The sequence below is a fragment of the Sporosarcina saromensis genome (genome assembly GCF_033253735.1).
Classification (GTDB): Bacteria; Bacillota; Bacilli; order Bacillales_A; family Planococcaceae; genus Sporosarcina; species Sporosarcina saromensis.
The window spans coordinates 55,536-111,882 of sequence record NZ_JAUBDI010000010.1; the positions used below are offsets into that span (position 1 = coordinate 55,536).

Consider the following 56,347-nt stretch of genomic DNA (forward strand, 5'->3'; position numbering starts at 1 on the left):
GAATTCCGACATAATCAACCCATTCACCTTTTTGCGTATAACCCGTAACGGTCCGACCGTGATGTTTTGTGATTTGTACAGGCGTCGGCACTTTACGAATGTCCGCAACACCCTTATTACGATATTGCTTATTCGTTATATCAACCAACCGTTCGAGCACTGCACCTCGGTTAGCGTGTGATCTGCTGTATGCTTTTCTCACCGTTCTGCCCCTTCCTATATCTGAAATAACGCTTCCTGTTCTCAACTTTGCTTTCACACCATTCTTGATTCCAATGGGCTTGCAGTGTTGCCATTACGGATGGTTTGGGATTGGAATAGTGTGTTTGGACACTCTCCAATATTTCATCCACTGTCATCCATCCGCCGTTTCGGTAATGGTATTGCATAAGAAATTTAATGTTATCAATGGTCACTGAGTATTCAGTTGGACCATCGCCACTCTTTACACCACCAGTTGTCATTTTGTGATGAGGAAGAACGTAATCTCTTAAAGGCTTCAACCGCTTTTTAATCCTATGCCTTCGCCCCCATGAATGGACAAAGGCATGATCATCATCCACATAGATAACGCCAATGCCATCTTGCTTTAAGTAACTAGCAGCAATCCGATTTCCATGCGACCTAGGTCGGGGGATAGCGATAAAAACATAATCCGCAAGGCCGATCGCGCTGTGTGCTTGTTCGATTAATTTCCACGTCAGATTTTTCTTCATTTCGACAGCCACAGCATACGATTTACCAATGCCAACGACATCCAAGGTACCGACTTCTGCGTACACGTCACAGTGCATCTTCTCTTCCAGCAAAGATTTCACCGGTTGGAACATATCTGATTCCTTCACGCACACACCTCAATCCCCATGACTACATATCCTTTCTTTTGCTCGTAATCTGTCATGTAAGTAATAACTGCATTAATTTCATTGCCCGTGTAATCATCGTCTTTGAACTCTCGAAGCAACAGACCATCGCCGATTTTGTAGTCCCTATCGTTCTTTCGGATTTCAAACCGTTTGGCTTTGCTCGCAACAGCTTTGAAGTATTCCGGCATTATTTTTAACCGATGAATCCGAAGCGCATCATCGATCGTAATCTGAATGCGCCGGAACTCCGCTTCTTCCACTTCAAATTTCTTTCTACAGGTACGACCAAATCCAAGAGCGATGGATTTCTCGTCTTTCAACGGTCGCCCGCACCGTCTGCACGCTTCCATTCAGACCGCCCTCCCGATCGGTATTCCGACTTTATTCCGCTGAACAGCCGGCTTGTCCCGCCATTCGAGCCGCCAACCTTCCTGCTTCAGCTCATAGACTTCCTTGTTCGTTAAATGACCATGAATGACTAACTGCTGCCTGCTGACCCGTTTTGACATTGTCGTGAGCATTTCCGCACCCCTTTTCAGTCGTCTTTATCATCCTCAACTTCCCTCATGATCTGGTGATGTAGATTCATGATGTCACCATCGGAAACTATCAATTCAACTTCTTGGAAGTGTTCGTCTGTAGCGCCGACGATGAATCTCTTGTCAGTCACAACCGTCTTGTCCATGAACAGATATGCTTTTAATCCTCTTTTCACTGTGCTTCCTCCTTGACTTGTTCAGCGATTGCAGAAGCGACAGCAGCGACATGAATTAATTCCGTGTATAAGTCATCAGCATCCGTCTCTTTACTTGCCACACTGCCATGCTGGATTGCCTGGGCAACCTCCCCAACTTCCTCGACCAATATTGCTCGCCAATATGGATAATCATGTCTTTGCAATCCCCACTTTTCGTTCTGTTGCATGCGTTCTTTAAGCACATCATCATTGACTTCTCGCATTGAGCTAGTTGCCGTGTGTCTCATTCCGTCCACTCCAATACTTTTCTTGCGCGTTCACCGCCGTCTACAGTAACTTCACAAATTCGGTGCCAGCGACTTGAATAATGTTCTTTATAGTTTTCCTTGTTCGCATAGAATGCTAGCTCCTTGCGCAATCTCGCATTCTCCTGCTGCCATTGCCATTGGAGATCCATTACAATCACCCTTTCAAGTTTTAGTTGTCAAAAGGGAAGGTCGTCATCCGACACTTCAATTGGACCCCTACCTGTTGCGAACGGATCTTCATCAGTCCGTGTGTAGTTCTGTTGTTGAGAGTTCTGATATTGCGGTTGTTCTCGATCAGTATTTTCGCGATTATTATTCTTAGGCTCAAGAAACTGTACGCTGTCCGCTACAACATCCGTCATGAAAACTCGCTTACCATCCTGCCCATCGAAGCTGCTCGTTTGAATGCGTCCTTCCAGTCCAACCAACGACCCCTTATCCAAAAAGTTAGCTACATTCTCAGCAGTCTTTCTGAATGTAACGACATTCGGGAAGTCAGCTTCCTTCTCACCTTGTTGATTAGTGAAAGTCCGATTGACCGCTAGGGTGAACCGGCAAACCGGAACACCACTTTGGCTATACTTGATTTCAGGCTTCTTTGTGAGACGGCCAACCAACACGATCCGATTAATCATTCAACCACCGCCCTCTTCTGCCGTTTCGCAAATACACCTTGCATCATTGCAATGCGCTCCTGCTTGATCGCTTCTTGCATGACTTCCTTTTCACGAAGCACCTTTTGCTCATACGGCACTCCAAACGAGGTCAGCAAGCACTTGCTATGACAATATAGGTCTGCTCCACGACGCCAGACTCTTTGTCCTTTGCGGATGACCGACTCACATTCTGGATTGGAGCAGACTGTTACTGCATTGCTCATTGCGCCACCTCCAGCATTTCTGGATTTTCGTAGATGTTGCCGACAATTTTCATATCCACACAGCCGTCATCGTAAAAATCACCAAATGAGAAAGTGTCAGTCGGACTGATAGCTTCCAAAAACCATTCGTATCCGCCATGTGTTACACGAGCGATAAAGGACCATTCGCCGTCTTCGTGTGCCAAAACATCCCCTTCAAAAACTTCAGCCCCTAGTTCATCAGTTACATTTATGAATTGTCCGACTGTCTCAGACTCAACCTCAAAGATACGCTTAACCCAAGGTGCCCCGTTTTCACCGTAAATCCTGGCATCTGTAACGATGGCGCTTTTACCTCTGTCTTGCAGAAGATCGCCGTATTTCCAAACCCCTGTTATCAAACATTTACCGCGAAACTTGATCGCTCTACTCATTGCGCCACCGCCTGTTCAACCGCCAGCATGCTGAGCAAGGTGTAGTAACTCTCTTTCTGCAACGGCTCACCTTTCACAGTTTCATAGACTCCAAGTTTGTTGAGGTCCCTAATGATGATCTGCTTCTCCGTCTCACGACTGTGATTTACCTTCCGACCAATCATGCCGTCATCCCCTTTCGTTTCAGTTTTGCCGCTTCAATTTTTGCAAACAGCTCGTCAAGCTGTGCGTCCAGTTCCTGCTTCGAATATTCCTTTGTCGGCTGCACGTAATAGATGCCGCCGCTTTGGATCCATTCAGGCATTGGAATCACCTTCCAATTCATAAACAATCACCGCATCGACATAGTTTTGATATTTATCAAGCTTTATTTCTTTCGGACGGTAGCCTTGCTTAGCCAAACTGTTCATGTCATCTTGCATGTCACCCGGTTCGCAAATATATGTCCTGACAATAAAGTTCTGTTTCATTCCTCCCCACCTCCAAACTCGATGAAGGACTCTGCGGGGAAAAAGCCGATCAGTTTTCCTTTAGAATAATCATCCTTCAGTTGCGCAAGATCATTTCCCTCTACCGCTTTTCGGAAAATATAATTTCCAAGAAGACCGTAATCACCTACGCGAAACTCTCCAACTGCCCGACCAATACCCGCCCACACTCTGCGTTCTTTCTCGGCTTCGATTTCATCGGGAGTGGCATGGCGTATGTTTTTTGGTGAAAATGCCTGTTTTTCTTTACATCCCGCGTATATATCTGTTTGAATAAATCCGTCGCTCAGCAAATCTTCTACTTTGCCAACATAGATTTCTGTGATATACGGAACATACACAACCCAATCCCCAACCTTGTATTCATCGTCGATCTCATATCCAGTCCTTAAAGCGTCCAATAACTTATCTGCATTAATACCATGCCCTTGATGCGTCCACTTTCGAATGGCGGCACACTCTTTGTGCATTTGTTGAGTGTCCAATCGATTTGACTTGCTGACCTTAACCACAATGCCGTAGTCCGTTAAATCTGCATTTCTTAACTTTTCAATCGCTTCCGCAACTTCTTTTGTCACCTTCACTTTTCCAGTCATTCCGCATCCCCCTATTCTCCAAATAAAATCTTCTCGAATTCTGCATTCTCCGTGTCTGCCTCTACATCCCTTATGGATTCTTCGGGCATGTATATCTCCATTGCCATCTTGTTGATTCGCTTGTTCACGCGACCGCCAGGATAAATATTTTCTAAGCCCTCAATCGTTACGTTCGATGTGAAGATCGTCGGCATTTTGTTTTCCAGTCGATAGTCCATGACATCGTACAGAATGCCTTCTTCAAAGCTAGTTGCGCCTTTCAACGCTAAATCATCCACGATTAGCAATTCGACTTTGCGAAACGTCGCCACCACATCGGCAGCATTCGTCTCTTTTGAGCCAAATGTTTTCTTGACCTGACTAATCAAATCCGCTGACTTGATAAAGGCAATGTCTGCCGCATATAGCTTGATCAATGCGTTTGCAATACTGGACGCGAGGCGTGTTTTTCCCGAGCCTTTCACTTGGCTGTACAAGTACAGGCCCTTGCCGTGCTCCTTCATAATCGGATAGTTTTCAACAAAGTTGACTGCTGCCTTTTTAGCAATTTCAGCTATTTTCCGGTTCTCAGTGACTTTGTAAAGCGAGGTGTCGAAGGACTGGACAGTCGCTTTGCTAAAAATTAGCGGAATACCGGACAAGTCAAGCTTCTTGTCGATTTCACGTTGCTTGCGTTGCTGCTGATAGCAATCACATTCTTTTTTGCATTCGTCCATCACGTTCTTTTCGTGACGCTTCGACCAATCTTTGATCCAGATGAATCCCGAACCGTCGCATTTTCTCAAGGGACATTTGTCAGAAGGAACAGTTAGTATCTCGATCGGATTCGATTCCAGCGAGTCTCTTACGTCGTTCATTCGCTGCATCAATCTTGGATTGGATTGCATCATCTCCTGCAATACTTGTCCTATGTGTTCCATATCCGGCTGCCTCCCTTTCGTTTGCTGCTTCATGCGCCTCGACATCTCTCGCTGTTTTCAAATTCCTGCTTTTCCAATTCCGCAGAATCCCATTTAGATAATTAATTAACTTTTTAGGTCGAGCTTCTACGGATTTTTTCAGAGCTAGCAATACGAGTTCTGAATTGTTCTCGTCAACCATGCACTGAAATTCATCAGCGATGTGAGGAATAATTGGTCCAACGTTTTTTTCATAAAATCTGATGATCTCTCCGAAACCTAAATCGACGACAACGGAAGTTCTGCTCTGTTTGTTAATTTCTTTAGGATTGTCTTTAATAGTTTCTTTCTTGGGGGTGGTTTTTGACCCCTGGGGTTGTGTTCTTTTTAACCCCTGGGGTTGTGTTCTTTTTGGGTGGAGGGGTTCTTTTTCACCCCTCTGGTCTTTTTCGACTCCCCATACTGCGTAATTTTTATTGAATGATAGGATTCTTGATTCATTAAAAGTAGCTTCTTCCAACACTTGAATAACATTTAAATCAATTAAACCTTTAAGCACTTTTCTCACCCTCGAATTGTCTATTCCGATTGCTTCTGCAATAAAACTAGTCGATAACGGGTGACTTTTACGATTGAAGCCGTATGTGTATCTCCATATGATCATGATGATCCGAAACTCAGTGCCGTTAAATTTAAACTTAGCGATCTGTTCTAGCAATTCATTCGCGACTCTTGTGAAACCATTTTCCGTTTGAACGTCAGACACGTTCCCACCCCCTTTTTTTATGGAAGTTTACCTGCGTTGCATGATCTGCATAGTATCTGTAAATTCTCCAAAGTATTTATCACTTCAATATCAAGCCCTTGTTTCCAACCTTGATAAACCGAAATGATGTGATCTACTTGTAAATTTTGTGTAGCCTTGCATTCTGCGCATTGGTGATGATATTTATCCAGAATGCATTGCCTAACTTCTAGTCGCTTAATGTAATTACTGCCGCAATTCCTTAAATAGGATTTAAATTGTTTTTCACCTTTATTTCTTGCTCGGGATAAATTCCATTGATTAACCACATAAACAAGAGGGTTGTAATTCCGTGGTCTCGCCATTACAAATTCCTCCTTTTAGTTAAGAAATTATTTCATCAAGAAACCTACTTTTTGTTGCAGGCATCGGTGATCCATTCCAATCCTGTTGAGTGTTTGAGTGCGATAAGAATAACTTCTCCTTGGCGCGTGTGATGCCTACGTAAGCAAGTCGTCTTTCTTCATCCAGGTCGCCACGCTTCGATGGGAACGTGTCCTCCACTAGGCCGATCAGAAATACTACAGGAAACTCTAAACCCTTTGCACCGTGCATCGTCATAAGTTTGACAGCATCCTTTTCTTCAACGAGCTTTTCTTGAATATCTCTGTACTTCAGCCATTTGAGAAAAGCTTCAACACCGTTATCCTCGCCCAGGTTGCGTTTGGAATCTTCCCATGCTTTGATATATTCAATGCCATTTTGAAGAGCGTGCAGGCGATTCTGAAGGCCGTGTTCTTCGTATTCACGTAATACTCCTAGCACTTCGGCTGTGTAATAGATTAATTCAGAAACAGTACTCAATTTGGCTTTCTCATTGATTTTTGAACCGAGCGAGAAAAACTTTTTTGACTGCCTGAAGTCTAATACCATTAAGGCGTTCAATTCCGTAATCTCACGCTTCGTCGCTTCGAGCTTGAGTACTTTTAGTTCACTCTCCGTTAGAAACGGCGTGGGATAGTTTAGAGCCCTTTTAAGCGCCACTCCATCTTTCTGGTTAATGATGACTTGAAACCACGCCACGATTGAACGGATATCTCGATTCTTCATGATGTCGTTTCGTCCGAGTGCGATGTTAGCAACCCCCTCACTATCCAACAGACTCTGCATACGTGACAGTTGCATATTTGTCCTTGAAAGGACCGCAATATCCTTTAGGGCAATCCCTTCATTTTGCAGGATTCTGATTTTGTTTAGTACTTCCTCATGCTCAGATCGTTCATCTCCAGCCTCAAAAACGGTTATTTTGGGACCGTCCTTATGGGCAATCAATTTCTTCTCGGATTGGTTTTCGTTGTAGGCGATTAGGTTATTGGCAGCTGATACAATGTCTCTCGTAGAACGATAATTGTCTTCAAGTTTTATAGTCTCGCAATCTGGATACTCATTAGGGAAATTAAGAATGTACTCTACTCTTGCCCCTCTCCATCCGTAGATGGCTTGGAAATCGTCACCAACTACAAAGAGATATTTTGGAGCAAGAAGACGGAACATCTCCATCTGCTCATCGCTACTGTCTTGGAATTCATCAACAAATACATGCGTGTACATTCGCTGGTAATATTGCAGTACTTCTGGATAAGCATTCCAAAGTAAAACCACTTTATAAACGAGCTTGTCCAAGTCAACAGCATTATTCTGTCTCAATCGCCACTCGTATTCTTCAATGACACGCTCTTCCTCACTTCTTTTTTTAGGGCCGCTCTCAAAAGCTTCAAATACCTTCTTGAGTGTTGTCCTCGCTCCAAGCTCTTTTAGGATTACGGTCAAAATAGACTCTCTGTCCTCTTGGTCATATATGGTGAAACCTTTTTCAATGCCGATTTTGTGACCCCATTCTCGCAATACCTGGACAGCGAAGGCATGGAACGTGTTGCAGAATAGTTTCTTTCCTTCTGTTTCTCCAATTAATTTAATGACACGCTCTTTCATTTCTGCGCCTGCTAGTCTAGTGAACGTGAGGGCTAGCATATTGCTAGTCCCTACACGATTGTCAAAGAGATGAGCGATGCGTCTTGTGAGTACTGTTGTCTTTCCAGATCCTGCACCTGCCAAGCAAAGAATGGTTCTGCTCATAGATGTAACAGCTTGTTGTTGATTAACGTTTAATCCATCAAGCAGATTTGTTTGCATTAGCTACATCTCCCTTAGAAAGATCATCTACTTGCCATCCGTCTGCCTCGAAGCTATATTCGAGCGCTCCTGCCAAAATGATATTGTCGACTTTGTGTGCCAATCCGTTTAGACCATTGACTACCATCTGGAAGTTTTCCTTGTCCAAGTGGTTTACGTTGTCGATTGCTAATATTTTTAGCTTCGGTTGCGCGCGATCGATGATAGTCATCATCATAGCCGCAAGATAGGCCGTCTGTTGTCCAGTAGAGAGCGCGTCAAAGTTTACACGATGGCCACGTTCATTAAGCCAACCAAATTCAAACAATTCTTTCCCAGATTCGCTTTCTGTCTCGAAGTATGGAATCTGTTGAAAATTCATCAGCTTCAAGTTCTCTTCAATTTGCATGCGAATGGGTTCAAGAATTTCTTTTACGAGTTCACCCTGCACGCCTTTCGGTCCAAGGTATTCCTGGAGGGACTTTGCAGCACTTGCTTTGTATTCCGCTTCATTATTTTGCAATACGTTCTCGTTCATTAGGATGAGCGTATGCTTCGACTTTTCCTTTTCCTCGACTTGCGCCCTTAGTTCAACAATTCGGGATCGTGTTCCTTCTGCTTGTTTCTGCATTATCGATAGGTCGCCGATCGGCTCAGATTTCTGATTCATAAGCTTGTCCAATTCTTCATTGAGCGCTAGAAGCTTGTTATCTTTGCGGTCAATCAGCGCGAGGATATTCCGTCTTTCAACTTCTTTTACTTTGACCTTCTCTGCAATTTCTTCTCGATGAGAATGTATTTTTTGTGCTTCCGTGAAGACGGCAGCCTTTTGGCTTTCCAGTTCAGCTGCTTGTTCATGCAACGATTTCATTTTTTTATCTTGTAACGCATACTCTTCTTGGAGTTTTTGCAATGCTTCATCCGCTTGTTTTTTCTTGTTATCAACATAATCATCAAAGCCAGTGAAATCTTTTGGACAGGAAATCATTGGACTGATGACACACATTCCGGCCATTTCTCCTACCCTTCGCAAGGTGGAATCTAAGGTCTGTACGTTTGCTTGAATGTCCATTATTTGTTCGCGGACTGCATGGACCTTTTGTTGTTGCTCAAACTGTTGGCTGTGCAACTCTCCCAGCTTCTTGTCGATAGGAGTAATCTTCTCTTCTACATTCAGAGGAAGAGGGATGGATGCCGTTAGTGCCGCAATTTCCTTATCCAATTGTTCTGTATTGGTTTGGATTTTCGTTTCGTTAATGATTTGAATTTCTTTTTTGATGGCTTCGATGCGTTCCAGCCTTTGATCAATAACGCGCTTTTTTTCTGTATCTGCAGAAATCTTCTTTTCCACTTCAATTAGGTTTGACTGCAGCTCTTCCAGTTCTTTTTTAGCTTCTGCAATATTGCGGTCCGTTTCTAATAACTGGTTCTTCATTTCCGACATTTGACGAACAGCACCTTGTGAATCCGATTGTTTTCTTCGCCAGTAAGACAGTTCTCCGGCCGTCCAATCGAGCATGGACTGTAACCCTTCATGGATGTCCAATCCATCTTTAAATTCTTCCAAGGCTTCGGTGATCAATTCTTTTGTAATGGAGTAGAGTTCTTCATTGCTCTCGCCAAGAGTAGGTGAAAGCATTTTTTCCAGTAGATAGTCTGTTAGTTTTTGTTTGTCCCAAGACGTACTATCGATTGGAGATAAGGAGTAGATAAAATCCCTCCGCTTTGCATCAGAGAGTTTCAGAAACTCATTAAAATCCATGGCTACCGGGAAGTTGCCAATCTCTTGAAGGATGCGATCTTTCTTTTGCGTAACCGTCCGCTCCCCCTTGCCAGGCGAAACAGATATCCCTTCCTTGATGCTGACTGTTCGCTCTCCGGTTTTGCTATTGAATTTCTCGTCTCTTGTGAAGCTACGGGTAAATTCAAAACCATCCAGTTTGAGTCCAACTACCATTTCGTCACCTGTTGCAAATTTGAAGTTAGCAGCCGATGTCTTAGCCTGCCCTGGAACATTCCCGAGCATTGCAAGCCCAAGGCCTTGGATCCGGGTCGTTTTTCCGGATCCATTCTTACCGATCAAAATGTTCTTGCCGGTGAGGGACTGTGAGGTTGTTTGGCCTTTCATATTCTTAATGACAATCTCTTTGATCATCAGAATTCACCCCTTCCCATATCGAATAAATTCTGGCTCGAAGGCTCTTGACGACTTGCATACACCTTTTCGAACTCTTCTACGTGGTTCGGTTCATTATCAGAAGCAGTTGCTGTTTGAATGATTTCTTCATCATCAGCATCTACTTGGATATCAGCTTCTGAAGCTTCCACTGTCGCTTCAATGACATCTGCCTTTTGACCTTGAAATACAACTTCCTCCCCTCGCTCTGCTGCTTCTGCAATGTCTAGCAATTCCTCACGATTAAAATCATGGACATAACCGACAACCGGAACCTTAGCGACTTCCCCTTGCTTCGTTACATAGGCTGCACTTGCAAGCGCTGGATGCTTAGACATTACTAAACGTTCACAAATAGATTGTGCATTACGTTCGGCGAACTGTTTTTTGTTGATGTACGTGTCGATCGCTTTCAGAACATCTTTATGTTGGATGTTGGCAGCCACACCGAGGAGCCCCTCAATCTTTAGGAAAATGCAAGTCTGCTTTTCTTCCTCAGTCAACATGGACTCCATACAGACGCGTCCTGCACCTTGGTTGTAAGTTACTTTTTTCATAACATCTTGAATGAAGTACATTTTGATATCGTACAGAAGGGTCGAACTAGTGATGACCAAATTACCTGTCGGGCTATAACCGATTGCGATTTTCTTCACCCAAACCTTGCTGATAGTCCCAGACTCCGGATCGATGATGGGGTAGGGATTTACAACAATTTGCCCATCCGGTAATGTCAGTTTTTCGGGTGTGATAATGGACAGTCCCGCTATTTGATTAAGCGTATTGAATCCCTTGGCAGTGGTCATTGTCTTGCCTTGAATCGTTGCGATTTCTCCGTTACGCTCACTCAATGTCACAGCACCTTTTACACTTCGAATTCTGCCGTTATCAGTCTTTTTCACAAAAACTTCTCCATCACCGAGTGCAGCTACATTTTGCTTGCGTAGAAGATTTACCTCTTGTTCTACACGCCGGAATTGCTCTTGATTAACTTGAATTTCGTTCATAAATGATTCCTCCCTTGTAATTTTGTGAGGCCCCTATGTATAATGATGATAGGTAATTTTATAGAGACCTCGATGATCCGCTGCCCTACAGCGGGTCTTTTATTTTGCTTCGTAAAACACCGCGCCAGCTTCTTCCTGTAGATAGTCACGATAGTTTTCGAAGAGAACGACTTTTCCACTCGCATCAATGAAGTACTTGTCCCCTGTTAAAATCTCACTACCAAACATGTCCTCTATTGGATGTTCTTCAGTTCGGTAATTAGCGTTGCGGAATCGTTCATGGTCCAGGTAATCGATTTCCGGATAGCCTGTTTTCATCGCCATTTCAATTGCTGGGTGATTCATCGCTTTTCCTCCTTTCCGAGTCGTGACAAAAGCATGTAACCCAGAACAATGTAAGGCGTCACGATAATCAGCATTTCAAACTTTTCCGTTAAAGTTAGCATGTCATCATCCTTTCTGATGGTTGAATCCCATCAAGAAACGCCGGGACATCAAAGGGGGGAGGGACGTATAAACTGGGGGGATTCTACGTCTTGCCCCGACGCTTCTTGACAGGAGCCAAAGCTCCCGACATGTGTTATAATGGTTTTAGATATCAATTTTCGTTCAGCCGATTGACATTGCCGTGTCAGTCGGTTTTTTTATGCACAAATTTTACTGAATGTGCATTGACTCCCATTGCAGTCAACTTTGCTAGTAAGAAGCTGAAGTTCTGCTCGTCTGTCTTTGCGTTTTTCATGACGCGCACCCTTTGCATGCATTGGTATAGATGTGTGATTCGCGCTGTCGCTTCATTAACATTGTCTGTCCATATGCACCGCTCGATAGCTTCCAGTTGTTTAAGTGCCAAGCCTTTTAATTCAATAACTTCCTCAATGTCTTCCGACTTGTAATCTTGTTCTCTCACAACAACCCTCCTAGTCTTATAAAGCCGATTACTCCAGTTCCTACTGTTGATAAAATAGTAGATAGCATTGTTACACCTTCCACTCCTGCGATAAATGCGACAAGAACATCCGATGAATCTGTAGCTAATGCCCACCGTTGAAACAACGTCATCATAGGTTCTTTTCTGTCATTTTCGATACGTGATACATCTGCCTGCTCCATGTGCAACATGTCTGCCAACTCTTCTTGAGTCAGCCCCTTTCGCATACGGCAAGCCTTTAATATTGCACCGTAAGCCATTCTCTCTCACCCCCTTTTGCAATATGTCAGATTGACATACTCATAAAATGTGGGATGTTGTACTCTATAGATGTAGCTTCCAAATCCTCCGCAACAACAACCTCTTGATCTACTTACTGAAACCTCTTACCTAGCCGGGGTCCCTCCCCCGGCACTCCTAGCTTCACTCACCTTCACGTTCAATCATTTCTAGGATGTAAGTCATCGCGTCAATCATTTCGCGTAATTCATCAGGGGAAACATAAACTTCCGCAGTGTCTTTCGGTTCGAGAATAATATTGTTCTTAGTGCTTTTCTTTTCATCCTTCAAGTAGCTTACAAGGCTGATTGTTGCAATGTCGTTATCTGAAAGACCCTCCACGTTCAATGTGAAATCCTCTCCAGTTACGCTTACTTTTTTCAGCAATTAGACGACCTCCCTTTCGCTTTCGATTAAAGTGAGTTTTGTTTTTTCCATAGTTGGTAAAACTCCCTTCATCTTCAAAGTTTGATAGATGAACAATCTACCTTTCTGTGTCCACTTAGTCAGAAGGCTTGTCCCTTCCGTTCCATCCTTTTTCTTGAACTTCGTTGTCTCTGATTTTGTGTAACCCAATCCTTTATGTTCTGCGTATAACAACCATTGGCCATTCATTTTGTACTGGATGCCATGTTTATTAAGTAGTTTGTTAAATGCTATGGCGGTCATGCCGTAGTCCTCAGCGATTTGAGTAGTAACCATCAGATCAGTAGATTTTAAAACTTCATCCACATAAGTCGCTTTTGGCTCTAATTCTGAAACACGTTGATCAAGAATTTTGTTTTCAAGTTGCAACTGCTCTTTTTCTTCCTCTGCTGCTACCAGTTGAAGAAGTGCTTCTTTATAGTTGGTTGGAAGTTTTGGTTTTAGAGCCTCTTCCAATTCGTTGAATGCTCGGATAAATGACAACTTGAACTGCATGGCTTTTTTTCCTGTGAAACCCATAGCGATCAACGAGAATCCATCGCGATTCATCAAGATAACTCTCCGGTCCCTACCGTAACTGTCAGGCTCTGACGTCTCAAAAAACATAGGTCGAGAATCCGGCTCATCTTTAATCGTGCGATCAATACTTTCCAATACGTGCTTGTGTTGTTTCTCGAACGATTCTGCTACTTGTAAAGAACTTGTAACCGCCTGCCGATCTTGCATGATGACCAATTGACTCATTGAACATCCTCCCTTTCTACAACCACTCATTCATAATGATTTCTTCCAAAGCCTTCGCAGTCGGTCCCTTTAACCAAATCCGCTTACCACCTTTTTCACGTTTCCGCTCATATCGCTTAATTCGAGGGTCGTTTAGGATGTGGTCCTCCAGTGTCTTTCGATTAAAAGTCGTAGCGCGCATAATATCGTTGATGTCCCAAAAGAGAATAATTGGTTGAGCTGCTGTGTTCACTAATTCATTTAGTTGCTGATTGACTTTCTCGGGTGTAATTCCCGACATTTCAAACAGCGTTTGAATCACCGCGCTTTCTGCTTGCATATTGGCCCTCCTTTTTTGTTTTCCTAATCTGTTAAACTATTAGCAGACTGGAGGTGTAAAATATGTCAATCAATTTTAGTAATAACGATTTATTGCTGATTTATGGGCACTTTTCTAAGAAAGTAATAGAATTGGAATTGCTAAAGGCGAGGCCTGATAACCCTATCGACTTAAGCAATGTTAATCAAGACATCGAATTGTTTTCTTCAATAACAAGCAAGATCGAAAGTGTGCATCCTTCAATTACTAAATTGAAATCGCACCTTTGATTAACCTTTAAGGTTTTTCAATGTTTCGGTTGCAGGAATGTACTCTTCGATTGTGATGAGTACATTCCGTTCTCCTATCTTCACCGCTCGCATATAGTGTTTCTTTTTGCGAAGTAACATAGCTGCTATGAAATGTACGAACATCCATTTCCCTCCTTTCCGCTTGTCCTCTCACACCCATCAACAAGTGCCCGACGTCTTGGCGTGACCTATTGGTGCGGCTCGCCATCGTAATTAATAGGTCTTGGCCTGCTCCGCTCTTTCGGATGCTTGTTGAGGGGTGTGAGGATAAATTAAATACTTAAACCACTTCTTTCCCTTCACTCATATTATAAATAACGGAATCCGTTAGTTTGTTATCAAAAAAAATACCAACATTTATATCAAGAGCTCGGGATAGAATTTTTAAACGTTCTACATCTATTTTTGTCTCTCCGTTCTCGAGTCGGCTATAAGTCATCGTTGTTACCTTCAGAACTTTCGCCAAATGAGTTTGAGTGACCCCTTTTGCTATTCGAATTTTTTTTAAGTTCTCATGAACCATTTTTTATCACCTCACTAACTAACGTTATCCGTTAATTACACTATACTAACGATTTCCGTTAATGTCAACACATAAATATATTAATTTCTCAAATACCGTTAGTTTTGTATCATATTACGTTATTTATTGGTATATTCTCTTAAAAAGGAGGTTCGCTTGTGAGTGTTGGTCTACGGATAAAGCAATTAAGAAAAAGTTCCCACTTAACGCAAAAACAATTAGCAGAAAGAGTGAATGTTTCATCACAAGTGATATCTAACTGGGAGAGAGAATATACCGAACCGGGTTCTGATGACGTAAAAGAATTAGCCAAGGTATTCGATTGTTCGGCAGATTACATATTGCTCGGTGAAAATAAAACGGATGATGCAGTAAACGAAGAGAAAGAATTCCAAGCATTCATAAACGATCCAGAACTTGAACGCTGGCATAGAGAGCTCCCGCAAAGTGATGAAGAAGACCTTAGGAAGTTGCGTGATATGTGGGAAATCATGAGAAGAGATAAGAAAGGCGATAAGTAAAATTCCATATTTCTTTTTGTTCAAGGAGGTTAATTTTGAATAACACGCTAAAATTCACCGGTTTTTTTATGATTTTAATAGGCATTGTAGGCGGACTTATTAATTACAACAAGATCGATACTGAAAACTATAAAATGGCCCAAAAAGTTGCAGACGAATTGATTAACAATTCAGTCGCGCAAGTAAATTTAGCTAGCGCTGAAATGGTTTACTCTTCTCAAATTACCATTGTTATACTGATTGTGTTTTTAGGCATAGTAGGAGGTTTAACTTTAATGGGTATTTCTAAACTACTAGATTTGAAAGAACTGCAGATTGCAGAAGCAAAGAAACAACATAGTATTTTAGAAAAAGCACTTCAGAACAAAGAGGATTAAATAAGCGGGGTGTAGAATTGACGGGACCACCAACAGACCGATTTGAAAAGTTTATCAAATCAAGATGGACATGGATTGTTGTTGCACTAGTAATCACATTAGGAATCGGTAGCACTATCGGAAGAACGAGCGCTAAAGTTCCTATCGAAGATAAAAAAGTATCATATGATGAACTGGTGGAAAAATTAGAGAAAAAAGAAAAGGAATTGTCTTCTATAAATGATGAGATTACTACCAGAAAAAAAGAGAGATCTCAATTAATAGAAGATCAAGCGAAGTTAAAGACGGAAATTAAGACACAGCAAATTGAGTTTGATGAAGCTTTGGAGATAATTAAGAACAAAGAAACCGTTCTTGCTGAAATCAAATCAAGTGAAACTACATTATCATCTAAACAAAGTGAACTAGAAGAAATAGAAAATACAATCACTACACGTAAAGATGAACTTGCAAAGGTAGAACAGTTAATAGTAGAGAAAGAAGAAGAACCATTAGAACTATCAGCTGGTCAATTTTTCGTGGGATCAGATATTCCTGCTGGCAGATATAAAATTACTCCTGTCGGACGCGGTAGTAACTTCCAAACGTATGATAAGGACGGTAGAATCGATGTCAATATTATTCTTAGTAATAGAGATGATTTTGGTTTGAAAGAATATATTACTTATCTGTTTGACGGTTACATTATCGACACACAAACTCCAGCTCGATATCAACCTGTGGAGTAATTATCAAAACGCCCTATCTTGGGCTTTTCTTATAATCGTTAAAAGAACATACGTTCCGAAAATACAACTTAGAAGGTGATTATCATATATATCTACAGCCATCTGGAAGACTATATCGTCGAGTTATATAAGAGAATCGGAATAAGCAGACCGAATCAATTAAGATTGGAGGTTATTGCAAAGCGCTTAGACATTACGGTTTATTCATTCGGATGGCCAAGTGAAGCCCTTTATTCGAACGGCCGCCAGTATATTTATCTAAACCGGTACCTGACTCCAGAGCAGAAATGGCAGGAATTCGCTCACGAACTTTGCCACGCCCTACGACATTCCGGCTATCAAAAAAGAATGTATCCGTTATTTAGAGAGTTGCAGGAATGGCAAGCTGACAATTTTGCGCTGCACTTTTGTATTCCGACCTTTATGCTACAACGAATCAAACTACCAACAGACAAAAAAGACGCTGCTTGTCTAATAGCAAAAACTTTTCATGTCGAATATGAATTTGCATTCAAACGACTTGAACTGTACAAAAACAAAATTTATGCAGGGAGATATGCGAAATGGCACGTGTGAAAATGACAAAAACAAAAATAGACAGTATTTACTGGTACAAGCAAGGGAAAGAAAAAAAGTTCGCCTATCGATATAAATATTACGACTCCCTAGGCAAACGTCGAGAAAAATCAAAGCAAAATTTCAATACGATTGAACAAGCTGAACGCGCTTTAATAGATGTCAAGGCTGCTATATTAGACGGGAATAACAGTTATGTAGAAAACGATAATTTAACCGTGGCCCAATTGAACGAAATATATATTGAAGATGCGAAAGTAAACTGGAAACCGACAACAGCAAGAAACCACGAATATATTATGGAGAACTACGTCCTAAATAAGATAGGTCGCCATAAGATTAAAAACGTCACTACTCTCATCCTGCAAAGAGAGATATTTGACCCTTTAATTAAGCAAGGATTAACTGAAGGTACCCTTATTTCTATATACCGACGAATAAGCGCAGTATTCAACTTCGCTTTTAAAAACGAAATGTTGAATAAGAAGAGAATTAACACCCCAAACCTTAAAAATGCAACTCAAGGTGTTAAGCGTGAGGCAATTCCGGTTGAAGGCATTGATAAAATTCTACAGATCATTCGAACGAAGTATAAAATATCACATTATACTTGTATATGCATGCTTGTTTTAACCGGAATGCGAATTGGTGAACTACGGGCGTTAAAATGGGAAGATGTCGACTTTGAAGGTAAATTTCTGCACATCACGGAAACAAGAGATCGCTTTGGATTAAGAGATACCAAAACAAAAAACAGCAAAAGGAAATTCCCAATGAACGAAGGTATAAAGAAAGTATTGATCGACTACAAGGTTTGGTACGACGATAAGATGGAGCGATATGGATTTCGAAACCCTGAAGGGTATGTCATTGTGAATTATGCTGGAAATCCTGTTGGCGAACGATTTCTTAAACGCATTATTGACTTAGTATGCGAAAGAGAGAAAATCGATTATTTTACCCCCCACTATCTCCGCCACACCTATGTATCGATTCAACTATCGAATAATGTCCCCATAACAACCGTTGCTGCCCTAATCGGTGACACTCCTGAAACCGTTTATAAAACTTATGCGCATTCATTTGAAAAGGATGAGATTGAAGCTTCCAACTTAATGGACCAAATTGTCGTTTTAGATTCTTTCAGTGATTGAAAAATGATTGATTTGGGGTACAAATTGGGGTACATGATAAATTGCATTCTTTTCAACCATGCAAACAGAAATGTGAAAACGTAGCAATACACCTAATAAACATTGTTAAATCAACGTTCACGCAATAAAAAAACACCCGTAATTTGTACGAGCGTTAAGATAACCATTTTGGCGGTGTGTTTTTGGACCAGAAGATATCACCTAATGAGTGATGCCCTGTAAATCCATCTTTAGCAATGTGGTAATGGAAATTATAAAAATAGCCGTCTTGCGGTCTTTTTTCTGTCCGAACGTGAAAACGGATTAAATCTTCATTGGATAATGTGTCGGTTACATGAAAGATTTTTTCAGCATATTGTCCTGAAGGTGATTGTGTAATCGAAAGACTGCGATTTTCAAGTCCGCCAACCGAAATAACTGTTTGTTGGATAACTTCTTCGATTTTAGGAAAAATAACTGTGTCAAATTCTCGTTCAATGACTGGACCGATTTTCGTACCAAACTTCACATATGCCAATTCATGCGCAGGATTCAGCAAAGCCTCTTGTATGGAAGGTAGTTCTTCGGTTAACGGTACAACATCAGACAAACCGATATGGTATTCATTATTCGAGGCAGTTGGTATGTCTGTCTCTCGGGAATCATTTTTCGGTTGGAGCGTCGTCCAAATTTCATGACTTGGTGAAATGACACCAAGTGTAAGGACGGCAACTAATGCAATGACTATTTTTTGCATGTATTGTTTCATCGTTAGCACCTCGACTTATCTTGTATATGTAGGAAGTTCATATTGTAATTAAATGAATAAATTTCTATGAAGTCAGTGAATTTATGTACGTTCTATGAATTATTACGTTTAATACTTGAAAAGGTTTCATATTTCTTACTTTCATTGTACAATAAAACGGAAGATAATTGTGAGGTTTTATGAAGGAGGTTATATAAATGAACGTAGAATTGTTTATGGGAATCGGATTGCTTGTACTCGTCCTTTATTTAAGCTCATTGAACTTTACGAATTAATGAAAAAACCGTCTCATCCAAAATGGACAAGACGGTTTTTCATTTAGTAATTGTACCGAAGTGAATTTTACTACTCGGTCGAATGGTGCGTTTGAATGCAAACTGATCAAAAACGACTGAATCATACCGTTCCTTTACAACGACACTGCGCTTGCACACCCGTAATGCTTCTCTTACCCATTCTTCCGTTAATGTTTTGTGAACACCAGCTTGGCGAAGCGCACTGAAATTTGAAGATTCTTCGATAGGCGAACTGAACATTGGATCGATATAAACAACATCCCACGAAGCCGTTTTTTGTGTTATTAAAAATTCGACTGCCTCCATATGCATTACTTCAATTGCTGCCATTGCTTCAGAAAGTATAGAAGAATCGGTCGCAAATGTTTGTAAGCCGACTTGCGTCAAAAATGCAACAGTCGCGTCCGCTTCTAATCCCATGCATCTCCCTGATTTCCCAATATGGTTAGCCGCAATGATACTGTCAGAAGCCAGACCAAGCGTACAATCCAAGAAATGATCCCCTATTTTCAATCCACTCGCTTCTATTAAAGGATCTGTTTCACCTTGCTGCACTCTTTTCAATCGAAATGCTGCAGAGTTCGGGTGGAAGAAGAACGGTTTTTCCATTCCTATTCGAAACAACTCATATCGTTCTTTCCCTGCAACGAGAACGTCTTTTCCATATTCTTTTTGCAGTCGTTGGACGGAGCGTTTATTCCGTGGGACGATTGGGAAACCAAGTGCTCGATGCGCTTTTTGGGCCAACTCGTCCGATAACTCGTCAGGACGGCCAGCTGTAGTGATGATTGTCATTCGTTCGTGCAAACTTGCTCCAAAGCCCCTGACAAGTGTACTTGAATTTGTTCCATTTCCGAACTCTCGATTTGTTCCCTAGGTATGAAATAGGCCAATTGACCGTCTTTCCAAAGAGCGATTGAAGGTGAACTAGGCGGTACTTCTGGGAAGTAGTCTCTCATTTGAGCAGTCGCTTCTTTATCTTGACCTGCAAACACCGTTAACAAGTGATCAGGTTTTTCACTAGCTCCGTTTAATGCTTCGCGCACAGCCGGTCTGGCTAACCCTGCTGCACAACCACAAACTGAATTGATGACGATTAACGCCGTACCTTCTAAGGCATCCATTGTTTCTTTCACTTCTTCAGCAGTAGTCAATTCTGTAAAACCTGCTCGTACCAGTTCCTCACGCATCGGCTTGACGATACCTTTCATGTATTCCTCGTATGCATTCATGCTTATCAAGTCTCCCTTTAAGTTCATTCGCTTCATTTTACTATGGAATCGTTGTAATTTCATTCATTGGAGATTGAAAATACATTTAGTTCATGCTTCTAAACCGTTTACGCGTTTAATCTCTTAAGTGTACAATTCATGTAATTTGTTTACATAATAATATTATGCGTTATCTATTAGCAAAAAAGAAGGGGAAATGACGATTACGCCATCATCCCCGTCATTTACGTACGATCAGTTTATCGACTCGACGTGAATCGAACGAGGAAGTCTTGTAGACGTTCACTTTGTGGATTCACGAGGATGTCTTTTGGATGCCCTTCTTCTTCGATAACACCTTCGTTGAGAAACAAAACGCGATCGGCGATATCTAAGGCGAAATCCATTTCATGTGTGACAAGGATCATTGCCATATCTCCTGATTTTGCCAAGTCGCGAATAACTTCCAACACCTCTCCGACCAGTTCAGGATCGAGTGCAGATGTCACTTCATCAAACAGCATAACTTTTGGTTTCATCATGAGGGCTCTCGCCATGGCGACACGTTGTTTCTGCCCACCAGACAATTGGTTTGGATACAGATCGACCTTGTCAGCTAGCCCTACTTTCTCTAACATTTCCAGAGCCGTTTTGCGGACTTCGCTCTTCTCTTGCTTTTTCACAATTGTTGGTGCTAACATGCAATTTTCTAAAATGGTCATGTGCGGGAATAAGTTAAAATGTTGAAACACCATGCCGATGTCTCCGCGTATAGAACGGAGATGTTTGTCGTCAGCTTCTACAAGCTCACCTTTAGTATTTTTCATTTGCCATAAGTTATGGCCATTGACTTCGATAACGCCTGAAGTCGGTTGTTCCAGTGTCATGAGCAGTCGAATGATTGTCGTCTTGCCTGAACCACTCGGACCGATCAATGCCACTTTTTCACCCGGCTGAATGTCTAGATTGATGCCTTTTAGTACTTCAATGTCACCGAATGCTTTATGAATGTCTTTATATTGTACAATTGGTTCTACCATGGTAATCTCCTCACTTTATAACGTAGCCGTCTTTTTATCAAAGCGTCGATTGTATTTTTTCTCTAACTTATTAATGAGCAATGCTGAAGGATAGCTTAGCAAGAGGAAAAACAATGCAACGACGGTCAATGGTTCAACGTATTTATAGTATTGGGCACCGTAATCATTCGCCAAGTGCAACATGGCAACTACACCGATAGTGGATGCAAGTGGAACCTCTTTAAACATAATGATTAAATAGTTCCCAAGCATAGGAATTGTCGGTGGTATTGCTTGGGGCAAAATGATATAGCGCCATTTTTGTGCGGTTGATAGATTAAGAGCCGTCGAAGCCTCCCATTGACCTTTTTCCACACTTTCAATCCCTGATCGATACACTTCAGATGTATACGTACTAAAGTGAATACCGAGTCCTAAAATGGCAGCGACAAAAGGATGCAATGTCACGCCGATGACAGGAATGACCGGCCATGCAAAGTAGATGAAAAACAATTGTACAAGCGGTGGTGTAGAACGGATAAACTCTGCAATCCACCTGAAGAGCCAATTGATTGATTTCACGGGAATGCGGCTCATAAATACCCAAAAGAACCCGAAAATCATCGCAAATACGTAACAGGCAATCGTTAAGCCAAGTGTAATCCACAAACCTTTAAAGATTAAGGGAATCACTTCAAAGAACACTTCCCAACTCCAAGTCATCCGTGAACCACTCCTTTCTTAGCGACCTTTTCCATCTTCCGTGTAAATCCAATAAGTGGCAATGCAAGAAGAAAGTAAAGAAGTAAAATGATGATGTACACTGTCGGAGCTTCAGTTAAATGTGTACTTCTGTAGATATTTCCGTAATACAATAAATCTGTCAAACCAATTAGCGATACAAGTGAAGTCGCTTTTAAGATTTGTATTAAATAATTTCCGTACTCAGGCAACATCATCCGTATAGCTTGCGGAATAATGACGTGCCGCATTTTTTGGAACTTCGATAAATTTAGCGCAATCGAAGCCTCCGTTTGGCCAGGGGGTACGGATAAAATGGCCCCTCTTACAATCTCGGACATATATGCCCCATAATTAAGCGAAATTGCAAGGACTGCTACCCATACATCACTTCCGAGATGGATATTGAACAAACCCGGCAACGCATATGAAAACCAAAAAAGCTGGACGATTAAAGACGTTCCTCTGAAAATCTCTACGTAAAATCCAGTGAACGTTGTCAACAGCTTGTTTTGCGAAACTCTTGATAAGCCTGCGATGAGCGCAATGATGGATGATAAAATAATCGAGAGGACTAGCACGATTAAGGTGATTTTGATTCCCCTCATAAGCATAAGGGTTATATCGGGTATGGAACTCATACAAACAACTCCAATTTTTTCTTTTGAATCTGAAACAACAAATTCTACTTCATGTAAAAAACTCAAGAACATGGCTACTCTGCAGGAACGGTTTTGCAAAAGTTCCTGCAGAGTTTGCAATGTCATTGCTGTGCCAATTTCAAATCGTCACATAGTAGCACAAGAACAACGAAGATCTGTCGTTTACAATTTAGTAATTTTCACCGCTGCAAACACTTTCAGTCGTAATCGCAGGGTCTACAACGTTCATTTCCTCCGTGAATCCAAATGGTTCAATCAACTCAGCAATTTTCCCACTTTCCTTCAACTTTTTCAGTTCAGCGTTATACGCTTCACGCAATTCATCATCGTCAATTCGGAAAGCAGCTGCCCCAAAGCTCGGAACACCTTCAATGTCGGGTTGCTCAAAGTCTGTTACGAACTCCAACTTGTCTTTGTTAGCGGATTCTAATGCCATCTTAATTGTCATCTCTGTACCAGTCGTGGCATGTGCACGGCCTGATTCAACAGCTGCAAAAGTCGCAGGGATATCCGGCACCATCATGATTTGACTTTCATCAACGCCTTCACGCATCATGAAGTCCTTTTCTGTCGCCCCACTCATGACAGCGACTTTAATGTCTGGGTTCGCAGCGATATCTTTGTAGCTACGCAAGTTTTCAGGATTGCCTGTAGCAACGATTAACCCTTCCCCGTATTGCATTTCAGGTTCTCCAAACGCAACACTTTTACATCTGTCAGGTGTGATGGCCATTCCCGCAGTAATGACATCGAATTTCCCTGCACCAAGACCAGGTATCAATTGACCGAAATCAGATAAATGCCCATCTACTTCTTCTATTCCAAGGTTTTTAAAAACCTCTTTAGCAATTGCGACTGCCCCACCTTGTAACTCACCGTTATCATCTTCAAATGCATACGGCTTTTCATTTGCAAATCCTACTTTCACAACACCTTTGTCTTGTAAGGATTGTAGAAGATCTTCCCCATCAGCACTTGAATCATTTCCACATGCTGCAAGAATTCCTACTAAAACCATGGCTAAAATACTACTCTTAAATTTCTTCACAAATTTCTCCCCTTTATTTTTTTATCAAACTTGCTAGTTTGATAGTTAACAGGTTACCATAGGAAATTTCAAACATCAAACGATTGTCGGTTGTTTTTATGTCTAAACATAGTCATTAAGACGGATGGAAGCTGTCATATCAATGTTTTAAAACCGCTAAATAAATTTAGAATAGTTTATAGCCAAATGATAATTCTGAATGAAAACGCTATCTTTATTAATCTTTTTCGCTAAACAGATAAGGTTTTTTCCAATCAAACGATCCTTAATTTCTTTAAAAATAAATAAAAACCGACTAACAATTTGATCGCTTGTTAGTCGGTTGGTTTGTTTTGTATACAATTAACCTCTATCTACTTGCCTACCATCTTTATTCTCTTGCATTTGTCATCTGCTTCCAAATGGATCCTTTTGCATCTTCCCCATCTTCAATCCGAGCAATCGCCATTTTCACTTGAAGTTTTACTTCAAACTCCGAATCATCCATTGCCGCCTTTAGTGCAGGCAAAGACTTTTCTGTTCCTGTTTCATAGAGGAACATAGCCGCACGCCACCTGACAAGTTTATTTTTATCTTGTAAAGCTTTAATAGCTGCAGCTTCAAAACCAGTAAATCCTAAATCACTCATGCAATCACCTGCCGTACGTCTGACCGCCCAACTTTTATCGTCCAAAGCTTTTTCAATATAAGGAATAACCTTTTCATCTTCAATCATGCCTAGATACACGACTGCTAGGCGACGAATTGACATTTTTTCATCTTCCAATGCTTTGTCCAATAAAGGTAAATCGGAAAGGTCTGGATCAGGCAGTTGTTCAATGAGCTGGAAGCGTTTTTCCCACTCTGCGACATCAAACTCCGCTACGGTGATTTTTCGTTTGTTGCTCGAAGTTTCCTCAATTCCTTCTTCGGCGTTCCGGACGATTAACTCCAAACGCTCTTGCGGATATGCCGCTTCAACTTCCTTGACGACAGTTTCACCGATTTCTTGTTTGTCCCCATATCTGATGCCGTAGTCCGCCCATTTACGAAGCAGAATATAATTCTCCACTTCTGTACTGTGCACTTGTTCCATCGCTCGCTTGAAACGATCACTCAAACCGAATCGCAGTTCCGAGTCACTATCAAACACTTTTACTTGAAGCGGTATGTCTTTATACGTTTGGACGTGCACATACACTTCACCAAAGTGTTCATCAGCTAAATCTTCCTTTTCATCCAGTACTTCACCGGATTTTGATTCTTCATTGAAAACAGCTTGCACTTCTGCCAAAATCTCTTCCCAAGCAACATTTCCAATCCGTTCCACCGCCATGAAGTTCATAACGTGGTAAATTCCTTTCACACCTTTAATCGCCAATAAGGATGAAACCGGGAACGGAGCACGCTCAGCATCTTCTTTTTTGTAATTATGCCCTACCCCTGTAGGCAACTCTTCATTCAACACAATTTTCATCGAATTCGGACTTGGTGTTGGTTCGATTGTGACAATTTGCATCATAGATCACTCCTTTTAATCTGTTTCTGCTAGTTCCTGTAAATAAGACCAACGTTCAATTAACTGTTCATACTCTTCGTTCAAAGTTGTTAACTTTTCATTCAATTCTCTGATCTTGTCATAATCTGAACCCGCTTGAAGCATCTCAGCTTCCGTTGTTTCAATCGTTGCTTCAAGTTGTGCAATGGAAGCATCGATTGTTTCCCATTCACGCTTTTCCGAGTACGTCATCCGCTTTTTAACCGGTTTTTGCGGTGCTGGTGTATGATTGACACGATCAGCAGCTTGACTAGCCGGTTGCACTTTTACATCGCTTTGTCGATCGATGTAATCTGAATAGACATCAAAAACCGTTTCCACTTCTCCTGCTCCATCTAGTACCCACAATTTTGTAGACGTGCGATCCAAAAAGAATCGATCATGCGAAATGGTTAGTACAACGCCAGGAAACGATTCAATGAACCCTTCAAGCACAGATAGCGTTTCAATATCTAAATCATTCGTCGGCTCGTCGAGTAGAAGGACATTAGGTTGTTCCATTAATAATTTCAACAAATACAATCTTTTTCGCTCGCCACCTGAAAGTTTTCCAATCGGCGTGCCGTGTGACGATGTCGGGAATAAAAACCTCTCAAGCATTTGCGTAGCAGAAATCCGATTCCCACTACTGTCCTCAATATCATTGGATACTTCACGAATATACTCAATGATTCTTTTGTCTGGTTCCATTGCAGGTACTTGTTGATGGAAATGGGCGATTTTAACCGTAGAACCTTTTTCAATCGTTCCACTATCTGGCAGCAGTTCACCTGCAATCATTTTCAATAGCGTGGACTTTCCTGCTCCATTCGGACCGACAATCGCGATACGCTCTCCAGATTGCAATAAAAAGCTAAAAGACTTGATAACAGTCCGATCGTCATAGGATTTTGAAATAGCAGTTCCTTCAATGACTTTTTTACCGAGTCTAGAGGTTTGTAAGGAAACATCCATTTCTAAAGAAGCGTCACCTTTTTTCACCGCTTCTTCTAAATCCGTAAATCGATCAATCCGCGCTTTCTGTTTCGTCGACCTCGCTTTCGCCCCTCTTCGTATCCATTTTAATTCGGAACGGTAACGGTTACGCAATTTTGCATCCGTCGCTTGTTTCATCTCTTCTCGTATTGCTTTTGCTTCCAAATAATCTCCGAAATTTCCTGTATGCGCATAGAGTGTACGATCAGCCAATTCGTATATGTGTGTCGAAACAGCGTCCAAGAAGTACCGATCATGTGTGATGAAAATAACTGCACTTTTTTCGTTTTTCATGTATTCCTGCAGCCATTTAATGGATTGCACGTCAAGATGGTTCGTCGGTTCATCCAATAACAACAGGTCAGAAGGCTCAATGAGTACTTTTGCTAATAAAACACGCTTTTGCTGTCCACCCGATAACTCACCCATCTTTTTGTCAAAGGTGTCAATACCAAGTTTCGTCAAAATCATCCTCGCTTTTGTATTGACATCCCAAGCAGACTTCGCATCCATTTCATTTTGCAAACGCGAAAAATTCTCTTGGAATGCGATCGAAGCAGGATTGTTCGTCAATTCCGTTAATGCATGTTCGTATTCTAAATTTAATTGAAGAATCGGCGCATCAGAAGTAAAAACGGTTTCCATCACCGTTTTCTCTGCATCGACTTCTGGGTCTTGCGCTAAATAAGTGATTGTATATTTATTCGGATGTTCTTTCGTTATCGTATCAGCTTCTTCGACACCGGCTATGATTGAGAGTAGAGTTGACTTCCCTGTTCCATTCACTCCAATTAGTCCTACTTTTTCCCCTTTACCAATGGTGAATTCGATGTTTTTAAATAATGTTTTTTCTCCAACAGTTTTCGTTAAACCTTCAATAATCAATTGACTCATGTGAACACATCCATTTCTACTAACAACTCTCTTCATCATAACGTATCTCTACAATTTTTTGAATGTATAGTGCTTGGTACTTTGAAATATCAGTTCCCCATTATTCATGTGCATGAAGTGGTTTTTCTCGGGGAAGATACTTCTGTCAGCCGATTATTTTTCATACATACAACGAGAAATGAAAATATTTACAAATCTTATTTTTAAAATAAATCAAATGACTAAAAAGGCATTAATTTCAGCATTAAATGAAATTTAAATTTGGAAATATTTATTTTGACATTACAAAATCATTATTTATATAATAATGCAATACGAAAAGGAGGCAAATTCTCAATGTCGCAATTTACAAAAAAAGAGATCGTAGAAAGCGTTCCGCAATCTGGTTTCTTTGGGCAACCAAAAGGATTGTTTACGTTGTTTTTCACAGAATTTTGGGAACGTTTTTCATATTATGGAATGAGAGCTATCCTCGTTTTTTATATGTATTACGAAGTTTCAAAAGGCGGGTTAGGATTAAGTGAGTCGACAGCTTTAGCGATTGTTTCGATTTACGGCTCATTAGTGTATATGTCCGGGATTATTGGTGGCTGGCTCGCTGACCGGGTTTTCGGAACGTCAAGAGCTGTTTTTTATGGCGGAATTTTAATCATGCTTGGGCATATCGTCCTTGCGTTACCTGGTAGTTTGACACTGTTCTTTATTTCCATGGGGTTAATTGTTCTAGGGACAGGTCTTCTCAAACCAAACGTGTCAACGATTGTCGGAGATATTTATAGCGAAGACGATGTACGGATTGACTCCGGTTTCAGTATATTTTATATGGGTATCAACATGGGGAGCTTCATCGCACCGTTAACAGTTGGTACACTCGGCTTAAAGTACAACTTCCATCTCGGATTCGGTCTTGCGGCAGTAGGGATGTTCGCAGGTCTCGTACTTTTTGTCTTAACGAAGAAGAAAAATTTAGGTTTAGCCGGCACGCAAATTGCCAATCCTTTATCGCCGGTAGAACGAAGTAAATATTTAAAGATTTTCCTAAGTGCTATTGTTGTGCTCGGCATCCTCATTTTTGTATCCGCACAACAAGGTTGGCTAACATTTACGTCATTCATTGCACTCGTCGGTGTATTAGGTTTCTTAATTCCATTCACGTACTTCTTTGTCATGTACCGGAGTAAGAAGACGACTGCGGATGAAAAATCCAGAATTCTTGCTTATATCCCACTGTTCCTTGCATCCGTTATGTTTTGGGCGATCGCTGAACAAGGTTCTACGATTCTTGCACTTTATGCGGACAAGCGAACAAACTTGGATGCGCTAGGATTCCATATTGAACCTGCTTGGTTCCAATCATTGAATCCATTGTTCATCTTCACGCTCGCACCTGTTTTTGCATGGCTATGGATTAAAATGGGCAAACGTCAACCGACAATCCCACAAAAATTCGCATTCGGAATCTTGTTTGCAGGTCTTTCATTCATCGTCATATTAGTACCAGCATTTTTAGGCGGATCCGACACACTTGTCAATCCAATTTGGCTCGTACTTAGTATCTTCATCGCTGTGTTAGGTGAACTCTGTTTATCACCAGTAGGACTTTCTGCTACAACAAAATTAGCGCCTGTAGCGTTCTCTGCACAAACGATGAGTTTATGGTTCCTATCAAATGCTGCAGCTCAAGCATTGAATGCTCAAATTGTACAGTTTTACTCACCCAAAAATGAAATGATGTATTTTGGTGTAATCGGCGGAATTGCGATCGGTTTAAGTATTCTTTTATTCGCCATCTCCCCTATTATTCTTAAATACATGAAAGGTATTAAATAAATAAGCTTGTTTTGATTAAGATTGCATGAAGGACAATTTGCCCTTCATGCAATTTTTTTTGGTTTAAAAGAGTCGAGTTATGATAGAGCTGACCGGCATTTTGAATGTTTTATTTGACCGTGAGCACTTGAATGTGGAGGTAACGGGCATTTAGACGTGTTCTATTTGACCGCGACCACCGGAAAATGAAGGTAACGGTCACTTAGAAGTAATCTATTTACCCGCGAGCACTGAAATTTGGAGCTAACGGTCACTTAGAAGTATTCTATTTACCCGCGAGCGCTGGAATATGGAGCTAACGGTCACTTAGAAGTATTCTATTTACCCGCGAGCGCTGGAATATGGAGCTAATGGTCACTTAGAAGTATTCTATTTACCCGCGAGCACTGCAATATGGAGATGCCAGGCATTTAGAAGTGTTCTATTTGACCGTTAGCACCGGAAAATGAAGGTAACGGTCACTTAGAAGTATTCTATTTACCCGCGAGCACTGAAATATGGAGCTAACGGTCACTTAGAAGTATTCTATTTGACCGTGAGCATCGAAAAATGAAGGTAACGGTCACTTAGAAGTGTTCTATTTGACCGCGACCACCGGAAAATGAAGGTAACGGTCACTTAGAAGTGTTCTATTTGACCACGACCACTGGAATATGGAGCTAACGGTCATTTAGATGTGCTTTATTTGACCGTGAGTACTGAAATATGGAGCTAACGGTCACTTAGAAGTGTTCTATTTACTCGCGAGCTCTAGAAAATGCAGCTAACGGTAATTTAGATGTGCTCTATTGGACCGCGAACACTGAAGTACGGATCCAACGGGCAATTAGCCAAGAAAATCCATACAGCTTACAACACGGTTCCTCCTCCCTTACATCAATGAATATGACATAACCGCCATTTAACACAGACAATACAGCGTCCCTTCTATTTCGTCGTAGCCGTCAATACATTAGAGTAGCATCGGTATTCATTTCATCTGAAAAGAGGTTCTGTATTGATTATTGGCTTAACGATTATTCTACTGATGGTGCTATTTTTGCCGTTTATAAGCCGTTCGATTGAACATAACTTGGAGTTATTTCTATTAGTAATGGGTGTCATAGCGGTAATTGTTGCAGACGTGCTAACGGGTGAGTTGCTTCGTAAAGCACTTGCCGAACCGCTCCACATTTCACTCGCAGTCATTGTCGCAGGCATCTTATTCAGACTTCTTCATCGTCCATTTAGTAAATCTGTTAGAAAGTTAGGGACGATTATTCCGTTTCGTTTGTTCGTTGCATTGATTATCATCATACTTGGTTTGCTTTCAAGCGTGATCACAGCAATTATTGCAGCGCTTGTTTTAGTAGCAATCGTAACCGTTCTTGGATTACCACGCAAAGATGCTATCCGTTTTGTCATACTTGCCTGCTATTCAATTGGATTAGGCGCAGTGTTGACACCAATCGGCGAACCGTTGTCAACAATTGCAACAAGTAAATTGGACGCTGACTTCTTTTATTTGTTTCGGTTGATTGGCCCTGCCGTCATACCCGGCGTGCTCGCGTTCGGTCTATTAGCAGCTTGTATCGTCCGCCCTCCCGAACGTCCAATGCACATAAAAGAGAAGCCAAAGCACGACAAACCTTTGGACATTTTCACTCGAGGCGTTAAAGTATATGTATTTGTTATGGCGTTGACTTTTCTTGGGGCTGGATTTGAACCTTTCATCCGTACCTTGTTACTCGACATTCCCCCTACAACACTGTACTGGCTCAATATGATTTCAGCTGTTTTAGACAATGCAACACTGGCCGCTGCAGAAATTAGTCCTGAAATGGAAGAAGCAACGATTCAATCCATTTTGTTAGGGCTGTTAATTAGCGGCGGAATGTTGATCCCCGGAAATATCCCCAACATCATCGCAGCGAATAAACTACAAATTACAAGTGGCGAGTGGGCAAAGTTTGGGATTCCAGTTGGACTTGTGACGATGATTTTGTATTTTATCGGAATCATTCTATTCGTTTAACCTAGCTACTATCGTAAAAAAACCTGGCCCTTTGAATAAGGACCAGGTTTTCTAAATGCTGTTATTTCTTTTTCGTCAAACGTCCAAGTGCAAACGCGCCTGCCGCTAAGCCGATCATCGTGTTTGTCTTTTTGTTAAATACTTGTTTGACAATCAAATTCATATTTTGTGGACGCTCAGCTAGCCTACGCATGAAGTAGCCGTACCAATCTTGTCCAAAAGGAACGTACGTACAGAAATTGTAGCCTTCTTTCGCTAATTCGAGTTGCATATCTTTTCTGAAGCCATATAACATTTGGAATTCAAACTTGTCATTTGAAATGTTATGCTCTTTCACAAAACGTTTCACATGATTAATAACATTATGGTCATGCGTAGCGATGGACGTGAATTTACCGTTCAATAAATGCCATTCAATCAACTTAATGTAGTTCTCATCAATTGTTGCCTTGTCTTGATACGCATATTCTGCAGGCTCTTTGTATGCACCTTTAACAATGCGAAGACGGTAATTTTTATGTTTATGCAAATCTTCTTCCGCACGGAAAAAGTATGCTTGAATAACGGTACCAATGTTATCATAATCCACCGAAAGTTCATCCAACAAATCAAAAGATGGTTGTAAACGTCCATAGTCTTCCATATCGAAATTTACAAAAATACCATACTTGTGCGCAGCTGCGACAATTTCTTGGATATTGGATTTACAGAAATCATAATCGATATCTAAGCCTAATTGGGAAGGCTTCAACGAAATATGTGCATCTACTTCGTTTTCATGGATCGCTTCAACTACTGCAAGAATTTGTTCTTTCGCAGCAAGCGCTTCTTCTTTTTCGAAAACAAACTCGCCTAAATTATCGACAGTACAAGAAATGCCATGTCTGTTCAATTCTTTAATGCTCTCGATTGTTTCTGCAATGTTTGTGCCAGCAACAACATGTTGTGCGCCCATTTTCAAACCATATTTTTTCGCTGCGCTATTCAAAAATTGATTTTGAGATAGGCCGATAAAGAAATCTTTTAACATTTCCATTACTCCTCGACATAAATATTATTTTTCCTCCTGCATTATATCACAGCATTCGCTAATCGACACCGTATTAAGCCAGAAAAAGAATATTGAATAATTTACCACCCACATAGTAAACAACCAATTATTCTCAGTATCCATTGAAATTGAGAGAACTTCTATTTTCAGTATTTCAAAAATCTTTGTTTTTCATGAAACTTTATGGTTAAATTAATGAGAGAGGAAAACAGATGTTTGAATTTAGGGGGGCTTTTTGTGACAGAGAAAACAATTTTTGAGTTATTACATACGATTGAACAAGTAACACATAAAATGCTAGTACGCTGGCGCCAAGCATCAAATATCGACCTAGGGATTTCACACATCCTTGTCCTTCATGAATTGAAAACACACGGTGAATGCAGACCATCTGATTTAGCGAAAAATTTGAATTTCACACCTGCTTCCTTGACGCATTTATCAACAAAACTGACAAATCAAAAGCTGATTTCAAGACGACAAGATGAGTCAGATCGCCGAACGACTTACTGGGCGATTACTGATAAGGGCAAAGAAATCTTAAATGAAGCACATGAAAATGGACAAAATGTGCGGAAGGACTTGTTTTCCCATTTATCTGAAGAAGAACGACTTGCAATGTTAACCATTTATAAAAAACTAGATGACGCGTTAAACTAAACTACAACAATAAAACCGGCAGAAACGAGAGCGGAAAGACCTCGTTTCTGCAGGTTCATTTATGATGTCAATTCTGCTCTTTTATACCCCAGGAATTGTTTCTCCAACAACGCACCTAACGAAAAGATCGCGTCTTCATTCCCGTTCTTCCCGATGATTTGTAGCCCGATTGGCATGCCGTCTTCGTCTGTTCCAATTGGTATCGTCAATGCCGGCAAACCCCATGTGTTGGCATACGCTGTAAAAGGCATGTATTGCAAAAATGTTTTTTGAATCGAAAAAATCTCTTTGTATACGACATTATGCCGAGGCGCCGCTGTATGATAAACCGGCATGATCAGCAGTCGGTGTTCCAAGTACGCTTCTAACAGCTTATCTCCTTCTGCTAACTCATTTCTCATTTCACTCATTCTTCGATGAGAAGGTTTAAATAGAGCAGCTCCAATGAGTGCCCAAGATAAGTAGCGATGAATGTCGGCATTTCCTTTCCACAGCTCTTTCACAAACGCAATATGCGGACTGCGTGAACGAGAACCGAACGCATGACTTGACGTAGCCTTCCCTCCATCAATCGACATAATTTCCTGCCAGAGCAGTGCTGACTGATCTAGCAAAGGAACCGGTTCCCTCTCCGTAGAAAATTTATCCTCTAAAAATACATACACATCGTTCAACAGCTTACTCGTTCGAGCAGAAAGCGGATAATTTGTTGTACGGAATACATTAAGTGTGAATGAATCTAAAGATTGTTCTACGATGCTTTTATCACTAATTATGGAATAGAGCAGTTTCGCATCTCTAACCGACTTTGCGATTGGCCCAATTCCAAGCATGCGTTGTTGTAAGTCATTGTCGACATAAGGAAAGCTCCCGTCTTGTGATACACTTCCATTCCCAGATTTAAAGCCAATCACGCCATTAAAATGACTAGGAAATCGAATCGAGCCCCCGATGTCCGAACCGAGTCCTACGGCAGCACATCCTAACGCAATTGCAGCCCCTTCACCACCACTCGAACCTCCTGCCGTGCGATCGAGGTTCCAAGGATTATTCGTCCGACCGTATAATTTATTGTCTGTCTCTTGGCAAAAGCATAATTCGGGTGTATTCGTTTTGCCTAAAATAATGGCCCCTTCCGCTTTCAAACGATCCACGACTTCTGCATCTTCATCAGGTACGAAACCCTTTAACCGTTGTAATCCACCCGTTGTTTGCATGCCCATTACATCGAAAGATTCCTTCATACTAATCGGTACGCCAAATAATGCCCCTTTCGCTTCTCCTGTTGCAAGCAAACGGTCTGCCTCTTCCGCTTCTTGAAGTGCTACTGAAAAACGATCCTCAGTCAGGAAGTTAACAGCCGGATTTGTATCTTTAATCCGTTGTATGTATGTTTCTGTAATCTCGGTAACTGTCATCTGTTTTTGTTCGATTAACTGTTTAATACTGACAGCATCTGCGTCCAAAACGTTAACAGTTTTATCTTTTATCAACACATCCCCCACTTGTCTCATCCCCCTCTTTAAATTGTTCCATTTTATTCATTATAATGAAAGTTAGAACAAGAGACAATTGCAGGATTGGAGGAAATGAAATGGACACATCTTTCGACAGTCCACTTCACTCCTAGAGATCCTTTTACAGATTCAGAAAGATGACGATAAGAATAAGCAGGAAAGAACCTCCTAATGCAGCCCATTGACCACCATCAGGATTTTCTGGCCGACTATCCCATTTCTGCATACGCTTCATCTCCTTTCTGATTACCTGCTAGTAAAACTATTGCCGACAAACTTTTTGATTAAACAATACCGCTAACCAATCGGTAGCTTATGGTAAACTGATTGGTAGAACGGAGGCCATTCTATGAAATTATTTATCGTGAACCCTGCTTCTGGAAACGGTCGTGCGTTGAATCACTGGAAACAACTCCAACTCATTTTGGATCAGAAAACCGTTGACTACCAAATGATTCTTTGCACAGACATCGCAACAACACAGCGCACCATTGAAGAGCGCATACACACGCTCCCTATCGATGCAGTCGTCGTTATTGGAGGCGACGGAACCATCAACGGTGTCGTACAAGTATTGGCATACTTAGATATTCCGCTTGCCGTCTTTCCGAGCGGATCCGGTAATGACATTTGCCGTAATTTTGCTTTATCCAACGAGCCGAATGCTTTCGTTGAAAAGTTACTTGAACACTCGATTGTTTCGATTGATTTGCTACGAGTAAATGATCGATATGGCGTCACGGTCGCCGGAATTGGTTTAGACGCGAAAATTGGTGCCCGTGCCGAAACATCTACCTATAAAAAGTGGCTGAACCATATGAATAAAGGTGCTTTTGCGTATACAGTGGCTGCATGCATTGAATTTTTTCTGTATAAACCATTTACAGCAACGATGAAAATCGACGGCGTAGAACGTACTATTTCCAAACTATGGCTGCTTGCTGTAGGTAACTGCAGCACATATGGCGGGGGTATGGTCATTTGCCCGGATGCCGATCCTACAGATGGTTTTCTCCAATTGACGATGTTACATTCAGCAACACGACAAAAAATCATCACCTCTCTCTTCCCTGCCCTGTTACGAGGAAAGAAAATTGTGCAAGAAGAAGTGTCTTATCAATCTGCCAGACAGATTTCGATTAACGCAAATCGAATTGTCCCGATTGTCATCGACGGTGAAGTTCATTATTCTGATCGATATGCGATCTCAATTGCACAAGGAGCATTGCAAGTACTTCTTACTGGCAATCAGAAGGATAATCTTTTCATAAAGAAAACGCTTACATAATTAATTGAATTTCCAGTATTGAACAATTCATTAAAATTCATAGTCAATTTAGAACAATCTTATGTTAATTCCTCCACTTTCATGTTATTATAATTAAATCTTTACAGGCGTGTTGATTAACCAATTTATAGCATTTTAGACTAAACAATAATCCTTATGATTCTGATAAACACCGGATATCCGCTCCAGGCGGACGCGTTCCGCGGGCACGGCTTCAGCCAAGCGAACTGCGAAGGGTGAGCTTTGCCGTATTTCTGTGTTTTTTACAGAAATTAAGGCAGCAACTTATTCCCTCGCTTCGCTCAGTCCAGGGTCTTCAGCTCGCGCTGTTCCCGCAGGAAAAGTCGTACCGAAGAACGACTTTTGCGAACAAAAGCGAAGCGTTGAGAGCACATCTTTGCATTTCGCCGCCTTCCGCTCCAATCCTAATGAGCTTTTTATAAAGCGAGAGGCAAATAAGTGGTCGTCACAAACTAGTTGGCTGGAGTGCAGGTGCCGACTCCTGCGGGGGGTAGCATGAATGGTGAGACCCCGCAGGGAGCAAAGCGGACGAGGAGGCTCACCCGTGCCCCGCGGAAAGCGTGCGCCGGAACGCAAGCCAACGGGTTCGAAGAAGTCTATATAAATAAGTTGTTAATCAACAGACCTGACATCTTTATGAAGTAACGGAAGGAATGAGCGTATGACGAAATTAGCGAATAGTAAACCTAAAACGGTACATGTGGAAGATATCTTGATTGCCAATCAATTGCTAAAAGATGTTGTGTCCCACACACCGCTGCAAAAAAATGAACGACTCTCTGAAAAATATGATTGCCACGTCTATATTAAACGCGAAGATCTGCAACATGTGCGCTCGTTCAAACTACGAGGAGCTTACTACAAAATGAAGCGAGTGGAGCACGAAGCGAGAGAGAATGGCGTAGTTTGTGCTAGTGCAGGTAACCATGCGCAGGGTGTCGCATACGCCTGTGCCCACTTAGAGATTAGCGGCAAGATCTTCATGCCCCAAACGACACCGAAACAGAAAGTCAACCAAGTACGAATGTTTGGTAGGAATTATGTCGAAATCATCTTAGTCGGCGATACATTCGATGATTCTTTTGCGCATGCCATGGATTGTGCAACGAGTGAGAATCGAATTTTCATCCATCCTTTTGACGATGTAGACATCATTGCAGGTCAAGGGACGGTCGCTGTTGAAATTATGAATGATGTCGAAGAGCCGATCGACTTTGTATTTGGCAGTATCGGCGGTGGCGGATTGATGTCCGGGGTGAGTACGTATATTAAGAACCTATCTCCTACAACGAAGATGATTGGTGTTGAACCCGACGGCGCTCAAAGTATGCTCGCTTCATTTAAAAATGGAGAAGTCACTTCGCTGGAAACAATTGATAAATTCATTGACGGAGCTGCTGTGAAATGTGTTGGCCAAAAAACGTATGATATTTGTCGACAATATGTCGATGCAATCGTCAGTGTCCCTGAAGGAAAAGTGTGTACTTCCATTTTGGAATTGTATAATGAGCATGCAATCATTGCTGAACCTGCAGGCGCGCTACCTATCGCAGCACTTGATTATTATAAAGAGCAAATCAAAGGAAAAGCCGTTGTATGTGTCATTAGCGGTGGGAATAACGACATCGGCAGAATGCAGGAAATTAAAGAGAAGTCGTTATTGCACGAAGGGCTCCTTTATTATTTCATCATCAATTTCCCACAACGTGCTGGTGCCCTTCGGCAATTCTTGGATTCCGTTTTAGGTCCGGATGATGACATCACAACATTTGAATATACAAAGAAGCATAATAAGGAAAACGGGCCAGGACTCGTCGGTATTGAAGTGAAGCGAAAAGAAGATTATGACGGCTTGTTGGAACGTATGCGACAAAACGGCTTCCCTTTTACGGAAGTGAACAAAGATAGTACGTTGTTTGAGTTGTTGATTTGACTAAAATAAACCTGCAAACAACGTTTCTCTAGTTGTTTGCAAGTTTATTTATTTATTAAAAATCGAGAGTTTCTTATTTCTACTTGGAAAATCATAATATTGTTCACTAAATTACGTCATATCTCATGTGTGCCCGTTATAACTTACAAAGTTGTTACATTGTTTAATATAACGCACCACTCCCAGCGAAACTGATTTATTTTGGGGAAAGTAAAAAAGAGCAGCACATGCCGCCCTTCTGATTTTTACCACACACTATTCTTTTACAATAATTAAATTGATAGGCCCAGTATTGCTGGATGATTTGTCTATTTTAAATTTGGAATCCTCTCTTTTAATCTGTAAAGGACCATACATTTTTTCAGTTTCACTTAGTGAAACACTACCAAACCAATATACATAGTTTTGAATGCTTTCTCCTTTACAAAATAGAATAAGTACACGATCATCTCGATATGCTATAGAAAAATCACTAATTCGATTCACGGAAATGCCATAATTATTCTTTATCCTCGTTTTTTCCGTATATGGAGTGACTAAGATTATATTATCCCAATCACCATTTACTGCTTTACCAAAATCAACATATTCATCCTGTTGAACTTCTTTTTCAATATTTGAGCGAATCATATCGTTTTCATTTATTTTATAAATATTATACGCTACCACTGCTATTGTTATAGTTAAAGAAAAAAAAACAAACACTTAAAAAGTTTTTGGGATTTTAATCTCATTTATTAGCTCCTGTACTATTTGTATTTACTAAAGATGTTTTCACACCAATGTCAGTTCCACGGAATCTTTTCATTTCACCTTTTTTTACAGCTTCATTTATCATCTGAAGTGCCATTCTATCGAACAAATCAGCATTACCTGCAAATTGTGCGAGTTTAGGACCATAGCTGATTCCAACATCGTTATTATTCAAGTCCATACTTCTTGCTAATGCAGTATAATTAGGACTTGGAAAGTCATTTTCATGGGCTATTCCAAATCTCCTCGAAAAATCAGAACCTGCAACCCCAGCTGAAGAAACAGCCATCCACAAAGAATGTCTAAATGCATCTGCATTATCATCTTCTCCACCTGAATAATACTTTTGATAATGATTCATAGCGAATTTAGCTGCAGATAAAACAGCTATACCTTTCACTAAACTCTCGTTAAACACTTTCTTTTCATTAGGACCTAATTTGTCTTTTATTATTGTCAAGTCACCATAAGAGAATGGTGAAATATCTGGACTTGCATTTATTAATTCTCCATCTGCGTTGATAATATTTAATTCAATCCCTCGTATTATTACTTCTGCCTTTAACAAATTATTTAATTCATCTTCTGAAAAGTCAGGGTTTTCATTTTGCTTTTCCCGAGAATACCTCTCCAAACTATTAATATCTAGTTTTTCAACTATTGAAGCATAGTCAATATCTTGCTTTGATACTTCAATATAATTGAAGTCGTTATTCAAATTGTTAGACGTTGATTCAAGTGCAAAGCATTCACATTAGTAGACATTAATGTAATGACAGCTACAGCTAAACCGGTTGAAAAAAGTTTGTTTTTCATTTATTCCTCTCCTTTTTTAAGTAATCCTTATATTTATCAAAGGACCTTATTTAGTATTATGAGTAATATTATACCATAAATGAGTTAACATCAATATAAATTTAGTTAACTCATCAGCGCGATTTAAATGTATGTTTGGTAATGAAATGTCTAACTCTTTAATTCCCTGGACTATGAGAATGTCCAGGTTCTGCAACTCATCTACGGTTATGTCTAGTTCTTAAGATATTCTGAATGTAACATAATACATAAAATGTTACATTCGTTTAATTGATTCTATTTGAGATTTTCACTTGAAGAAGGGTGAGGTTAGGTTAGGTTAGTTTAACAATATGTTACATTCAAAAACTATGATTTTATTGGGTTTGAATGAGGGGAAGAAAATGATAAAGACAGGTAGTGAAAAAGAAGAAATCAAAGACGTACAACAACGAGAACTTTCAAGTAGTAATAATGATACTAATCATCCAAAGGAATCAATATGAGCATTTGTTGGTGAAAAAGAAATTTGTCAGTTTCAGAATATTCTATTTTTATGTAGTTTCAGCTACAGTGTCAAAAGCACTAAACAATAGAGGATTGGCAAAGGAATGTATATTTTCCAAACCAAAAAGACACCCAAAATAATGGATGTCTTCGAACTTTACAAACCAACCGAAATATACTTCACTTCAATATACTCATCAATCCCTTGGTGGCCGCCTTCCCTTCCCAGTCCACTTTGTTTAAACCCTCCAAATGGAGCTTGCGGTGTGGATGGTAAGCCATCATTCAAGCCGACGATGCCATACTCTAGCTTTTCACTCATCCGAATACCTTTTGAAAGATTTTCCGTGAAGACATAGGCAGCCAGTCCATAAATGGAGTCATTTGCGCGTTTCAATACCTCTTCTTCAGTTGCGAAAGTTGTTATCGGTGTGACGGGACCGAATGTCTCTTCTTGCATACAAATCATGTCATCTGTCACGTTAAGTAAGACAGTTGGCTCAAAGAAAAGCCCTTCTTTCCGACTTCCACCTACGGCTACGTTAGCACCTTTTTCTTGTGCATCGTCTACATGCGATTGGACTTTTTTAACTGCAGCTTCGTCAATTAATGGGCCGATGTGAACACCTTCTTGTTTTCCGTCACCGACTTGCAATTGTTTGACCCGTTCTATGAATTTAACAGAAAACGCGTCTACGATTGATTCGTGGACATAGATACGATTGGCACAAACACATGTCTGCCCTGCGTTACGGTATTTTGCAGCGATGACACCTTCTACAGCTTTGTCGATATCACAGTCTTCCATCACAATTGCAGGTGCGTGGCCACCTAACTCCAATGATATTTTCTTCACCGTTTCAGCAGCACCACGCATAAGTAGTTTTCCGACTTCGGTTGAGCCAGTAAAAGTTAGTTTACGCACTCTCGCATCGTTCAACCATGCATCGCCAATCGCTTTCGCATCTCCTGTGACGACGTTGATGACCCCTTCAGGAATTCCTGCTTCGTGTGCTAATTTCACTAATTTTATTGCCGTGATCGGTGTTTGTTCAGCTGGTTTGATGACGACCGTACATCCTGCAGCAAGAGCTGGCCCTACTTTTCTAGTAATCATTGCCGCCGGGAAATTCCAAGGCGTAATGACAGCAACAACGCCTACTGGTTGCTTATGCACAAAAATACGTTTGTTCGAATGACTCGCAGGCACCATTTCACCATATATACGTTTCGCTTGTTCTGCATACCACGAAATGAACCCATTTGCATAATTCATTTCCCCGCGGGCTTCATGCAATGGTTTGCCTTGTTCTACCGTCATCGTTTCCGCAAGTTCATCGATATGCTCGTTAATGAGCGCATACCATTTTTCGAGAAGCGCGCTCCGTTCATAAGCCGTTCGGTCAGACCATTTCTCAAAAGCGGTGTATGCTGCGGCGACTGCTTGCGTCGCCTCCTCGGCACCACCGTCAGGGACTGTCGCAATAACATTTCCTGTTGATGGATTGGTCACATCAATTTTGGAAAGGTCTTCTCCAACGTTTTTTCCGTTAATGATCATTGAATAAGCTTTCATCTTCCTACCTCCCATGTACTCTCTCTACCTATACACAATGTATCACGCTTTTTCATCCATTTCAGTGCGCAAGCTTCAATTCTATAACCTGCTAATTTACGATACATATAGAAATATACCCTTCTACAGAACTTGCTACACTAATTAATGAAATACTCGAAAGACGGTTCAAAGAGTCTTTTCCGGGCTTGCACAGCTCTATTGATTGTCTATAATTCTTGCTATTATATTTTTATAATTGTATTCATCTTTAGGAATCACAAAATTTGTTAAGTATGAATTATCATCCTCATCGTATTGAATATTGACTATACTTTTTTCCGAAGAAGTGATCCATTCATAGTTGTCACTATTGAATAAGACCTTACTGATTGCCTTAGTATCATCGACATTTAAAACATAAATTCGATAATCATTTTTTAGTGCATTTTCTATTTCTTCGATAGAAACATTTAAAAACTCATCATTCTCGATAATGATATATTTATAATTATGAAATTCATTCATCCATTTAAGATTAGCCTTACGACTAATAAAGCTGATATTGCATATGATAAAGATATCATATCTGCCATAAACTCACTAAATACAATAAACTCACTATGAAGATCATCTATCAAAATCCTTATCCTCCTTTCGTTTAATGAAACATTTACCTTATAATAGAGTATAAAACAAAGTGTGTGGGAAATATAGGTAATATAAACGAAAAATACAAAATAGTACTTCATGCCTGATAAAAAGAAACTCTAAAAAAGTTAAACAAAACACCGTTTCATTCCGAACGGTGTTTTGTGTGTTTAGTGTATTAAAATTTATTGTAACTTCACAATTGAAACGGAAATAGTGCCCTTCTTTTTCTAGAAATATTGTTATTTATATTTGTATATCCAACTATGAATCTTGTACTTTATATCACTTGTGCTATCTTTACTATCATCAACAATCAAGGACAGGAGAGCAAACCAAGAGATTTCCTGGAGTAGAATTAGGGATTATTACGCTAAATAAAAAGGCATGAAAGCAGTCGTTAAATTGCTTTCATGCTTTTTCTATTCATTCTAACGAATCGTTTTCCGTTCCCTAAACAACAAAAATTGTTCAATAATAATTGCAAGAATCGTTCCAGTGATCAAGCCATTGGACAAGACAGCCGTCAGGGCGTGCGGCAAATTTGACATACTCACTTGTGGGATGAACATAATTCCGACCCCTACCATGAGCCCGATTGCTGTCACTTTAAACGCGCGCTGTTCGTTCGATTCCGCGCGCAATTCGTAAAAAGCCATCTCGACCATCTTCGTAAAGATTGCAAACGTCACTGCATAGGCGACTGCCGCTGGAAGCGAAGCAAAAACAGACATGACGGCCGGAAAAATTGTAATGACGATTAGCATGATGCTTCCAATTACAAACGGTTTTAGCGATGCCATTCGCGTTGCACCAACAAATCCTGCTGATCCTGAAATCGGAACTGGCCCGATTGCAGAAAATAGACCTGCAAGGAGATGATTGACACCTGATGCGATCGATCCTTGTTTCATCCGATCAGGTGGAGTGATCGCAAAGGATTGTTTCAACAAACTCTCCATGACGCGAATTGATGCCATCATATTGGCGATAAGTAACAGCGTGATGAATGAGGCTGTGACGACGACACCACTGTCCCAAACCGGCTTACCATATACGAATACATCAGGCAGTTTCAGGATTTGGTCTAAATTCGGTCGGACCATATCCGCTTTTCCGATAAGAAGAAATAAGATCCAACCAAACCCGATAGAAAGCAATACAGAATACCTCGATATCCATGGAACTTTATGATTCATCGTAAACATCGTAACAATGACAACAAGGAAACTGCCGATGAATAACAGACCGTCAATACGATCTTCCGGTCCCCCTACACCGACCATTCCACGCAGAAATGTTCCGCTCAACTGAAGAATAAGCAGCATTAAATACGTAAATGTCACTGCCGGCGTAAATAGTTTTTTCATCTTACCGATTAGACCTGATAAAGCTAGGAGGACGAAAAGCACACCACTCACAATCATCCCGCTTTGTAACGATTGTAAGGCATCTTCATTCGTCGGATATAAAACACCTACCATGCCCGCATAAACAACAAAAATGCCCCACCATAAGCCGGCTGGCCCTTCATTTATCGGCATACGATGACCGAAAATGGCCTGGACGACACATGCGACACCGAGCACAAACATTGTCCGTTGGATGAACAGTGCTGTTTCAGCAGGATCCATTCCAAAAACATTTGCAATGGCAATGGGTGCAGCGATCGATGACGCAATTAAAAAAACGGCCCATTGCAAGCCACCTAATACATACTTCATAAACACACCTCGATAACGATTGATTCATTTTTTTCTGTTCTTTAGTATAACACTTCAAGTACCGAAGTATTGTTTTATTGAAAAGATTGATTTTTAGCTTATCCCCTTAAAGTAACCATCTTGTAATATTCGTCATGTTTGAAACGAATGACGAAGGGTAATTTCATGAATAGCAATTACTAAACTATGAAAAATGACTAGGAGGCGTTCGATTATGGTACAAAGACATGTTGTTGGGTATTACAATACAGAAGCAGAAGCGGTGCAAGCAATCGAGGAGTTAAAACGCCAAGGTTACAGCTCAAGTGAGATATCGATTATTAGTAAGGATAAGGAACATGTAGAAAATATTGAAGCGCGAACGGAAACACATGCTGCTGATGGAGCGGCAACAGGTGCGGCGACTGGCGGTCTTCTCGGCGGACTCGGTGGTGTACTTGCAGGACTTGGTGCACTCGCGATTCCGGGCATCGGACCAATTATTGCGGCCGGCCCAATTGTGGCAGGCATTACGGGTGCTGCTGCGGGTGCAGGTGTCGGTGGACTTGCAGGTGCATTAATTGGAATGGGTATTCCAGAAGAAGATGCACACCGTTACACCGAGTATTTTGACGAGGGTAAGATTCTCGTATTAGTTGATGGCGAGTATTTACATCCGGATAATCGTATGGACTATCCAGATCGTCCACTTGTTTAACTGCATAATAAAGGCTGTCCGCGATGTCGGACAGCCTTTTTCAATTTTAATAATACGGCGAGATCATTATATAGACTAGCACACCCGTAAAACTTACATACAACCATAATGGCATCGTCCAACGAACGATTTTACGGTGACGTTCATGTTCCCTGTTCCATGCACGTGCGACACTTGTCAATGCAAGCGGCACAATGGCTGCTGCCAAAACGATATGTGTAATCAACACAAAATAATAAATTCCCGCTACGATCCCCGAACCTCCAAATGATGTGGACGGTGCCAAATAATGATAAGACACATACGTCACAAGGAATAACGATGTTGTGAAAAACGCAGCGTAGATGAATTTCCGGTGTGCGTTAATGTATCGTTTCTTAATCGCTATAAGAGCAGCTACAAGGAACAAAAATGTAAAGCTGTTAAAAATCGCGTTCAATAACGGTAGAATCGTAATATCAAATGCGGTAAATTCTTCGACTCCCCTGCGCCCTGATAGCAAAGCGATAACCCCTATCAATACGACTGATAAAATAATGATGGCGGGTTTATAATTGCGTTTCTTAAACGGTTTGCCCGATAGCCTATCCATTTCTTGATTCATAAGCAGTACATCCCTTTCTGTCCTCTATCACTTTGTAGTGTATCATATTTCTTTAAAATGAGTGGTAACTTCACAGTGTTGTCAAATTCGAACAAAAAACAGCGGCTGAAGAATAATGCCTCCAACCGCCGTTTCTATTCACGATTCTCTCATCGTACGTTGTAAAAACGCTTTTGTCCGTTCTTTTTTCGGATTCGTCAATAAATCAACCGGACTTCCCGACTCGATTATTTCGCCGTTATCCATAAAGAGCACAGTATCCGCTACATCCCGTGCAAACTCCATTTCATGTGTCACGACAATCATCGTCATATGCTCCTGCGCGAGATCTTTCATCACACGAAGCACCTCCCCCGTCAATTCCGGGTCCAGTGCGGATGTCGGTTCGTCGAATAACAAAATGTCAGGGTTTCTCATTAATGCCCTAGCAATCGCAACACGTTGTTTTTGCCCACCTGAGAGCTTTGCTGGCAAGACGTCGGCCTTATCAGCGAGCCCTACTTTGGCCAATAGCTCTACCCCTCGTTTACGAAGGTCTGCTGTACTTCCCTCTTTCAGTAATTTAGGAGCAAGCACTAAATTATCCAACACCGATAAATGAGGAAACAAATTGAAATGTTGGAACACCATCCCCATCTTCGACGTAATTTGTTTTAATTGCTGCGGTTTTGAATAAACCCCTTCTTGGACAATGAACTGCCCATCTACCGCAATGCTCCCGCCGTCAATTTCCTCTAAATGGACTAAACTCCGAAGCATCGTACTTTTCCCTGATCCAGACGGTCCAATGACCGCAACGACTTCATTTTTATTCACATCAAAAGAAATCTGTTTGAGGACTTCGAGCGGCCCAAAAGATTTCTTTAAGTTCGTCACTTCCAAAATCGCCATGCTTACAACTCCTTACTGAAAAATCCTCAATCGAAACGCAATCTTCTTTCTAACCATTTAAAGAATAACGTTAAACATAACGTAATGAGTAAATAAATGATCCCTGCCAATACAAACGGGACGATGGTAAAGTCACGATTGACGGCGGTTTGTGCAAAGTGCAACAGTTCCGGTACGGCTACTGCGTATAACAGCGCCGTGTCTTTTACTAACGTAACCGATTCGTTTGCCACTGCCGGCAATGCAATTCGAATCATTTGCGGCAAAACCACTCTCGTCGTCGTCTGCCAACGATTAAGCCCAAGCACTTTTGACGCTTCATATTGTCCATTGTCAATCGCTAACAGTCCACCACGGAAGATTTCCGCAAAGTACGCTGCATAGTTTAAGATGAAACCAATCGATGCGGCCACAAACCGATCCAACACGAGGTATTCCCCGATGACCGGGATGAGCGGCAAACCAAAGACGATGAAAAGCAATTGCAACAGCAATGGCGTACCACGCATTAAATAAATATACGCATTTGCCAGCCAAGCGAGCGGTTTAATGGAACTGCGCACAGCCAATGTTAACAGGAATCCAAGCGGAATGGATAAGATAATGGCGATTAAAAATAATAAAACTGTCGCCTGAGCCCCTTCTAACATCGGTTTTGTAATGGATATTAAATAATCGATAGACATTTGGCAAAACTCCTTCAAAAAGCAAAACAGGTTTTCACATGGAAAACCCATTTAGCACCCTATTTACTTCAATACTTTGTCTTCACCGAACCACTTCGTAGAAATGTCAGCTGCACTACCGTCTTCATTCATTTTATCCAACGCGGCTTGCAGTTTATCCAACAATTCTTCATTTCCTTTTTTCACGCCAACTCCGTACTCTTCAGGCGCCAATGATTCACCGATAACTTTGAATGTACCTTCTTGTTTGGACATGTAGTAATCAATGACGACTTCGTCGATAACGACTGCGTCCACACGACCGGCTTTCAAGTCTGTCAACGCCAATACATTATCAGCATACTCAGAGATTGACTTCACTTTGTCATGTACCGGATTTGCGCTCAAAGCATCAGATGCAGAAGATAGACCTTGCAAACCAACTTTCTTGCCAGAAAGGTCGTCCAATTTCTCAATGGATGAATCCGTCAATGTCGCTACAACTTGTGCATTTTTCAAATAAGGCTTAGTAAATAGTACTTTCCCTTTACGTTCTTCAGAAATCGTATAACCGTTCCAAATCAAATCGATCCGACCACTGCTCAATTCTGTTTCTTTTGTTTTCCAATCAATTGGTTGGAACTTCACTTCCATCCCCATATGCTCTGCTGCCGCTTTTGCATAATCAATATCAAAACCAGTCAATTCGTTATTCTCATCCCGGAAGCCCATTGGCGCAAATTTATCATCCACACCGATGACCAACACATCATTATTTGCTGAATCATTTTTGGATGTCCCACATGCAGCTAATACAAACAGTGTCATTACGGATACTCCGACTAACAGTAACATTCTCTTCATGTAAAATACCTCTTTTCATGTATATTAAACTTCAACACTTTAACTCGTTAACGTATTGCTACTATAACACGATTGTTTCGCAATGAAAACCCCTTCTTTTATAGACGGAATATTACATAATTGTATAGCACGTGAAAAGGATAGCGTTTAAGAATGGTAGAAAACGGTTATTGAACAGTACATTGTTTTGAAAAACTGAGGAGGCGTGAAAGATGAACAAACAACCAAATGAAGTACCTGCAACAGAAGAACGTCGTCGATTGGAAGTCCAACACGTATATTCCCGTGATTCTAAAACGTATGAAAATGAACCAAAAGCTGCTCACCCAACTCCAGTGAACGAACAAGATTTTACTGGATCGAATCAAAACGACTTTGAAAGCAATGAACTCGGCCCGGAACCTAACGGCGTAGATCCGTCATTGCACGGTCAGTCTTTTCAGCAACAACCCTTCAATGAGTTCGAAAGCAATGAACTAAATCGAAATAATACAGAAACCTACGAACAGGCCAACGAACCAAACGGAATGGACCCTGCATCATCCGTATATAAATTCGAACACGGCCAAACGTTTCAACAAACTCCAGAAGAAATAGAAGTAAACGGACTCGGCGAAGAGCCAAATGGCATGGATCCGAACAAGCGTTAATGCGTGTAAATAACAAAAAGCACTAGGTACATACATCAGTATGCGCCTAGTGCTTTTTGTTTAACGACTACTCACTAAATCTTTGTCCGAAAGTATTTGATAAATCGCTGCTACTGAATGATCGGAGAGATTGTAAATCGTATGTGTATCGGTTGTCTTCATGAGCGAACCAGAATCATCGGTAATCCATAAGGCAAATTTTTCGTCATCCAAACTGAATGTGAACTGTGGATCTGCCATATTTACGATTCCCGGCTCTTTTATGGAATCTTTTACAGCTTGTTTGAAAGAAGATACATCGTCTTCTGAAAGGTCGATTTGAATGGTTGATTGGGATGCAGTTGGATTCATTTGCACTTCTCTTTCCGGTTGTGTGATTTGGGAACAAGCGGCTAGCAACAAACAGAGTGGGACAAATAGGAGTAGAAAATTCTTCATCAAAATTCCACCTTTTAAAGAGTAGACGTGAGTTGCGATTGGAAGTTACATAATGTGCGACTATTAGCAAGTTGATTAACTAATGAACTAATGTGTCCTACAAACCAGCTTGATTATTTAAAAGCTTTAATTCTTCTTGTTCAATGACGAAATTTATTGCTCCTTGAGCAACCATATATTCTGCATCCTCTGATTTTCGATTTGTGCATATCTCCCATAATTCCGGAAGTGTATTCTCTTTTGCCACTTTTAATGCGGATTCAATATATCCTTTATACTGAATCGTACCTCCTCCTGAATTTGACGGTGACTGTGCCAGAAACATTCACGTCAATTCAACCAATTTGATTACTTATACAGGAATCAACTGAAAACCCAGTAACTGATACACTTTGCACTCATCTAAATGCAATTGTAGTGAATTAACTGAATTCAACTTGGCACAGGCACCTGTTTTATTTCACGTTGCCTTACAATGGCTTGCTGTTGAGGAGTCTTGTCGCGCATTCCATAGTTGAATCCCATATAATCACCTCCTTCACACCAATCATAGTGCAAAAGGAATCATCTGTCTTCAAAGGTACGGATACCCGACAATTCGGATTCCTTTGTTTTTCAATTAAATTCGATTTCAAATTCTCCATATAAAGGGATAGCTTACCTTGTCTTTTTATATGCTTCTCTCGTAACTTCATAACTTCCAGTTGTTCACGACGTGCGTATTCGTCTATTACATATGAAATATATTCTGCTTTACAGTGAGGACACTAAATGTAAGCTTCAATAATGTTTCTTGGATGCTTACGCCCTTTGAGATTCATTTCAAAGGGTTCGTGGCATTCATCACAGGATACGAGTGTTGATACCAATTGGCTCACCTCGCTTTACCAAGATTCCATTGTCTTGCCGAACTCCTCCATCTCTTTTGACATCATTTCGATTTCAGATGCTTCGAGAACAACATCAGACATTGGTTCTTCATCATTGGGTACGAAGTTCTCCGGATACACCGTGATCATTCCTACCTTTTTGCCTTTGACATTCACAATGATTCCAATTGTCTTGGCACCTTCTACGTCAGGCTGTTGATGAAAGTCATATGTTTGATTCAGAACGTGTTGGAATGCCAAACCTTCGTTATCGGTTTTCATATTAATGACTAATGTTATGTAGTCATTACTTCCACATTAGATGCGAATTCATAAACAGATGTATCGATTTTTTTTCCTTCTTCTGAAGCGTTATCGTTGGATGCGTCTTCTTCGACAGATGTTTCAACTTCCGGTTTAGGTTCTTCTTTAGGCTTTTCGGTTTCAGTCTCGCTACATGCCGCCAAAAATACAGCAAACAATAAAAGTAATAATTCTTTTTTCATGCAGTTCCCCTCCAAAGTCTTTTCCTTGTCATATCCAAATTGAAAGGAAAAGAAAACCATGGGATAAATTGAAAAAGCCATACCAAGAATGGATATGGCTTGCTAAAAACTTATATTTATTATACATAATTCAAAAGTTCTCATTTTTTATGGCACCTGATGCCACAGTATCTTCCTCATCTTCGTCTTCTGTGTTTTTAAAGAAGATAATAAAAGAAATTAAAACAAATAAAATACTGTGACTGATAAATAGCAAAAATGATACAAACCAAATTGAATTTAGAATGTTCATAAATTCGTATGAAGGACTACCATTTTCTAGTAAAACTTGATAGATTATTGTAATTATAACCGTTATGAAACCTGTCAACAAAGCCATAGAAGAGATGACCACAAACTCTTTTTTATAATTACTATCCTTCATAATTTCTCTTACAATTTTGGTGTTAAAGATGGATGCTAGTACGCTCAAACATGCGCCATAAAAACCAAGACTGATACTTGAAAGAAGCAGTACACCTTCCAATGCTTTTTCGAAACCCTTATATCCAAAAAAAGGAAAGTAGAGATAAACACCTATCCCTACAATAAACGATAATGCTGAAAACCAAGATATTGTTTTAGTACTTAGTTTCATTTATCTCATCCTCAATATTTTATTTTTATAAGCTCCATTACTCCTTTCGTCTCCAACATCAAATAGATTTCTCATTTCCTCAAAAACCCTTATAGAACTTAATTGACGGTCATTTTGCAACTCGAAATAAGCATATGCTTCAAGCTTGTGGTTTATTAAGTCTATAGGCTCCACAGGGGATTCATCATCTTCCCTAGATCGGATTCTTAACATTTGGACATCCGGATCATCAGTATATTCTTCTAGAAAATTCGATGAAAAATCATTATCTATTTCAGCGTCTCTAGTTCCTCTAGAGTTAAAAGTTATTTCAACACTTTCAATGCCTTGTGGCCTTTGATCTAATAGCCGACCCAAGAGATCATTTGCTTTTTGCCCAACAACTCTTGTAGATATCTTTCTATACGCTGCTTGATTAAAAGCTCTTCTTCTAGCAGTATCGTCTGAAATCATCGCAATCGAAAAGTTATTCGCGGCTCCTGCCTCTAATAACAGAGCTTCAATAAACGAGGCAATTGCTGTAGGACCAAGAGAATCTCTATTTCTCTGTATCATTAAAATACGGTTGGTAGTATCGTACAGCACATTGGCTTCGTGACCAATATACTCATCATCGTCAAGGTCTAAAATTTCTGAATCACCATGTAAAGTTGTTCTGTTAGGCAAAGTATAATTCAATCTTTCGAAAGTCAAATGAAAATACTGAGTGTGTTGCTCAATTGTGATATCTGAAAGTCTAGCAGGTTCAAAATTATAGCTATACACACGCTTGTATTGTTCCTCTTCACCATTTCGCATACTTTCTCTTCCGCGTAAATATTGGGTCCTTAATCTCTCAAATAATGGCTGCAGATTTATTTGTTGAATTGTACCATCCTCTTGCTCGGTGACAGGTTTAAAAAAGTTAAAACCTATTTTTTTAACTTTAGTCATAAAATCTCCCCCTTCTATCGTGCCTATTCGACACAATAAACAGGAAGTCCTTTTTTTCTTACAAAATAAATCGAGTAGGAGGGAGTGATTAACTCCCGTCCTCTCACACCACCGTAGATACGGTTCCGTATACGGCGGTTCAATAACTTGAGTATCGACGCTCATAAAATTGATTCAGGTCTTTCAATTTGACGGTGCCTGTGCCAGAAACATTCACGTCAATTCAACCAATTTGATTATTTATACAGGAATCAACTGAAAACCCAGTAACTGATACACTTTGCACTCATCTAAATGCAATTGTAGTGAATTAACTGAATTCAACTTGGCACAGGCACCTGTTTTAATATTTTCCTAAAACAACAAAAAACGCCGCCAATAAAAGTGGCAGCGGACAGCAGGATATATATGAAGGCACCAGGAAAATAATAGAGTACTTTGAGAACAAAAATAAATAACTGATCGTAGCCAAGCCCCTACAATTTAGTGATTCTGTAGGGGTTTTTAATTAAATGGAGATGTCACGGGTGGTAAAATCGAATGGCTGTAATCACGTCCCTTTTTTTGTTATTATATCAACGTTATAATTTCAAATCTGGGTGAATCCGTATAAGAAAACGCCCTTCAAATAGTAGGACGTTTATGATTCATTTTACATTTCACTGACCAATCCAAGCTGATAATGAAAATCTGATAACACGTCTGCAAAATATTTCCGCTCTGCGCTTTCTATATCGTCAGAAAAAAACATGATATATCTTACAATTACCAAGAAATCTTTTACTGTGTATTTAAGCTAAGTCATCCAGTCAAATACTCGCGGACAATCGAAATTCATCGCTATATTTAGCCATAAGAAAACACCCAAAAAAGTTAGTTTTTTGACTCTAACTTTTGGGGTGTACTTCATGTGAAGAACTAACTACTCTGTTTTCAAGGCTATCGCCATTAATTTGTTATATACAACATTCATTCAACATTCGAACTTAAAATGATTTTAGTGTTTGTCATTTTATGGAGTTAGCGATATTTATTAATACTTCTTTGGTTACTTTGTCAGAATTTCTTTTGTCAATAGATAAGATATATTGCAATCCATCTTTTTCAAAAACTAAGAGATTAAACCCTAAGAATACCGTGGTAGTGTATATTGACTGATTCCCATCTTCCAATTTAAATTCTTGGTCGATTTTTTCTTCTTTAATTCTCAATGCGTATTCTATAGGTTGAATTACTATCGCATAATGATTTTGGGGTAAATCCTTGTTTATGAACATTATTTCAAGCTTATCATTTTCAAGTCCTTCCGAGTCACTAAATCTTCCCATGCTATGAGTAAAAGGGATTGGAGGCAATTGTGTTGGCAGTGCAATATTACGCTCGAAATGATCTTTACTCTCTTGTAATGCCTTGTTAATTTCTTTATAGCCACCCTTAAAATATGTTTTTCCAAATGAATCGCTATCTGCTTTGACATCGTCTAAAACGAAAAACCAAAATAAAGAAATCGACATAATAATAAATAAGTTTCTCATGACAGACACATCACTCCTTATAATTAGTATTAACTAATATTTTTTTTTTATTCTTCGAAGGTCCCTCCATGCTATAATTTAGTTGGCTAGATCAGGAGGGACACTCCTGGTCTTTTTAAATATTTGTATTGGGGGATACAAACAACATGTTTGATGCTGTTGAAGTTGACTGGATGCCAATTATCGGACCGTTAATTGTTTTGGTTTTAACTGTTTTCGCTGTTGCCCTTATCTATTCACTCATCTTTTCAAGGTTATTACCTAAGCGACTATACAATTTGCTTTTAGGTCCAGTTTGTTTATTAGGATGCTACATATGGGCTATCCCAATGAATTTAGGTTTTCATGCATACTTTTAAGAATTGAGACAGGATGTGATAGCATTGGAACATATTGAGAATAAATTAATTCAAATCCATTGGGATGGACCATTTAAGCTCATTGATCTTCCTTCCCTAACGAATACTGAAACGGATTATGGTATCTATCAAATTTACGGAAAGCATATAACCTACGGCAGTTACGTTCTGTTATATATCGGCAAGGCAGACCGACAAACTCTAGGCCTGAGAATTGCCCAAGAAGGTTGGCTTGACACCAACGACTCAAATAACACGAAAATTTACGTTGGGAGACTACATGGTTCTAAAAATCCTACTGAACAAGAGTGGTCTGAAGAGATTGATTTAGCCGAACGATTATTAATTTACGTACACAAACCTGCATATAATGCGCGAAGCTTGTCCACTCTTCGGGATGCCGAAATGCAAAATATACATATCTTAAATTGGGGTCACCACAGAGATTTACTCCCTGAGCTCTCAGGAACTAGATGGACTAGCAAAATGGATTACTTTGATTATCAAGTGTACAGGTGGAATAATTAATTCTTTTTAGCTCGTTTATATTCTGCGAGAGCGCGATATGATGCGCTATCTTTACGATTTCTAATTTTGGGTTCAAATTTGACGGTAACTGTACTAGATACATTCACGTCAATTCTACCAATTTGAATATTTATACAGTAATCAAACGAAAACCCAGCAACTAATACACTTTCCACTCATCTAAATGCAATTGTAATGAATTAACTAAATTCAACCTGGCACAGTGGTCGCCCCCCCTAAAACGCCCCGCCATAGTTCTGCTAGAATCTTGGAAAAGCATGTGAATAAAAGTATCGAACCCGTTGAAAAGGCGTATTTTGAGTTTACGTTTTAGTTCAAGCAAGACTTCTATTTTTGATAATAGCCAGTCGGACAATTGTATAATTAATAAATGGCAAAACTACAAAAAGAAAGAACCCACTGGTTGATCCGGTAGGTTCTACTTATATCGAAATACTCACTAATAATAATTATTTCCTTTATTGACTATTTACAGTAATCTTCAATATTAGAGTGAACATAATAACCTGAAACAAGCGTTTTACCCCCATCGAATAGATTGAAAGTAACTGTCTCACCATCGTTACTTTCAAGCGTAGCTTGATGTTCGAGGTCAAATTCCATTTCTTCCGTACCTTCTCTCATTGAACTGTTGATATCGATTAATACTTTATCAATTGTTACTTGATTATCAATAACAACCGTTTTACCATTTGTACACTGAATTGAGAGTTTAATCATTTCACCTTCTATTAAAGGTTCGGAAAGAGGTTTACATGCACTTAATAGGATCAGACAAGAACCAATCAATATCAGCTTATTCATATACTCCATCCTTATGTTTATTGGATTCCTCAACCAACTGTCCAACTTCAGTTGAAATTACTTTTTCTTGAATTTTCGATATGGTCTCTTGGACTGACAATTCTAAATCAAGGGCTGCCAACTCTTCAAAAGTTAATTCATCTTGATTCTTTAACTTTTTAAGGGTATTAGCATCCTTAGAACCAATGTTATAAATTCCGACTGGAGGAACTGGACGATATTTCCTAAATGAAGAATCATCAATTGACGGCGCCTTTGTCAGAAACATTCACGTCAATTCAACCAATTTGATTATTTATACAGGAATCAACTGAAAACCCAGCAACTATTACACTTTGCACTCATCTAAATGCAATTGTAGTGAATTAACTGAATTCAAACTTGCACCTTTTTTTAAAGTGATGCCGTCCAATTCTCAGTGATTCTTAAAGCCATTTGATAGATTGTTAATGGCTAAAACAGCCACGAAAACACCTTCCTTCTATTACATAGGATTTATTCCAAGCGTCCGATAAATACCTTCTAGTTAATACATTGTATGAATAGAGCATAATTCTTATAATAACTTGAAAAATCTTACCCCTTTTTATTAATCCATGTTCCTTACTTGTGCTGATTAGTTAAAATGAAAAGCAACCTCCCTTTATTTTATGGAAGTTGCTTTCTCATTCCTAGACGCGTTTAGGCGGCACACAACCATCCTTTTACCGCACATTTACCTCATAAAAACTCTTATACATCTCTTCCAAATTCCGTTTACTACGATTCACTGATTGAATTGTTACTCCATTCTTTATCAACCATTCAAGATATTTCTCCAACTCATATGCCGGATCCGTAAATAAACGATTGTCCAATAGACGATAAGGCAATTGACTGTCCGACATCACATTTTCCAATGACATTTCTGCCGGCATCCTAACTTCAATTTGAAACGGATCATTCCCGTCAATCAACATATCATTTTTAACCAACTCGCCATCTTTGATAAACCAGATTGTGTTCGTCAAATCCTCTAGGATATCCAGGTTATGTGTGGAAATGAGTAGGCTAATCCCCTTGGCATGTAATGCGCGGATCAATTCCTTCAGTTCAATTACACTTGTCGGATCCAAACCATTGAAAGGTTCATCCATCAAGATGATGAGCGGTTTTGTCAGGATACTTAACGTAATCAGCAGATGCTGTCGCATGCCGTATGAATAAGACTTGACAGGATTATTGACATACGTCCGGATTCCTATCAATTGTATAACTTCATCGATTTCCTTCGTGTCCAGATTATAGATACTCGCGACAAATGCCAAATGATCGTATCCCGTGAGATGCATATAGAGGTAGTTATCACTTGGTAGGAATGTGACATATCTGAAGAATTCAGGATTCTGGTTAGAAATACCTTTAATCCGCACTGAGCCGCTTTCTACATCTTCCAATGCTAAAACGGAACGCATCAAAGTGGATTTCCCCGCCCCATTTGGCCCGACAAGACCGATGATATCGCCTTCATTCATTTCAAACGTAATTTCTTTCAGGATACTTCGTTTCCCATAGTTCTTCGTAAGCTGATTAACATTTAAAATCGACATATTACGCCTTCCTCCTTCCTGCTAGTAAGCCGATGATGAACAACAGGATTCCACTGACAAATAGAATGATACTTCCATTGATGAAGTTCACAGCAGCTGAATTCGCAACAAGCGATTTCCAACCATCCACGACATTCCATGTATCAAAATACGTGAAAGGATTCAAAAACATATAACTTGCCGACGTATACTGACTAGCCAAGAAATAGCCT

General features: G+C 40.3%; 72 protein-coding genes (2 of these 72 only partly in view). 13 read left to right on the forward strand and 59 right to left on the reverse strand.

What is annotated here, in order from left to right; genetic code table 11:
- The 28 genes from QT711_RS11405 to QT711_RS11540 all read right to left on the reverse strand — a co-directional run.
- Positions 1-202, reverse strand: partial view of a Holliday junction resolvase RecU gene (locus tag QT711_RS11405; protein ID WP_317944357.1) — the 5' end (the start) only. 314 nt of this gene lie to the left of the window's left edge; only the first 202 of its 516 coding nucleotides appear in the window; it begins with the start codon at positions 200-202; the stop codon falls past the left edge of the window.
- Positions 171-845, reverse strand: a complete 675-nt coding sequence (locus QT711_RS11410) for a hypothetical protein (RefSeq protein ID WP_317944359.1) — start codon at positions 843-845, stop codon at positions 171-173. Before QT711_RS11410 ends, QT711_RS11405 begins: the two co-directional genes overlap by 32 nt.
- Positions 842-1,216 carry a DUF3850 domain-containing protein gene (locus QT711_RS11415; RefSeq protein ID WP_317944361.1) on the reverse strand — a complete coding sequence of 125 codons (375 nt, stop codon included), beginning with the start codon at positions 1,214-1,216 and terminating at the stop codon, positions 842-844. The genes QT711_RS11410 and QT711_RS11415 overlap by 4 nt, the downstream gene beginning before the upstream one ends.
- Positions 1,217-1,387: a hypothetical protein gene (locus QT711_RS11420; RefSeq protein WP_317944363.1), complete on the reverse strand. Its 171-nt coding sequence runs from the start codon at positions 1,385-1,387 to the stop codon at positions 1,217-1,219. It abuts the gene before it with no gap.
- Positions 1,388-1,401: 14 nt separating this feature from the next.
- Positions 1,402-1,581, reverse strand: coding sequence for a hypothetical protein (locus QT711_RS11425; protein WP_317944364.1), 180 nt, complete (start codon positions 1,579-1,581; stop codon positions 1,402-1,404).
- Positions 1,578-1,850, reverse strand: coding sequence for a MazG-like family protein (locus QT711_RS11430; RefSeq protein WP_317944366.1), 273 nt, complete (start codon positions 1,848-1,850; stop codon positions 1,578-1,580). Before QT711_RS11430 ends, QT711_RS11425 begins: the two co-directional genes overlap by 4 nt.
- On the reverse strand, positions 1,847-2,020 hold the full coding sequence (locus QT711_RS11435) for a hypothetical protein (protein ID WP_317944368.1): 174 nt from the start codon (positions 2,018-2,020) through the stop codon (positions 1,847-1,849). The genes QT711_RS11430 and QT711_RS11435 overlap by 4 nt, the downstream gene beginning before the upstream one ends.
- A gap of 27 nt (positions 2,021-2,047) precedes the next feature.
- Positions 2,048-2,506 (reverse strand): single-stranded DNA-binding protein, encoded by a 459-nt coding sequence (gene ssb / locus QT711_RS11440; RefSeq protein WP_317944369.1) that lies wholly within the window; start codon positions 2,504-2,506, stop codon positions 2,048-2,050.
- On the reverse strand, positions 2,503-2,751 hold the full coding sequence (locus QT711_RS11445) for a hypothetical protein (RefSeq protein ID WP_317944370.1): 249 nt from the start codon (positions 2,749-2,751) through the stop codon (positions 2,503-2,505). Before QT711_RS11445 ends, ssb begins: the two co-directional genes overlap by 4 nt.
- Positions 2,748-3,164, reverse strand: a complete 417-nt coding sequence (locus QT711_RS11450) for a YopX family protein (RefSeq protein WP_317944372.1) — start codon at positions 3,162-3,164, stop codon at positions 2,748-2,750. The genes QT711_RS11445 and QT711_RS11450 overlap by 4 nt, the downstream gene beginning before the upstream one ends.
- Positions 3,161-3,328, reverse strand: a complete 168-nt coding sequence (locus QT711_RS11455; protein ID WP_317944374.1) for a hypothetical protein — start codon at positions 3,326-3,328, stop codon at positions 3,161-3,163. Before QT711_RS11455 ends, QT711_RS11450 begins: the two co-directional genes overlap by 4 nt.
- Positions 3,325-3,468, reverse strand: a complete 144-nt coding sequence (locus QT711_RS11460; protein WP_317944376.1) for a hypothetical protein — start codon at positions 3,466-3,468, stop codon at positions 3,325-3,327. The genes QT711_RS11455 and QT711_RS11460 overlap by 4 nt, the downstream gene beginning before the upstream one ends.
- A complete protein-coding gene (locus tag QT711_RS11465; RefSeq protein ID WP_317944377.1) occupies positions 3,461-3,634 on the reverse strand; it encodes a hypothetical protein in 174 nt (57 codons plus the stop codon). Before QT711_RS11465 ends, QT711_RS11460 begins: the two co-directional genes overlap by 8 nt.
- Entirely contained in the window at positions 3,631-4,248 is a 618-nt protein-coding gene (locus QT711_RS11470) for a hypothetical protein (RefSeq protein WP_317944378.1), read from the reverse strand. The genes QT711_RS11465 and QT711_RS11470 overlap by 4 nt, the downstream gene beginning before the upstream one ends.
- Positions 4,249-4,259: 11 nt before the next feature.
- On the reverse strand, positions 4,260-5,159 hold the full coding sequence (locus QT711_RS11475; protein WP_317944510.1) for an ATP-binding protein: 900 nt from the start codon (positions 5,157-5,159) through the stop codon (positions 4,260-4,262).
- Positions 5,044-5,913, reverse strand: coding sequence for a replication protein (locus QT711_RS11480; RefSeq protein WP_317944380.1), 870 nt, complete (start codon positions 5,911-5,913; stop codon positions 5,044-5,046). The genes QT711_RS11475 and QT711_RS11480 overlap by 116 nt, the downstream gene beginning before the upstream one ends.
- A 17-nt stretch (positions 5,914-5,930) precedes the next feature.
- Positions 5,931-6,257: an HNH endonuclease gene (locus QT711_RS11485; protein ID WP_317944381.1), complete on the reverse strand. Its 327-nt coding sequence runs from the start codon at positions 6,255-6,257 to the stop codon at positions 5,931-5,933.
- Between the two features lie 19 nt (positions 6,258-6,276).
- Complete coding sequence (locus QT711_RS11490; protein ID WP_317944383.1) at positions 6,277-8,085, reverse strand: ATP-dependent helicase; 1,809 nt, start codon at positions 8,083-8,085, stop codon at positions 6,277-6,279.
- The gene (locus QT711_RS11495; protein WP_317944385.1) at positions 8,066-10,219 is read right to left on the reverse strand and encodes a coiled-coil domain-containing protein; all 2,154 of its coding nucleotides are present in this window, start codon (positions 10,217-10,219) and stop codon (positions 8,066-8,068) included. Before QT711_RS11495 ends, QT711_RS11490 begins: the two co-directional genes overlap by 20 nt.
- A complete protein-coding gene (locus tag QT711_RS11500; protein WP_317944387.1) occupies positions 10,219-11,247 on the reverse strand; it encodes a hypothetical protein in 1,029 nt (342 codons plus the stop codon). The genes QT711_RS11495 and QT711_RS11500 overlap by 1 nt, the downstream gene beginning before the upstream one ends.
- A 99-nt stretch (positions 11,248-11,346) precedes the next feature.
- Positions 11,347-11,592 carry a YqaI family protein gene (locus QT711_RS11505; protein ID WP_317944389.1) on the reverse strand — a complete coding sequence of 82 codons (246 nt, stop codon included), beginning with the start codon at positions 11,590-11,592 and terminating at the stop codon, positions 11,347-11,349.
- 286 nt (positions 11,593-11,878) lie between these two features.
- A complete protein-coding gene (locus tag QT711_RS11510) occupies positions 11,879-12,157 on the reverse strand; it encodes a hypothetical protein (protein ID WP_317944391.1) in 279 nt (92 codons plus the stop codon).
- Positions 12,154-12,438 carry a helix-turn-helix domain-containing protein gene (locus tag QT711_RS11515; protein ID WP_317944393.1) on the reverse strand — a complete coding sequence of 95 codons (285 nt, stop codon included), beginning with the start codon at positions 12,436-12,438 and terminating at the stop codon, positions 12,154-12,156. The genes QT711_RS11510 and QT711_RS11515 overlap by 4 nt, the downstream gene beginning before the upstream one ends.
- A gap of 163 nt (positions 12,439-12,601) precedes the next feature.
- Positions 12,602-12,844, reverse strand: a complete 243-nt coding sequence (locus QT711_RS11520; protein WP_317944395.1) for a hypothetical protein — start codon at positions 12,842-12,844, stop codon at positions 12,602-12,604.
- On the reverse strand, positions 12,845-13,627 hold the full coding sequence (locus QT711_RS11525) for a Rha family transcriptional regulator (RefSeq protein WP_317944397.1): 783 nt from the start codon (positions 13,625-13,627) through the stop codon (positions 12,845-12,847).
- A gap of 16 nt (positions 13,628-13,643) precedes the next feature.
- Positions 13,644-13,946: a hypothetical protein gene (locus QT711_RS11530; RefSeq protein ID WP_317944399.1), complete on the reverse strand. Its 303-nt coding sequence runs from the start codon at positions 13,944-13,946 to the stop codon at positions 13,644-13,646.
- Positions 13,947-14,215: 269 nt separating this feature from the next.
- Complete coding sequence (locus tag QT711_RS11535) at positions 14,216-14,359, reverse strand: hypothetical protein (RefSeq protein ID WP_317944401.1); 144 nt, start codon at positions 14,357-14,359, stop codon at positions 14,216-14,218.
- Positions 14,360-14,516: 157 nt separating this feature from the next.
- Positions 14,517-14,759, reverse strand: coding sequence for a helix-turn-helix domain-containing protein (locus QT711_RS11540; RefSeq protein ID WP_317944402.1), 243 nt, complete (start codon positions 14,757-14,759; stop codon positions 14,517-14,519).
- Positions 14,760-14,917: 158 nt separating this feature from the next.
- Between QT711_RS11540 and QT711_RS11545 the strand changes: the two genes are divergently transcribed.
- The 5 genes from QT711_RS11545 (at position 14,918) to QT711_RS11565 (ending at position 18,115) form a co-directional block, all read left to right on the forward strand.
- A complete protein-coding gene (locus QT711_RS11545) occupies positions 14,918-15,280 on the forward strand; it encodes a helix-turn-helix domain-containing protein (protein WP_317944403.1) in 363 nt (120 codons plus the stop codon).
- Between the two features lie 35 nt (positions 15,281-15,315).
- The gene (locus QT711_RS11550) at positions 15,316-15,657 is read left to right on the forward strand and encodes a hypothetical protein (RefSeq protein WP_317944404.1); all 342 of its coding nucleotides are present in this window, start codon (positions 15,316-15,318) and stop codon (positions 15,655-15,657) included.
- A gap of 17 nt (positions 15,658-15,674) precedes the next feature.
- A complete protein-coding gene (locus tag QT711_RS11555; RefSeq protein WP_317944405.1) occupies positions 15,675-16,385 on the forward strand; it encodes a hypothetical protein in 711 nt (236 codons plus the stop codon).
- 75 nt (positions 16,386-16,460) lie between these two features.
- Positions 16,461-16,961 (forward strand): ImmA/IrrE family metallo-endopeptidase, encoded by a 501-nt coding sequence (locus tag QT711_RS11560; RefSeq protein ID WP_317944406.1) that lies wholly within the window; start codon positions 16,461-16,463, stop codon positions 16,959-16,961.
- A complete protein-coding gene (locus QT711_RS11565) occupies positions 16,949-18,115 on the forward strand; it encodes a site-specific integrase (protein WP_317944407.1) in 1,167 nt (388 codons plus the stop codon). The genes QT711_RS11560 and QT711_RS11565 overlap by 13 nt, the downstream gene beginning before the upstream one ends.
- Positions 18,116-18,269: 154 nt before the next feature.
- Here the strand turns inward: QT711_RS11565 and QT711_RS11570 are convergent, their stop codons facing one another.
- The 9 genes from QT711_RS11570 to QT711_RS11610 form a co-directional block, all read right to left on the reverse strand.
- Positions 18,270-18,863, reverse strand: coding sequence for a YpjP family protein (locus QT711_RS11570; protein WP_317944408.1), 594 nt, complete (start codon positions 18,861-18,863; stop codon positions 18,270-18,272).
- 314 nt (positions 18,864-19,177) lie between these two features.
- The gene (locus QT711_RS11575) at positions 19,178-19,966 is read right to left on the reverse strand and encodes a class I SAM-dependent methyltransferase (protein ID WP_317944410.1); all 789 of its coding nucleotides are present in this window, start codon (positions 19,964-19,966) and stop codon (positions 19,178-19,180) included.
- On the reverse strand, positions 19,951-20,391 hold the full coding sequence (locus QT711_RS11580) for a BrxA/BrxB family bacilliredoxin (protein ID WP_317944512.1): 441 nt from the start codon (positions 20,389-20,391) through the stop codon (positions 19,951-19,953). The genes QT711_RS11575 and QT711_RS11580 overlap by 16 nt, the downstream gene beginning before the upstream one ends.
- Before the next feature lie 239 nt (positions 20,392-20,630).
- Positions 20,631-21,410: an ectoine/hydroxyectoine ABC transporter ATP-binding protein EhuA gene (ehuA, locus tag QT711_RS11585; protein ID WP_317944414.1), complete on the reverse strand. Its 780-nt coding sequence runs from the start codon at positions 21,408-21,410 to the stop codon at positions 20,631-20,633.
- Between the two features lie 15 nt (positions 21,411-21,425).
- On the reverse strand, positions 21,426-22,112 hold the full coding sequence (gene ehuD, locus QT711_RS11590) for an ectoine/hydroxyectoine ABC transporter permease subunit EhuD (protein WP_317944416.1): 687 nt from the start codon (positions 22,110-22,112) through the stop codon (positions 21,426-21,428).
- The gene (locus tag QT711_RS11595; protein WP_317944417.1) at positions 22,109-22,738 is read right to left on the reverse strand and encodes an amino acid ABC transporter permease; all 630 of its coding nucleotides are present in this window, start codon (positions 22,736-22,738) and stop codon (positions 22,109-22,111) included. Before QT711_RS11595 ends, ehuD begins: the two co-directional genes overlap by 4 nt.
- 223 nt (positions 22,739-22,961) lie before the next feature.
- Entirely contained in the window at positions 22,962-23,810 is an 849-nt protein-coding gene (ehuB, locus tag QT711_RS11600) for an ectoine/hydroxyectoine ABC transporter substrate-binding protein EhuB (RefSeq protein ID WP_398296034.1), read from the reverse strand.
- A gap of 400 nt (positions 23,811-24,210) precedes the next feature.
- Entirely contained in the window at positions 24,211-25,338 is a 1,128-nt protein-coding gene (locus tag QT711_RS11605) for a conserved virulence factor C family protein (RefSeq protein ID WP_317944421.1), read from the reverse strand.
- 15 nt (positions 25,339-25,353) lie between these two features.
- Positions 25,354-27,246 carry an ABC-F family ATP-binding cassette domain-containing protein gene (locus QT711_RS11610; protein ID WP_317944423.1) on the reverse strand — a complete coding sequence of 631 codons (1,893 nt, stop codon included), beginning with the start codon at positions 27,244-27,246 and terminating at the stop codon, positions 25,354-25,356.
- 336 nt (positions 27,247-27,582) lie between these two features.
- On the opposite strand from QT711_RS11610, the gene QT711_RS11615 reads away from it, so the two are divergent.
- Together QT711_RS11615 and QT711_RS11620 are read left to right on the forward strand one after the other, a co-directional pair.
- Entirely contained in the window at positions 27,583-29,076 is a 1,494-nt protein-coding gene (locus QT711_RS11615; protein WP_317944425.1) for a peptide MFS transporter, read from the forward strand.
- A gap of 997 nt (positions 29,077-30,073) precedes the next feature.
- Positions 30,074-31,090 carry a DUF1646 family protein gene (locus QT711_RS11620; RefSeq protein ID WP_317944427.1) on the forward strand — a complete coding sequence of 339 codons (1,017 nt, stop codon included), beginning with the start codon at positions 30,074-30,076 and terminating at the stop codon, positions 31,088-31,090.
- Positions 31,091-31,151: 61 nt separating this feature from the next.
- Here QT711_RS11620 and QT711_RS11625 read toward each other — a convergent pair whose 3' ends face one another.
- The gene (locus QT711_RS11625; RefSeq protein ID WP_317944429.1) at positions 31,152-32,120 is read right to left on the reverse strand and encodes a proline dehydrogenase family protein; all 969 of its coding nucleotides are present in this window, start codon (positions 32,118-32,120) and stop codon (positions 31,152-31,154) included.
- Between the two features lie 258 nt (positions 32,121-32,378).
- Between QT711_RS11625 and QT711_RS11630 the strand changes: the two genes are divergently transcribed.
- Positions 32,379-32,801, forward strand: coding sequence for a MarR family winged helix-turn-helix transcriptional regulator (locus QT711_RS11630; RefSeq protein WP_317944431.1), 423 nt, complete (start codon positions 32,379-32,381; stop codon positions 32,799-32,801).
- A gap of 59 nt (positions 32,802-32,860) precedes the next feature.
- Here QT711_RS11630 and QT711_RS11635 read toward each other — a convergent pair whose 3' ends face one another.
- Positions 32,861-34,315, reverse strand: coding sequence for an amidase (locus tag QT711_RS11635; protein ID WP_317944433.1), 1,455 nt, complete (start codon positions 34,313-34,315; stop codon positions 32,861-32,863).
- Between the two features lie 352 nt (positions 34,316-34,667).
- On the opposite strand from QT711_RS11635, the gene QT711_RS11640 reads away from it, so the two are divergent.
- Both QT711_RS11640 and ilvA read left to right on the forward strand, forming a co-directional pair.
- Complete coding sequence (locus QT711_RS11640; protein ID WP_317944435.1) at positions 34,668-35,606, forward strand: diacylglycerol/lipid kinase family protein; 939 nt, start codon at positions 34,668-34,670, stop codon at positions 35,604-35,606.
- Between the two features lie 682 nt (positions 35,607-36,288).
- Positions 36,289-37,560: a threonine ammonia-lyase IlvA gene (ilvA, locus tag QT711_RS11645; RefSeq protein ID WP_317944436.1), complete on the forward strand. Its 1,272-nt coding sequence runs from the start codon at positions 36,289-36,291 to the stop codon at positions 37,558-37,560.
- Between the two features lie 255 nt (positions 37,561-37,815).
- Here ilvA and QT711_RS11650 read toward each other — a convergent pair whose 3' ends face one another.
- From QT711_RS11650 to QT711_RS11670, 5 genes are all read right to left on the reverse strand, one after another.
- Complete coding sequence (locus QT711_RS11650) at positions 37,816-38,229, reverse strand: hypothetical protein (protein ID WP_317944438.1); 414 nt, start codon at positions 38,227-38,229, stop codon at positions 37,816-37,818.
- Positions 38,230-38,290: 61 nt separating this feature from the next.
- Complete coding sequence (locus tag QT711_RS11655) at positions 38,291-39,031, reverse strand: DUF6973 domain-containing protein (RefSeq protein ID WP_317944440.1); 741 nt, start codon at positions 39,029-39,031, stop codon at positions 38,291-38,293.
- Between the two features lie 741 nt (positions 39,032-39,772).
- Positions 39,773-41,191, reverse strand: a complete 1,419-nt coding sequence (locus QT711_RS11660) for an NAD-dependent succinate-semialdehyde dehydrogenase (RefSeq protein WP_317944441.1) — start codon at positions 41,189-41,191, stop codon at positions 39,773-39,775.
- A 198-nt stretch (positions 41,192-41,389) separates the two neighbouring features.
- Entirely contained in the window at positions 41,390-41,698 is a 309-nt protein-coding gene (locus QT711_RS11665) for a hypothetical protein (protein WP_317944442.1), read from the reverse strand.
- 554 nt (positions 41,699-42,252) lie between these two features.
- Positions 42,253-43,545: a purine/pyrimidine permease gene (locus QT711_RS11670; RefSeq protein WP_317944444.1), complete on the reverse strand. Its 1,293-nt coding sequence runs from the start codon at positions 43,543-43,545 to the stop codon at positions 42,253-42,255.
- A 214-nt stretch (positions 43,546-43,759) separates the two neighbouring features.
- Between QT711_RS11670 and QT711_RS11675 the strand changes: the two genes are divergently transcribed.
- The gene (locus QT711_RS11675; protein ID WP_317944446.1) at positions 43,760-44,242 is read left to right on the forward strand and encodes a general stress protein; all 483 of its coding nucleotides are present in this window, start codon (positions 43,760-43,762) and stop codon (positions 44,240-44,242) included.
- A gap of 46 nt (positions 44,243-44,288) precedes the next feature.
- Here QT711_RS11675 and QT711_RS11680 read toward each other — a convergent pair whose 3' ends face one another.
- The 4 genes from QT711_RS11680 to QT711_RS11695 form a co-directional block, all read right to left on the reverse strand.
- Positions 44,289-44,846, reverse strand: a complete 558-nt coding sequence (locus QT711_RS11680) for a DUF420 domain-containing protein (protein ID WP_317944447.1) — start codon at positions 44,844-44,846, stop codon at positions 44,289-44,291.
- 138 nt (positions 44,847-44,984) lie between these two features.
- The gene (locus QT711_RS11685; RefSeq protein WP_317944448.1) at positions 44,985-45,737 is read right to left on the reverse strand and encodes an amino acid ABC transporter ATP-binding protein; all 753 of its coding nucleotides are present in this window, start codon (positions 45,735-45,737) and stop codon (positions 44,985-44,987) included.
- Positions 45,738-45,763: 26 nt separating this feature from the next.
- A complete protein-coding gene (locus QT711_RS11690; protein WP_317944450.1) occupies positions 45,764-46,423 on the reverse strand; it encodes an amino acid ABC transporter permease in 660 nt (219 codons plus the stop codon).
- A 63-nt stretch (positions 46,424-46,486) separates the two neighbouring features.
- Positions 46,487-47,266, reverse strand: a complete 780-nt coding sequence (locus QT711_RS11695; protein WP_317944451.1) for an amino acid ABC transporter substrate-binding protein — start codon at positions 47,264-47,266, stop codon at positions 46,487-46,489.
- A gap of 212 nt (positions 47,267-47,478) precedes the next feature.
- Between QT711_RS11695 and QT711_RS11700 the strand changes: the two genes are divergently transcribed.
- Positions 47,479-47,916 (forward strand): hypothetical protein, encoded by a 438-nt coding sequence (locus QT711_RS11700; protein WP_317944452.1) that lies wholly within the window; start codon positions 47,479-47,481, stop codon positions 47,914-47,916.
- Between the two features lie 60 nt (positions 47,917-47,976).
- Here the strand turns inward: QT711_RS11700 and QT711_RS11705 are convergent, their stop codons facing one another.
- The 7 genes from QT711_RS11705 to QT711_RS11735 all read right to left on the reverse strand — a co-directional run bounded on the left by QT711_RS11705 (position 47,977) and on the right by QT711_RS11735 (position 52,834).
- On the reverse strand, positions 47,977-48,354 hold the full coding sequence (locus tag QT711_RS11705; protein ID WP_317944454.1) for a hypothetical protein: 378 nt from the start codon (positions 48,352-48,354) through the stop codon (positions 47,977-47,979).
- Positions 48,355-48,451: 97 nt separating this feature from the next.
- Positions 48,452-48,679 (reverse strand): hypothetical protein, encoded by a 228-nt coding sequence (locus QT711_RS11710; RefSeq protein WP_317944456.1) that lies wholly within the window; start codon positions 48,677-48,679, stop codon positions 48,452-48,454.
- 559 nt (positions 48,680-49,238) lie between these two features.
- On the reverse strand, positions 49,239-49,505 hold the full coding sequence (locus QT711_RS11715; protein WP_317944458.1) for a hypothetical protein: 267 nt from the start codon (positions 49,503-49,505) through the stop codon (positions 49,239-49,241).
- A gap of 14 nt (positions 49,506-49,519) precedes the next feature.
- Complete coding sequence (locus tag QT711_RS11720) at positions 49,520-49,729, reverse strand: lipoprotein (RefSeq protein ID WP_317944460.1); 210 nt, start codon at positions 49,727-49,729, stop codon at positions 49,520-49,522.
- A gap of 130 nt (positions 49,730-49,859) precedes the next feature.
- Positions 49,860-50,366 carry a hypothetical protein gene (locus QT711_RS11725; protein WP_317944462.1) on the reverse strand — a complete coding sequence of 169 codons (507 nt, stop codon included), beginning with the start codon at positions 50,364-50,366 and terminating at the stop codon, positions 49,860-49,862.
- On the reverse strand, positions 50,367-51,299 hold the full coding sequence (locus QT711_RS11730) for a DUF6731 family protein (protein WP_317944464.1): 933 nt from the start codon (positions 51,297-51,299) through the stop codon (positions 50,367-50,369).
- 1,007 nt (positions 51,300-52,306) lie between these two features.
- Positions 52,307-52,834 (reverse strand): hypothetical protein, encoded by a 528-nt coding sequence (locus QT711_RS11735; RefSeq protein WP_317944466.1) that lies wholly within the window; start codon positions 52,832-52,834, stop codon positions 52,307-52,309.
- A gap of 383 nt (positions 52,835-53,217) precedes the next feature.
- Between QT711_RS11735 and QT711_RS11740 the strand changes: the two genes are divergently transcribed.
- Complete coding sequence (locus tag QT711_RS11740; RefSeq protein ID WP_317944468.1) at positions 53,218-53,721, forward strand: hypothetical protein; 504 nt, start codon at positions 53,218-53,220, stop codon at positions 53,719-53,721.
- Between the two features lie 486 nt (positions 53,722-54,207).
- On the opposite strand, the gene QT711_RS11745 is transcribed toward QT711_RS11740, so the two are convergent.
- The 4 genes from QT711_RS11745 to QT711_RS11760 all read right to left on the reverse strand — a co-directional run.
- Positions 54,208-54,546 (reverse strand): hypothetical protein, encoded by a 339-nt coding sequence (locus QT711_RS11745; RefSeq protein WP_317944470.1) that lies wholly within the window; start codon positions 54,544-54,546, stop codon positions 54,208-54,210.
- A complete protein-coding gene (locus QT711_RS11750; RefSeq protein WP_317944471.1) occupies positions 54,539-54,814 on the reverse strand; it encodes a hypothetical protein in 276 nt (91 codons plus the stop codon). The genes QT711_RS11745 and QT711_RS11750 overlap by 8 nt, the downstream gene beginning before the upstream one ends.
- A gap of 436 nt (positions 54,815-55,250) precedes the next feature.
- On the reverse strand, positions 55,251-56,135 hold the full coding sequence (locus tag QT711_RS11755) for an ABC transporter ATP-binding protein (protein WP_317944472.1): 885 nt from the start codon (positions 56,133-56,135) through the stop codon (positions 55,251-55,253).
- Position 56,136: 1 nt separating this feature from the next.
- Positions 56,137-56,347, reverse strand: the 3' portion of a protein-coding gene (locus QT711_RS11760) for a hypothetical protein (protein ID WP_317944474.1). The gene runs 2,330 nt beyond the window's last position; 211 of the gene's 2,541 nt are visible here — the last part of the coding sequence; its start codon lies off the right edge, out of view; it ends in the stop codon at positions 56,137-56,139.

What these genes read in the sequence shown, in the direction of transcription:
- QT711_RS11445 (WP_317944370.1), bottom strand. Translation starts at nt 2,751, where the DNA reads ATGAGCAATGCAGTAACAGTCTGCTCCAATCCAGAATGTGAGTCGGTC.
- QT711_RS11505 (WP_317944389.1), bottom strand. Translation starts at nt 11,592, where the DNA reads ATGAATCACCCAGCAATTGAAATGGCGATGAAAACAGGCTATCCGGAA.
- QT711_RS11685 (WP_317944448.1), bottom strand. Translation starts at nt 45,737, where the DNA reads ATGGCGATTTTGGAAGTGACGAACTTAAAGAAATCTTTTGGGCCGCTC.
- ssb (WP_317944369.1), bottom strand. Translation starts at nt 2,506, where the DNA reads ATGATTAATCGGATCGTGTTGGTTGGCCGTCTCACAAAGAAGCCTGAA.
- QT711_RS11570 (WP_317944408.1), bottom strand. Translation starts at nt 18,863, where the DNA reads ATGAAACAATACATGCAAAAAATAGTCATTGCATTAGTTGCCGTCCTT.
- QT711_RS11625 (WP_317944429.1), bottom strand. Translation starts at nt 32,120, where the DNA reads ATGTTAAAAGATTTCTTTATCGGCCTATCTCAAAATCAATTTTTGAAT.
- QT711_RS11660 (WP_317944441.1), bottom strand. Translation starts at nt 41,191, where the DNA reads ATGAAAGCTTATTCAATGATCATTAACGGAAAAAACGTTGGAGAAGAC.
- QT711_RS11735 (WP_317944466.1), bottom strand. Translation starts at nt 52,834, where the DNA reads ATGAGAAACTTATTTATTATTATGTCGATTTCTTTATTTTGGTTTTTC.
- QT711_RS11450 (WP_317944372.1), bottom strand. Translation starts at nt 3,164, where the DNA reads ATGAGTAGAGCGATCAAGTTTCGCGGTAAATGTTTGATAACAGGGGTT.
- QT711_RS11640 (WP_317944435.1), top strand. Translation starts at nt 34,668, where the DNA reads ATGAAATTATTTATCGTGAACCCTGCTTCTGGAAACGGTCGTGCGTTG.
- QT711_RS11680 (WP_317944447.1), bottom strand. Translation starts at nt 44,846, where the DNA reads ATGAATCAAGAAATGGATAGGCTATCGGGCAAACCGTTTAAGAAACGC.
- QT711_RS11485 (WP_317944381.1), bottom strand. Translation starts at nt 6,257, where the DNA reads ATGGCGAGACCACGGAATTACAACCCTCTTGTTTATGTGGTTAATCAA.
- QT711_RS11430 (WP_317944366.1), bottom strand. Translation starts at nt 1,850, where the DNA reads ATGAGACACACGGCAACTAGCTCAATGCGAGAAGTCAATGATGATGTG.
- QT711_RS11715 (WP_317944458.1), bottom strand. Translation starts at nt 49,505, where the DNA reads ATGAAAACCGATAACGAAGGTTTGGCATTCCAACACGTTCTGAATCAA.
- QT711_RS11525 (WP_317944397.1), bottom strand. Translation starts at nt 13,627, where the DNA reads ATGAGTCAATTGGTCATCATGCAAGATCGGCAGGCGGTTACAAGTTCT.
- QT711_RS11455 (WP_317944374.1), bottom strand. Translation starts at nt 3,328, where the DNA reads ATGATTGGTCGGAAGGTAAATCACAGTCGTGAGACGGAGAAGCAGATC.
- QT711_RS11690 (WP_317944450.1), bottom strand. Translation starts at nt 46,423, where the DNA reads ATGTCTATCGATTATTTAATATCCATTACAAAACCGATGTTAGAAGGG.
- ehuB (WP_398296034.1), bottom strand. Translation starts at nt 23,810, where the DNA reads ATGGTTTTAGTAGGAATTCTTGCAGCATGTGGAAATGATTCAAGTGCT.
- QT711_RS11725 (WP_317944462.1), bottom strand. Translation starts at nt 50,366, where the DNA reads ATGAAACTAAGTACTAAAACAATATCTTGGTTTTCAGCATTATCGTTT.
- ilvA (WP_317944436.1), top strand. Translation starts at nt 36,289, where the DNA reads ATGACGAAATTAGCGAATAGTAAACCTAAAACGGTACATGTGGAAGAT.
- QT711_RS11565 (WP_317944407.1), top strand. Translation starts at nt 16,949, where the DNA reads ATGGCACGTGTGAAAATGACAAAAACAAAAATAGACAGTATTTACTGG.
- QT711_RS11635 (WP_317944433.1), bottom strand. Translation starts at nt 34,315, where the DNA reads ATGAGACAAGTGGGGGATGTGTTGATAAAAGATAAAACTGTTAACGTT.
- QT711_RS11670 (WP_317944444.1), bottom strand. Translation starts at nt 43,545, where the DNA reads ATGAAGTATGTATTAGGTGGCTTGCAATGGGCCGTTTTTTTAATTGCG.
- QT711_RS11580 (WP_317944512.1), bottom strand. Translation starts at nt 20,391, where the DNA reads ATGAATGCATACGAGGAATACATGAAAGGTATCGTCAAGCCGATGCGT.
- QT711_RS11595 (WP_317944417.1), bottom strand. Translation starts at nt 22,738, where the DNA reads ATGAGGGGAATCAAAATCACCTTAATCGTGCTAGTCCTCTCGATTATT.
- ehuD (WP_317944416.1), bottom strand. Translation starts at nt 22,112, where the DNA reads ATGACTTGGAGTTGGGAAGTGTTCTTTGAAGTGATTCCCTTAATCTTT.
- QT711_RS11755 (WP_317944472.1), bottom strand. Translation starts at nt 56,135, where the DNA reads ATGTCGATTTTAAATGTTAATCAGCTTACGAAGAACTATGGGAAACGA.
- QT711_RS11730 (WP_317944464.1), bottom strand. Translation starts at nt 51,299, where the DNA reads ATGACTAAAGTTAAAAAAATAGGTTTTAACTTTTTTAAACCTGTCACC.
- QT711_RS11420 (WP_317944363.1), bottom strand. Translation starts at nt 1,387, where the DNA reads ATGCTCACGACAATGTCAAAACGGGTCAGCAGGCAGCAGTTAGTCATT.
- QT711_RS11540 (WP_317944402.1), bottom strand. Translation starts at nt 14,759, where the DNA reads ATGGTTCATGAGAACTTAAAAAAAATTCGAATAGCAAAAGGGGTCACT.
- QT711_RS11700 (WP_317944452.1), top strand. Translation starts at nt 47,479, where the DNA reads ATGAACAAACAACCAAATGAAGTACCTGCAACAGAAGAACGTCGTCGA.
- QT711_RS11720 (WP_317944460.1), bottom strand. Translation starts at nt 49,729, where the DNA reads ATGAAAAAAGAATTATTACTTTTATTGTTTGCTGTATTTTTGGCGGCA.
- QT711_RS11490 (WP_317944383.1), bottom strand. Translation starts at nt 8,085, where the DNA reads ATGCAAACAAATCTGCTTGATGGATTAAACGTTAATCAACAACAAGCT.
- QT711_RS11695 (WP_317944451.1), bottom strand. Translation starts at nt 47,266, where the DNA reads ATGAAGAGAATGTTACTGTTAGTCGGAGTATCCGTAATGACACTGTTT.
- QT711_RS11710 (WP_317944456.1), bottom strand. Translation starts at nt 48,679, where the DNA reads ATGTTTCTGGCACAGTCACCGTCAAATTCAGGAGGAGGTACGATTCAG.
- QT711_RS11615 (WP_317944425.1), top strand. Translation starts at nt 27,583, where the DNA reads ATGTCGCAATTTACAAAAAAAGAGATCGTAGAAAGCGTTCCGCAATCT.
- QT711_RS11705 (WP_317944454.1), bottom strand. Translation starts at nt 48,354, where the DNA reads ATGAAGAATTTTCTACTCCTATTTGTCCCACTCTGTTTGTTGCTAGCC.
- QT711_RS11460 (WP_317944376.1), bottom strand. Translation starts at nt 3,468, where the DNA reads ATGCCTGAATGGATCCAAAGCGGCGGCATCTATTACGTGCAGCCGACA.
- QT711_RS11470 (WP_317944378.1), bottom strand. Translation starts at nt 4,248, where the DNA reads ATGACTGGAAAAGTGAAGGTGACAAAAGAAGTTGCGGAAGCGATTGAA.
- QT711_RS11515 (WP_317944393.1), bottom strand. Translation starts at nt 12,438, where the DNA reads ATGGCTTACGGTGCAATATTAAAGGCTTGCCGTATGCGAAAGGGGCTG.
- QT711_RS11745 (WP_317944470.1), bottom strand. Translation starts at nt 54,546, where the DNA reads ATGAATAAGCTGATATTGATTGGTTCTTGTCTGATCCTATTAAGTGCA.
- QT711_RS11435 (WP_317944368.1), bottom strand. Translation starts at nt 2,020, where the DNA reads ATGGATCTCCAATGGCAATGGCAGCAGGAGAATGCGAGATTGCGCAAG.
- QT711_RS11665 (WP_317944442.1), bottom strand. Translation starts at nt 41,698, where the DNA reads ATGAATGAATTTCATAATTATAAATATATCATTATCGAGAATGATGAG.
- QT711_RS11465 (WP_317944377.1), bottom strand. Translation starts at nt 3,634, where the DNA reads ATGAAACAGAACTTTATTGTCAGGACATATATTTGCGAACCGGGTGAC.
- QT711_RS11605 (WP_317944421.1), bottom strand. Translation starts at nt 25,338, where the DNA reads ATGCAAATTGTCACAATCGAACCAACACCAAGTCCGAATTCGATGAAA.
- QT711_RS11610 (WP_317944423.1), bottom strand. Translation starts at nt 27,246, where the DNA reads ATGAGTCAATTGATTATTGAAGGTTTAACGAAAACTGTTGGAGAAAAA.
- QT711_RS11750 (WP_317944471.1), bottom strand. Translation starts at nt 54,814, where the DNA reads ATGTTTCTGACAAAGGCGCCGTCAATTGATGATTCTTCATTTAGGAAA.
- QT711_RS11535 (WP_317944401.1), bottom strand. Translation starts at nt 14,359, where the DNA reads ATGTTCGTACATTTCATAGCAGCTATGTTACTTCGCAAAAAGAAACAC.
- QT711_RS11495 (WP_317944385.1), bottom strand. Translation starts at nt 10,219, where the DNA reads ATGATCAAAGAGATTGTCATTAAGAATATGAAAGGCCAAACAACCTCA.
- ehuA (WP_317944414.1), bottom strand. Translation starts at nt 21,410, where the DNA reads ATGGTAGAACCAATTGTACAATATAAAGACATTCATAAAGCATTCGGT.
- QT711_RS11675 (WP_317944446.1), top strand. Translation starts at nt 43,760, where the DNA reads ATGGTACAAAGACATGTTGTTGGGTATTACAATACAGAAGCAGAAGCG.
- QT711_RS11415 (WP_317944361.1), bottom strand. Translation starts at nt 1,216, where the DNA reads ATGGAAGCGTGCAGACGGTGCGGGCGACCGTTGAAAGACGAGAAATCC.
- QT711_RS11500 (WP_317944387.1), bottom strand. Translation starts at nt 11,247, where the DNA reads ATGAACGAAATTCAAGTTAATCAAGAGCAATTCCGGCGTGTAGAACAA.
- QT711_RS11530 (WP_317944399.1), bottom strand. Translation starts at nt 13,946, where the DNA reads ATGCAAGCAGAAAGCGCGGTGATTCAAACGCTGTTTGAAATGTCGGGA.